Below are 56,309 nucleotides of genomic sequence, written 5' to 3' on the forward strand. Positions count from 1 at the left end.
CGATCCGCCCGGTCAGGTGCAGCCGGTCGGCACCGCGCAGCGCGAACCGGCCGTCGCGTGCGGCGTACCGCACCGTCCCCGGCAGCAGTACCGGTGACCGGAACTCGGCGTGCGCGTGCACGGCGTCCGGTACGCCGTGCGCGGCCAGGCAGCGCGCCACGGTCCACATGCCGTGGGCGACGGTCCGGGGGAAGCCGAACAGGCGGGCGGTGAGCGGGTGCAGGTGGATCGGGTTGCGGTCGCCGGACACCGCGCCGTAGCGCCGCCCCAGGTCGTCCGCGAGCCGCCAGGCGGCGAGGTCCGGCAGTGGCTCGGGCGGTGTCGGCCGGTCCGGCGGCTGGGGCGGTGCCGGCCGGTGGGGCGGCGGCTGGGGCGGTGTCGGCCGGTGCGGCGGCGGCTGGGGCGGCCGAGAGGACGCCGGAGGTGCCGGAGGTGCCGGAGGTGCCGGAGAGGTCGGAGGCGCCGGAGACGCTGGGGCTGCCGGGGACGTGGGGGCTGCCGGGGGTGCTGGAGTGGACGCGGACGTGCGGTGCCGGGCCAGATAGGTGCTCGTCGACTCCCACACCGTGGCCCCGCCGTCCCGCAGCTCGGTGACCACGACGGCCTCCGTGCCGCGCCGGTGCGGGCGCAGGCCGTCGACGTGCACGGTGAGTTCGTACTCCCCGCCGACGGCGAGCGAGGTGTGCCGGGTGAGCGTGATCGAGGTGTGTACCAGGCCGAGCAGCGGCAGCGGGAACGCGCGGTCGCTCATCAACCGCACGGCGAGCGGGAAGCCGAGCACGTGCGGGTAGGTGACCGGCAGGGCGTCACCGCCGGTCGCGAATCCGCACACCCGCTCGTAGGCGGCCAGGCGGGTGGGCTCGACCCGCAGGCCGGTCAGCGCGACCCGGGTGGGCGGGGCGGCGGCGAGCGGGCCGGGCCGCTTGAAGGGGGACAGCAGCGCGCCGCGGGCGAGGAGCGGGCCCAGGGCCGGCGGGGCGGCCAGTACGACGGTCGTCGCGCCCCCGGCAGGTTCCGTCCGCCCGGCCATGTGCCACTCCCAGCTCGTCCCGACGGTGGCGGAGCACTTAACGCCCCTACTTACTGTGGAGTAATGTTACCGGAGGTAAGTCTCTGTCGGAGGGGGAGGAGCGGGTGGAGATGAGCGCTGCGGAGCCGCACCGCGGGAGCAAGGGCCACCGCGCCGACCGGAGAGCCGCGACCGGCCGACGGGAGGCCGCCGGGGACCACCAGCGGGACAACACCGCGACCGGTATCCGGCGGCCCGGCACGAGGACGGCCGGACCGGCCGCCAACCAGGCCGCTCCAGAAGCCTGCTGACTGCCCCTCAGCGCGGCCCGCGAGGCTGCACACCCCCGCCCCCGGACCCTGCCGGAACCCGCACAGGGCCCCCACAGGGGCACCGTACGATTCCCTGTCCCGCCGCTGGTGAACGCCGCCCCTCCGAGGGCCGCCCGCGGCTGAACGCCCCGGCCCGCGGGGCACGTACGTCACAGGCAACAGCCGGCAGCCCGCCGCCCGCCTCAGGAGCCGCTCGTGTCCACGCCACACCCTCCTCCCGCCGCCCCCGACGCCTTCGGCGACCTCGACGGCACCCGCGCCCCCGCCCTGGTGGCGCCCGAGACCAGGCGGCTGGACGGCACCGTCAGAGAAGCCCACGTCCCGCCCCTCGCCCGGACCGTGCGGCACGGCTCCCTCGCCGACCTGCCGTTCGAGAACGCGGCCGCCGCCCCGGACTCCGTCGTGCTCAGCCGCCGCATCCCCGACGGCCGTTGGGCGGACGTGACGGCGGCGCAGTTCGCCGGGGAGGTGCTCGCCGTCGCCAAAGGGCTGATCGCGGAGGGCCTGGTGCCCGGCGACCGGATCGCCGTCCTCGCACCCACCACCTACGAGTGGACGCTCCTCGACTTCGCCGCCTGGGCGGCCGGACTGGTCGTCGTACCCGTCTACCCCACCTCCTCGGTGCACCAGGTCCGCTGGATACTCCAGGACTCCGGCGCGGTCGCCCTCGTCACCGGGACCTCCGCCCAGGCGGCCGCCGTCGGCCCCGAACGCGGCCGACTGCCCGAGCTGCGCCACCTGTGGGTGATGGAGAAGGGCCACGTCGACCGCCTCGCCGAACTCGGCGCGGCCACCGTTCCCGACCAGGAGGTGAGCGTCCGCCGCGGGGTGCTGGGCCCGGACACCCTGGCCACCCTGATCTACACCTCCGGCACCACCGGCCGCCCGAAGGGCTGCGCGCTCAGCCACGGCAACTTCTTCGCCGAGGTCGACAACGCCATCGAACTCCTCTACCCCGTCTTCCGGGCGAACGTCGGCGAGGAGGCGTCGGTCCTGCTGTTCCTGCCGATGTCGCACGTGTTCGGCCGCATGGTCGCCGTGGCCTGCGTCCGCGCCCGGGTCAGGCTGGGCCACGCGCCCAGCCTGAAGGCCGAGGACCTGCTGCCGGACCTGGCCGCCTTCCGGCCCACCTGCCTGCTGACCATCCCGTACATGCTGGAGAAGATCTACAACGGCGCCCGCGCGAAGGCGGAGACCGGCGGCCGGGCCTCCTCCTTCGACCGGGCGGCCGCCGTCGCCCGCCGGTACGGGGAGGCGCTGGAGGCTCGGCAGACCGGCACCGGCCCCGGCCCCTCCCGCGCGCTGCGGACTGCGCGCGCCTTCTACGACCCCCTGCTCTACCGGCGCATCCGCAACGCGATGGGCGGCAGGGTCAAGTACGCCATCTGCGGCGGCTCACCGCTCGGCCGCCGACTGGCCGCGTTCTACGCCGGTGCGGGCATCGAGATCTACGAGGGCTACGGGCTGACCGAGACGACCGGCGCCACCACGGTCACACCGCCGCTCAGACCCCGCCTGGGCACCGTCGGCTGGCCGCTGCCCGGCACCAGGATCCGCATCGCCGCCGACGGCGAGATCCTCGTCGGCGGCGAGCACGTGCTGCGCGGCTACTGGGACCCCGCGGCCGGCGGTGTCGTACCGGCCGCCCGGGACGGCTGGCTGGCCACCGGCGACCTCGGCGAGCTGGACGACGAGGGATACCTGACGATCACCGGACGCAAGAAGGAGCTGCTGATCACTTCCGGCGGCAAGAGCGTGGCGCCCGCCCCGATGGAGAACTGGCTCCGCTCCCACCCCCTCGTCTCGCACTGCCTCCTCGTGGGCGACCAACGCCCCTACGTCGCCGCCCTGTTCACCCTCGACCTGGACGGCGTCTCGCACTGGCGCCGCATGAACGGCAGGCACCCCGCCACCGCGGAACTCCTCCGCGACGACGCCGAACTGCACGCCGTGCTGCAACGGGCCGTCGACGAGGCCAACACGCTCGTCTCCCGCCCGGAGTCCATCCGCCGCTTCACCGTCCTGCCGGTGGACTTCACCGAGGAGGCGGGCCATCTCACCCCGTCGATGAAGCTGCGGCGCCAGGCGATCCTGCGCGACTTCGCCGGGGATGTGGAGGCGCTGTACGACCGCTAGCCGGATCGCCGGTACCGCCCTCCGCCGCTCCGGCAGTACGGGCCTGGCCGTCCGTGGCTCCGGCAGTACGGGCCTGGCCGTCCGTGGCTCCGGCAGTACGGGCCTGGCCCGCCGCCACCGTGTCCGCGAACGCCCGGGCCGCCGGACTCAGCGCGTCCCAACGGCGCACCGCCCAGCCCACCGGCAGCGGGCGCAACCCCCGCACCGGTACCAGGCGCAGACCGCCGGTCCCCGGCACCGGCAGACCGGGCAGCGCTGGAACCACCGCCCGGCCCACGCCGAGTTCGGCCAGCAGCAGCGCCGTGTCCCAGTCGGCGACGCTGGTGTCGTACGCCAGCCGAACCCCCAACTCCTCGCAGGCGGCCTCCAGCCGGGCCGCCGAGGCGGAGTTGGGCGGCAGGCGGATCAGGCGCACGTCCCGCAGGTCCGCCACCGGGTCCACCGAGCCCTGCCGGGCCAGGGGGTCGTCGCTGCCGACCGCCAGCACCCACGGCAGGTCCACCACCGGCCGCTGCTCGACGCCCCGCGCCGGGGGGCCCAGGGTGATCCACGCCAGGTCGAGCGTCCCGTCCGCCAGCGCGTCGAGGCTGCCGCGCCCCGAACTCACCGTGCGGAACTCCAGGTTGACCGCCGGATACCTGCGCCGGAACGCCACCACCGCGTCCGCCATGAAATGACGTACGGTCGTCGCCCCGGTCGCCACCCGCACGCACCCGCTCCCGCCGTCGGCGAGGTCCCGAAGCCGGCGCACCGCCAGGTCCAGCGCCGAAATACCCTCCCCGGCAGCCTCCTTCAGGACGTGGCCCGCATCCGTGGGGGCGACCCCGCGCGGCTGCCGCTCCAACAGGGCGACGCCCGTCTCCCGTTCCAGCCGCCGGACGTGCTGGCTGACCGCGGACTGGGTGCAGCCGAGGTCGCGGGCCACCGCACTGAGGCTTCCGGCGCGGCACACGGCCACGAAAACGCGCAGGTCGTCGAGAGTCACAGGGGCGCACGATACCCAAGGCAGACCTTGGGTCCGGCAACAAATCCCAAGGATTGACTGCACTCGTGCGGCTGTACGACGATCACTGCAGGGCCCCGGGCGGCAACCCGCCCCACCACTCGGCCGCAGTCCGGACCGGCAGGGAGGAGGGAGCGGGTGCCGACCCACCCACCGCTGCGCCCAGTCCCGGCCCACCGCACAGGAGACCCCGCGTGCCGACCTCCCCGATGCATCCCCAGCAGCCCCCGGACTCGGATCCGGACCCGGAACCGGGCACGCCCCCGGACACGGACACGGCCCCGGACCCCGCCGCGGCTCGGGCCGCGGCCTTCCTACGGGATCTCGGCGCCGACCGCGTTCCGCACCCCGGCGGCACCCTCCTGGACCACCTCGGCCGGGTCCGCTCCCGCCTCGCCGGCTGGGGCGCCCGCCCCGCGCTCCGGCTGGCCGGACTGTGCCACGCCTGCTACGGCACGGACGGCTTTCCCGCGGTCCTGCTCCCCCTCGACCGTCGCGCCGACCTCGCGGGGGTCATCGGTGCCGAGGCCGAGACGATCGTCCGGCGGTACGGCGGGTGTGCGCGCACGGCCACGTACGCGGGCCTCGGCTCCCCGAACGCCCTGTTCCACGACCGCTTCACGGGGCGGGCCGATCCCCCGGCACCCGGAGAGCTGCACGACTTCGCGGAGCTGACCGCAGCCAACGAACTCGACCTCGCCGTAAGGGACTCCGCCTTCCGCGACCGCCACGGCCCGGGGCTGCTGGCCCTGTTCACCCGCCTTCGGCCGCAGCTCAGCCGCGCCGCATGGGAGGACTGCCGCTCGATCCTCGGAGCGAGCGCGGGCTGACCGCTGACGGCTGACCGCTGGCGGCTGACCGCTGTCGCCGTCGCTGTTGTTGTCGGAGCAGGAGTCGGGGGTCGGCGTTCGGTGGGGAAGGGTCCGGGGCGGGTCGGCGGGCGTCGGGTTCAGGCCACGCCCGCCGCTCGCAGCGCCGCCGCGGTACCCGCAGCGCCCAGGACGACCACCGCGAACGGCGCCCGACGCCAAGCCAGCACCCCGCCCGCCAGGACCCCGGCCGGGCGAGCCCACCCGGCGAACCCGCCCGCCTCGGTGAGGGCGCCCGTCGCCAACAGGGCCACGAGCACGACGACGGCCCCCGCGGACAGCAGCCGCTGCACACCCGGCGGGATGCTGACCCGTCCGTGCAGCAGCGGACCGGTCAGCCGGAACGCGTAGGTGCCGGCGGCCAGCGCGAGGATCACCACGACCGTCGCGTTCATGCCGCGTCCCCCCTTCCGTGGTGGGGGCCGCGGGCGAGCAGCCCGGCCAGGGCGAGCAGTACCGGCACACCGGCCGGGACGTACGGGGTGACGGCGAGGGCGAGGGCCGCGCCGAGCAGTGCCGCGCGCCGGACCGCCGGGTTCTCCCGCAGGGTGGGCAGGACCAGTGCCGTGAGGACGGCGGGGAAGGCGGCGTCCAGTCCGTAGACGGCCGTGTCGCCCAGTGCCCGGCCGGCCAGCGCCCCGGCCAGGACGGCGGTGTTCCACACGGCGAACAGGCCGACGCCCGACACCCAGAACGCGGTCCGGCGCCGTGCCGGGTCGGACTGGGCCAGTGCGAAGGCGACCGTCTCGTCGGTGACCAGGTGCGCGCCGAGCAGCCGGGCGGCGCGGCCCCCACCGATGAGGTCGGCGACGGCCAGGCTGAAGGCTGCCGTGCGGGCGTTGAGCAGCAGCCCGGTGGCCGCGGCGGCGACCGGGCCGCCGCCGGCGAGCAGGATGCCGACCGCGGTGAACTGGGCCGACCCCGCGTACACGAGGAGCGACATCACCACCGGCACCCACACGGGCAGACCCCCGGCCACCGCGATCGCGCCGAAGGACACGCCGACGATGCCGCCGGCCAGGCAGACGAGGGAGACGTCCCGCAGCAGCTCCGGGTCCGCGGAGTATGTTCGTTGTGCCGAACGCATGTTTTTCACACTGAACGGTCAACGGTGTGTTCGTCAAGACGAACGATCGGACCGATGTGGCGAACGGAAGGAGTGGTGATGTCCGACAGTCCGGACGCTTCGGAGAGCCGGAAGGGATCCGCGGGCAAGGGCCGGAGGAATCCGGACGGCCGAGAGGCGGGTGGCGGTGGCGGGCCGGCGGGTGGCGGTGGCCGTGGCGGGCCGGCGGGCGCCGCGGCGCCGGCAAGGCTCCCGCTGGACTGGATCGCCGCATCGCTCCGGCGCGAGCGCACCCGCGCCGGGCTGTCCCTCTCCGAGTTGGCAAAGCGGGCCGGTATCGCCAAGTCCACGCTGTCGCAGCTCGAAGGGGCGAGCGGCAATCCGAGTGTGGAGACGCTCTGGGCGCTGGCCGTGGCGCTGGGCGTGCCGTTCAGTGCGCTGGTCGAGCCGCCGGCACCCGCGGTGCGGGTGATCCGTGCCGGGCAGGGGCCCTCGGTCGCCTCGGAGCAGGCTCCCTACCTGGCGACCCTCCTGTCGGCCAGTCCTCCGGGCGCCCGCCGCGACATCTACCACCTACGGGCGGAACCCGGGTCGGCCCGCCAATCGGAACCACACATTCCGGGAACGGTGGAGCATCTGATCGTCGGTGCGGGACGGGTGAAGGCGGGGCCGTCCGGGGCGGAGGCCGAACTGGGCCCGGGCGACTACATGACCTATCGCGGCGACGTCCCGCACTCCTATGAAGCACTCGCTCCCGGCACGATGTTCGTACTGGTCATGCAGCACGCCTGAGTTCTGTCGCGCAGGCCGGGAATTCACCGGGAATTCACCCGGTGGAGTACTGGATCACTGGAATACCGCAGGACAAAGGCAGGAGCCCCGTCGCCGGTCCGGCGACAGGGCTCCTTGGGTACTGCACTCAGTCTGCGATCAGACCGGGGTGACGTTCTCCGCCTGGGGACCCTTCGGGCCCTGCGTGACGTCGAAGCTCACCTGCTGGTTCTCCTCGAGGGAGCGGAAGCCGGTGGCGTTGATCGCGGAGTAGTGGACGAAGACGTCGGGGCCGCCGCCTTCCTGGGCGATGAAGCCAAAGCCCTTTTCGGCGTTGAACCACTTAACGGTTCCGGTAGCCATAAGCCCTCCTTGGGCCCAAAGGGTCGCCCTGCTCCAGAACCTGCAAGTGTGAAAACACGTCCATGCCGCACAACTGCATTCGTCTGAAAACGACTAGAGCCCGCGGTCACATGCTCCGCAGGCTCTGCACTGCAAGGGAAACCAAACTGCAACTTGTGGCGAGCCTAGCATGCAGGCACCGGAAAGCAAGAGAGGCCAAGATCACGTCACTCGGATGTTTGAACGATCCACCCGGATGGTCGACCGGAGGTCACCGGCGGGGGTGCGGGACGCCTCGCCCGACCCGGGGGCTAGTCTCGCGATGTGGACAATTCTCGCACCCGGCCGCGTGTCGGCCACATCCAGTTCCTGAACTGCCTGCCCCTCTATTGGGGGCTCGCGAGAACCGGCACCCTCCTCGACTTCGAGCTCACCAAGGACACCCCGGAGAAGCTCAGCGAGCGACTGGTGGCGGGCGACCTCGACATCGGGCCGATCACCCTCGTCGAGTTCCTGAGGCACGCCGACGAACTCGTCGCCTTCCCCGACATCGCCGTCGGCTGCGACGGCCCCGTGATGTCCTGTGTGATCGTCTCGCAGGTCCCGCTGGAACGCCTGGACGGCGCCCGGGTCGCCCTCGGCTCGACCTCCCGCACCTCCGTCCGCCTCGCCCAGCTGCTGCTGGCCGAGCGGTACGGCGTCCGGCCCGACTACTACACCTGCCCGCCGGACCTGAGCCTGATGATGCAGGAGGCGGAGGCCGCGGTGCTGATCGGCGACGCGGCACTGCGGGCCAACCTGCTCGACGGCCCCCGCTACGGCCTGGCCGTGCACGACCTGGGCGCGCTGTGGAAGGAGTGGACCGGGCTGCCGTTCGTCTTCGCCGTCTGGGCGGCCCGCCGCGACTACCTGGAGCGCGAGCCCGCCATCACCCGCCGGGTCCACGAGGCCTTCCTCGCCTCCCGCAACCTCTCCCTGGAGGAGGTCGGCAAGGTGGCTGAGCAGGCGGCCCGCTGGGAGGCCTTCGACGAGCGGACCCTCGCCCAGTACTTCACCACCCTGGACTTCAGCTTCGGCGCCCGCCAGCTCGAGGCGGTGGCGGAGTTCGCGCGGCGGGTCGGATCCACCACCGGATTCCCGGCCGACGTGAAGGTGGACCTGCTGAAGCAGTGAGGTCGGGGCGGGTGAAGCGGTGAGGATCGGGCGGGGCCGCACTACCCTGCTGTGAGCCAAGGCGCACGGGGGACGGCACACGGGGGAGGAACCACGCCATCATGCAGCCGCTCGCTGCCGACGAACCCACCGAGGTGGGGCCCTACCGGCTGCTCGGCCGGCTGGGCTCCGGCGGGATGGGCCGGGTGTACCTGGGACGCAGTTCCTCGGGCCGCACCGTCGCCGTGAAGATCGTGCATCCGCACTTCGCGCTGGACGAGGAGTTCCGCGCCCGGTTCCGGCGCGAGATCGCGGCGGCCCGCCGGGTGGGCGGCGCATGGACCGCGCCGGTGCTGGACGCCGACCCGGAGGCCGCGGTGCCCTGGGTCGCCACCGCCTACGTCGCCGGTCCCTCCCTGGCCGCGGCGGTCGCCGAGGGCGGCGCGCTGCCCGCGCACTCGGTGCGGGCCCTGGGCGCCGGCCTCGCGGAGGCCCTGGCGGCGGTGCACGAGCGGGGACTGGTGCACCGCGACGTGAAACCGTCCAACGTCCTGCTCACCCTCGACGGCCCCCTGCTGATCGACTTCGGCATCGCCCGCGCCACCGACGGCACGGCCTCGCTGACGGCGACCGGGGTCTCCGTCGGCTCCCCCGGCTACATGGCGCCGGAGCAGATCCTCGGCGAGGCGGCCTCCGGGGCGGCCGACGTGTTCTCCCTCGGCGCGGTCCTGGCCTACGCGGCCACCGGTGCCCCGCCGTTCCCCGGGGACTCCTCGGCGGCGCTCCTCTACAAGGTGGTGCACGGGGAGCCCGAACTGGACGGTCTCACCGGCGAGCTGAGGGAGATCGCGGCCGACTGCCTGGCCAAGGACCCGGCCACCCGGCCCGCTCCGTCGGAGGTGGCCCGGCGCCTGGCCCCGGAGGGCGCGGCCCGGCTGGTGGCGGGCGGCTGGCTGCCCGGCGCGCTGGTGGAACAGGTCAGCCGCAGCGTGGTCCGGCTGCTGAACCTCGAGGCGGGCGAGCCGGACGCGGACCCGGCGCCCTCCGGGCCGGTGGAGTTCAGCAGGCCCTCGGAGGACGGGACGGCGGACCCGGCGCCGGGCGCCCCGGGCGGTACCGGAGCATCCGGCCCGTCGGGCGGATCCGGCCCGTCGGGCGGATCCGGGGTATCCGGCGTGTCCGCGGGGCCGGGGGAGTCCGGGGCCTCCCGGGCCTCCCGGGCCTCTCTGGGACCCGAGGCCCTCAACCCAGCCGCGGCATACCCACCGGCCGCCCACGGAGCCACCTCCGCAGGGCAGTTCGGGCCACCGCCGGTCATGGCCGGGGACGGCGGGGCCGCCGCCCAGCCGCCGCCGCACGCCGAGGCCGGCCCGGCGGCCGGCGCCGTACCGCCGCCGCGGGACGAAACCCCCAACGGGCGGAACGGCTCGGCCACGACGGGAGGCTCAGCCGCCGCGGAAGCCTTCGCTGCGGCGGAAGGCTCCGCCGACCGGCGCCCCGGCAGGCTGTCCCTCAGCGTGGCGGCGGACTCCACGCCGCGCGACAGCGACCGGGGCCGCCGGCTCAGCTGCACGGTGGCGCTCGCGGTCGCCGGGGCGCTGGCGGCGGTGACCGTCGGCACGGTGTTCGTACTGGACCTGCTGCCGGGCTCCGGGAGCGGCTCCGACCCGGCCGGCGCCCACTCCCCACCCCCCGCCGGGACGTCCTCCGCATCCTCCCCCGGCGCCTCCTCCACGCCCTCCGACGGCGCGTCGTCCACACCGTCCGGCGGCTCCTCGGCCTCCCCCGGCGGCTCCTCGGGCCCCTCCGACGGCACCGGGGGCACCGTCCCCGCCCGCTACCTCGGCACCTGGCAGGGCCAGGGCACCGCCCTCGACGGCACGCTGCCCCTCGGCACCTTCCGGCTGACGGTCCACCAGGCAGCTGTGGGCGAGGAGTTGGGCAGCATGCGGCAGACCGACCAGCTCGGCGGCCACTGCGACGACATCCTGACGCTGAAACAGGCCACGGAGAAGGAGATCGTGGTGACGTCCACCGGTGCCGCCTCCAACCACTCCGGCTGCAACCCCACGCCCCACATCGTCCGACTCACCCCGACCGGTGACGACCTGACGTACTCCTCCGAGAGCGAGGCGGAGGGCAGGCCGACGGCGCGGCTCTCCCGCGTCGGATAGCCCGCCGGTACCGGCCGACCGGGGGCCCCGGCAACGGGTGACGACTGCGGGCGGCGTGGACGGGCCGGGTGACTGCCACCGAGGGCCGTCCCGTGACCGCTGGTGTCCCGTCTCGGCAGAGGCCGCCCGAAGCCACAGGAGTCAGTTGAGCGACAAACCGGCTCGACTGTGGTCACCGCGGTAGCCGATCATGCGTTCATGCCGCTGAGAGACACCCTTGCCCGAGTGGATGCGGACCTGGCCGTCGGCCGAGTCCCCGTCGCGCGCCAGCGCCTGCGCGGGCTGGTGTCGTCCTTTCCGAACGACCTGATGCTTCGCCGGCGCTTGGCCGAGGTGTACCGCCTCTACCGAGAGCCTGCAGAAGCGGGCCGCTGGATGTACCTCGAAGAGGACCGGGACGCGGCCGAGACCGGCGCCTTCGAAGCGAGATACCGCACGGCCCCGCAGCGTATGCGGGCACTCGCCTGGCAAGGCCCGGAGTCGTTCGCCCGAACCACCTTTGCCAGAGAGCAACTGGCCGCAGTACGGGCAGCGTGCTCCCATGCCGTGGGACGCCCCGTCGACTGGGGCGCGGTGCCATCCGACGAGAAGGCGGACGGCAGGGGGAGCGCCTTCGGCGACTTCTCGGCAGGGGCTGGATGCCTGGTGGCGATCCTCGTGCTCCTCGCGCTCTCGGTGAACGGCCTCGTGGCCCTCTTCAAGTGATCCGTGGTGTCGGGGCCTGTGGGAGCGCCGCTGGAGGTTCGGGGCGACTGTCCGGAACCGCCGTGAAGGGCACCGGCAAGTGAAATGATCTCGCTGTGCTCGGGAATGCATCGCCAACGCCGAGGTGAATCCGATCAACTGGGCCCAGGAGGTTCCCGTTGTGCGCCCGAGTCATCGATGGGAAGGTCTGCCGTGCCTGATTTCGTCTTCGATCTGATACCGGTCACAACCGCTGATGTGCAGGGATTCCGAGGTCGGATCGGACCCTTCGGCGATGTGGAGGTGCACTCGGCCCTCGCGGCCGGGAACCTTCGTCACAACCGGACCGTCCTGACGGGCGAACAGTTCCCCGAGGCGGTGTTCAGCGGTGGCGGGACGGGCGGTGTGCCCTCCCTGGACGGCGGATGGCTGCAGATCGACGGCGTTCCGGTCCGAATCGACCTGCGGGTCAAGGGGGTACGAAAGGGGTCGCGCCGGCTCGACATGTGGTACCTGGACCGGCAGTACACCTACCGGTCGGGGGGCTCGGGCAGGGAAGCGGTGCTCTCCCGCGGACCGGTTCGTGTCACGATCGACGGTGTCACCGGGAAGGCGGGGGTCGAGCGGTCGGGTAGCGCAGAGGGCGGCGCGGATGCCACCGACCTCGCCGTCGCGATCGTCTTCGAACAGGTCGATACCGCGTGCCTGACACTCAGCGGTGCGCTGCTGGCGATCCCGCGGAACCTCCTCATGGGGAACGGCCGGGACGAAGGGTGAATGCGCCGGCGACCGCGAGCGGTCCGCCGGCGCACGTCGTGCCCGCCTCGGAACCGGTTCATCGGATCCACCCGGGACTTGGCGATGCCCAACCGGAGCCTGCTACTCGTCCCCCACCAAGGCGAAGGCGAACGCCAGCCGACGGTCGAGCCAGTTCGCCTGGATCTTGACCTGCGTGCTGCCCTCCGACGTCATCACGACCTTGTCTCCAGCTCGCCACTCCAAGAGCCGCGGCCTGTTCCGCGATCTGTCGTCCGTGCCCGCGTCGAACAGGCCGTCCACTGCCTCGAAGGCGGCACGGATGGCCACGCGTGCCGCCACCTGCCCGGCACCGCCGCTCGCCCATTCGTTGCGTCCGACGATTTCCGGCCTACCGGGCTGGTCGAGACGCCAGGTGTGCTTGAAAGGACGCCTGGGCGGTATACGGCGCAGGGTTCCGATGACCTGCCCCAGTGCGTCCCGCACGACGTGGTGCCGTTCTCCGTCCACCTCTCCGGGTTCCTCGACGTAGCACAGAAGACGTCGGGCGGCGGCGTCCTCGAACAGTGTGAGCTCTGGACGGGACGGAAGGCCGGCGGTGGACGACGAGCCCAGGAAGGCGCAGGGTGCGAGGATCGGACGGTCCTTGTTGCCCGTCGGTACGCGGACGGCAGGTTCTCCCCACACCGACCGGATCCGCTTGGGTGACCTGGGCCGCTCGACGGATCCGACTCCGAACCTGAACACGGACTCCCAGGCGACGGGCTCCACCGGCCCCTCTTCCTCACCCTTGCCCTTGCTGCTCCTGCCGAAAGCCACTCATGCCTCCAGGGTTGTTCCTCGGGGAGTGCCGGGTGACCCTACCGTGAGACTCGACGGGCCGACCGGGGACGCGGGGCGACCCAAGTCCCCCCGTACAGCGAACCGTCGGTGTTCAAGAACTGCATTCGTCCCGGAGGCTATGCGCTGGTGCGGGTCAGCCGTACCGCCTGGTCAGTGAGGCCGGACACCTCGAACAGCACGTCCGCGAATTCGACCGTGTCACCGACCCTCACGTCCTCGTAGGCGGCCACCGGAATCGCCGCGCAGTTCGCGCCGAGGCCGGCCGAACCCGCTGAGGTGTCGATGAACGAGACGGTGAGCGACAGGCCGGTGGGAAAGCGCTGCACGCCGCCGTTGTCGAGCAGGGAAAGCGTCCCGCCCTCGGCGGGGAAACCGTTCTCCGCAGTAGTGAGAACGGCATGGTTCGTGGTGAAGCACAGGCCGTCGTCCGCCGCCCCGCCCTGAGGGGATCCCGCTTCCGGCGCCGCAGCGAGAGCGTCCCTGTCCTCGGCGGCCCTCGGCTCGAGTACGACCCGGTAGGAGCAGATCTGCCGGACCTTGTAGCGATGGCCGCCGATCGTCACCTGCGCCCCGGTCCGCACCGTCCACTGCCGCTGCCCCGACCGGTGGGCCGCGCCGTCCCGGAGCGTCGCGGTGCGCGTCGTTCCGTCGACGTGTGCTGCGGAGTACTGCACGCCCCCGCCTCCGGGCAGCCGGAAGCCACCACCGCGCAGGACGTGCACGCCGTCCGCCGGTGCCGCACCGACGCACACCGGGCCACCGCTCCTCGCGGCCGCCCGGGCGGTTCCCGTCGAGGACGTGGGCTCCCCGTCCCCGCCGCCCTCGGGCGGCGCGCAGCCGGCCGCGGACAGCAGGGCGATCACGGTGACGCCTGCGATGGCGTACCCGGGCGCCGATCCGAGCACGTTGCTCCTCCCCCACCAGCGCACGCCTTCGGGCGATCCGCTGTCCACGCAGCGCTGTCCACGGCAGCGCTGTTGAAGCATACGAGTCCCAAGATGCCCTCGCGCCGAGTGGGCTGCGCTCTCCGCGACCATGGCACACGGCGCCGGTGCGGCTACGGTGATGACGCCGTACGCGGTCGTGTGCGGATCCTGCGGGCGCCCTCGAGGCGGCTGCGGGAGGCAGGCGAGGGGGAGCAGCACCGATGCGTGTCAGGACACCGCAACCGGGCTGAGCACCTCGATGTACTCGGCCGGATCACGACACCGGTCACGACGGGAAGCCCCGACGGAGGGCGAACGGGGAGACGGACTTGAGCGAAGTCGCAGAGGCAGACGTTCGGACGCGGAAGACGCGCGCCCGCTTTCCCGTCGCGCTGGCGCTCGGCATCGGCTGCTATGCGATAGCCGTGATCGCCGGGATGGCTCTCCTTTCCGACGATGCGGGGCCGCCCCTCCAGGGCCTGTTGTGGATCGTGCACGGAGTGCTCCTCATCGCGCTGATCCGGAAGCTGGGGGCCAGGGAGTCGAGTACGTACACGGCCCTGTTCATCGTGCTCGCGTCCGCGATGGCCGCGCACGTCGTCGACCTGGCCCGCGACGACCTCACTCTTCAGCAGCGCGGCGAGCGGATCACCGTCACGGTGGTGAAGGAACGGCTCGACCCCGCACAGGGCCGCAGGGCTCGGCAAGCCCATTACACGCTGCTCCGGCGCGACGGCTCTCGTGTTCCCGGGCCCGAGATGGCACCGCCGTCCGATCTCTACCACGTCGGCCAGGTGTTGACGGTGATCGCGGACCCCGAGGGAGAACTCGCGCCCGAGACGCCGGGGCAGGCGGATGCGACCGGTGAGGTCCTCGGTTGCGGCGCGTTCGCCCTGGCCGCGCTCGGTGCCGTCGGCTGGATCGCGTGGCGGGGGTCGGACGCCGCCAGACGGCGGGACGCGCGCAGGCAGCGGGGCGGCACGCGGCAGGTGCACCGGACCGGCACCGGCGACCACCCCACGCGGAAGGAGCAGGAGGCCAGGCTGCGCGAGGTCCTCGGCACCCACCTCGCCGACGGCCGCGGTTGCATCGAGGTGCATGCCGGGGACTACCCCGGGCTCTCGCACGAACGGGCAGCGCGCATCGCCTGGGAGACGGGTCTGTGCGCGGAGGCGGTGGGCGATCAGGGCTCCTGGCGCTTCGGGGAGACAGTCGTGGAGGAAGCCCCGCGCGACTGAGCAGGGCGGACGGGCAGGTGGAGAGACTGAGCTCCGGGCTCCGGCACCGGCATCCGCGGCCGCTCGGTTTGGCCTTCTCACGTACGGGAGTTGAGCAGCGGGAGCGATGCGTGTCTCTGACGTCGGCTAATGTGTCCGTTCGGAGAAGCAGGCAACAGGGCAGTGGGGGATCCGAAAGCCGTGCAGCAGATGCCGTCAGCAGCGGGGACCACGTCTGCCACCGTCACCCCAGGGGCTTTGACGGAGGCTCCTCGCCGCTCACTCGACAGTCTGAAGTGGGCCCTTCTCATTCCCGTGGCCGGCCTCGCCGCGGGCGTCCTCAGCCAGTACCCGTACGGCATGTGGTTCGGAGTCGTCGTCATCCTGGCCGTGGTTGCTGCCGCCGCCGTCATCGCGGGGAGCCGGTGGCACCGGGCGGGAGCCGCGACGCTTGCCTCCGTGGCTGTTCTGGCGCTGCCGTTCTTCGCCGGACCCGCGTTCTACGAGACGTACATCAAGCAGTTCGGGAAGCGGGTGCACGCTGTTGTGGCCGACACCGGCGAGCAGCAGGGGGTGAAGGGGAGCACCGAGCTGTCCGTCTGCCGGGTCGTCGACACGTCGGGTGCCGTACTCGACCTCTCCCAACAGCAGAACTGCTTCGGCCAGTTCACCAAGGGCCAGCACGTCGTCCTCTTCGAGGACCCGCTCGAAGTCCTCGACCCGTGGATCGAGGACCTTCCCGGTGAGCGCACTCCCGATGCCCTCACGCTCGGTGTCACGGCAGGCCTGTTCCTGACGGTCGGCGGAAGTCTTTTTTATGCGGGCCAGCGTCGTCGCTGAGAACCACACCGCCTACCCGCCACGGAGCCGCGGGGAGGACGCTGGCCCCGGCAGCCAGTCCGACTGCCGCTCCGCCTCCTTCCGCCGCCGTGACCGACCCGGTGCCGGAAGTACGGAGTGTGGAACTCCGCGGAGTCAGATCTCCGTTGCCTCGTCCCACTCCCGGCGCCACCCTCCCTTCGCCCTCCACGTGCGGGGCCGGCCGCGCACCGATGCGCTGGTGCCGACCTGGCGCGACGACCTCGGGGCCGCGGGATGAGCACCGCACTGCTGATCCTGGCCGCCGCGTCCTGGGGCGCGGCGGCCGGATTGCTGCTGCCGCGGCCCGCGCACCGTTTTTCCGTCCCGTCGGGCGAGGAGTGGCGCACGGTGTGCCCGGCCGGGCATCCGGTCCGCGGCTGGCTCGGCCCGGTCCCGTGCTGGCGCTGCACCACCGGAGGGCCGCCGTCCCCCTCCGGGACCGTCGCACCGCCGTCCGCCTCCGGAACAGTGGCGCTGCCGTGCGTCACCGGGCTCGTCTGCGCCGCGCTCGCCGCCGCCACCGGTGCCCGGCCCGAGCTCGCGGTCTGGCTGCTGCTCGCGCCCGTCGGGGTGCTGCTCGCGGTCGTCGACCTGCGGGTGCGGCGGCTGCCCGACCCGCTGACGCTGCCGCTCGCGGCCGCCGCCCTCGGCCTGCTGGGCGTGGCCGCGCTGCTGCCAGGGCACTCCGGTGACTGGACGACGGCCGTGCTGGGATGCCTGGCGCTGGGCGTCGGCTACTTCGTCCTGTTCCTCGTCAACCCGGACGGCATGGCCTTCGGCGATGTGAAACTCGCCCTCGGCACGGGCGCCGTCCTGGGCTGGTACGGCTGGTCGACGCTGTTGCTGGGCACCCTGGCGGGCTTCCTGCTGGGGGCCCTGTACGGCGGCTTCCTGGTCGTCGTGCGGGGCGCCGGGCGCAGGACGGCCATCGCCTTCGGGCCCTTCCTGCTCGCCGGAGCCCTCGCGGGGGTGCTCGCCGGCGCCGGTGTAGGTTCCAGTTTCTGATGTCCCTTTCCAAGTGATGCTGTCCCTTGTCTGGCCCATGGGACGCGAATGCTGGACATTCACCCCTTCGGGGTAGTTCTGGAGCAGATGGGCAGCGAGCATCGGCTGTCTCCCTGGGTTGCACTCAGTAACCGGAGTTGCATTCGTTCGGGCCGGGTTCGGTCCGGAACTGAGCCTTGGGGTGGGGCGTGCGGCCTGGGAGCCTCCCCCTGAGTGGTGGACACGCTGATACTGGATCTGCTTGATCCGGAGGAAGCGAGAAGACCGCCGATGGCGATGAAGGACTACTCGGACGAGTTCAAGGCCGACGCCGTGGGCCCTGTACGAGTCCACACCCAGGGCAACGTACAAGAGCATCGCCGCTGACCTGGGCATCAACAGGAACACACTGCGGAATTGGGTACTGCGGGACCGCGAACGCCGCGGCGCCGGCCCGGCCACAGCCCGGGACACCAGGACTGCGGCCCGTCCCACGCAGGTGATGCCGTCCGCGGAACCGGACGAGCGGATCCGGCAGCTCGAGGCCCGGGTGGCCGAACTCGAGGCCAGCGAGCGCAAGCTCGCGACCGAGCGGGAGATACTCCGCAAGGCGGCCAAGTATTTCGCCGGGGAGACGAACTGGTGAGGAGCCGCTTCCAGTTCGTCGACGACGACCGGGACGCCTTCGAGGTGAAGCGGCTCTGCGAGGTCCTGGAGGTGAACAGGTCCAGCTACTGCAAGTGGCTGGCCGGCCGCGAGGCCAGAAGTGCCCGGCAGCGGGCCGACCAGCGCCTGGCCGCGAGGATTCGCGCGGTCCACGCGGAATCCGGCGGCGCCTACGGCTCCCCGAGGGTGACCGCCGAGCTCAGGGAGACGGTCGATCATCGGTAGGCGTCACGCTGCCAGGCTAGTGACCACCACCGTCAGCGGCGGACGCGACCGACCGCCGCCCTGCGCGGCCGTCGACGAGTCCCCCTGACGTTGATCGACACCCTGACGGGGTGATGTGAGTCTCTACTATCCTCGGCTGATGGTGAATCGAGCGGCGGCCGCCGGAGTCGGCCTTGCACGGGTGATGGCACATTGTGGTGGCAGCCCTGCGGCAGCCGTGCACTACGTGGCTGGCGCCATCAGTGCCTCGCCTGAGAACCCGGAACCCTACGTGGTGCTCGCCGAACTGTGGGAGGAACAGCGGGCGGACCTGGCTGAGGTCCTTCGGGGCGCGAACTCCCTGAGAGCGGTGCTGGCGCAGTCGTACGTCAGCTTCCTCGAGAACGACATGGACAGCGCGGTGATCGGGATCGGCGCGGTCACGGGCGCGCAACCCACCATTGCCTGGGCCACCGCTCCCTGGTTCGGCGATGCCCGGTTCCGGGAGGCGGTGACTGCCAACGCGCTGGCCGAGGCCGCGATGCGGACGACGGACTACGGCCATCCTTTGGACACCCCCGGCATGCTGGACGGACTTCGCCCCTGGTTCGATCTGATCGACGTGATCTGTGCCCGCGAGCCGGTGCCCGAGGCGATGGCCAAGATGGCGATCTTCCTGCGGGCCTGCGGTCTCACCGATGCGTCATTCGACCTTTGCGATCGGGCGGATGCTATCCAGCGGATCATGCTGACCGAAGTCGTGCGAGCAGGGACGTGGCGCAAGCTGGGGGACACCGAGCAGACCGCGGCGGCGTTCCAGCGCGCTCTCACCCTGGACCCGACCAACTGGTCGCTGTACCTCGACCTGGCCGACCTATGTGTCGAACAGGGCGACTTCACCACCGCAGTCCAGCTCATCGATCAGGGGCTGGAGCACGAGCCGACCGAGGTCACCCTTCGAGCGGCGGGGGCTGCCTACCGTGCCCGGCTCACGGGCTCGCCCGACGACCTGCGCGAACTCATCGAACTGGCACCGCACCTACCGAACGACTCGTACCGGGGCCTGCTCATTGATCACGCCTGCGCTGGTCCTGCTCTGCCCGCCGAACTCATCACCGAGGCTCGCCGCTTCCAGAACAGCTGACGCAAGGCCCCGGGCGGCGGCCGATAGCGAGCCGCGGCCGTGTGCGTCAGGAACCGCCGTGGTCTTCCGGAAGGAGTTGGACCACGCCCACCCAGGGGAACTCGTCGCACTTGTGGAATGCACGGATGCGCCATCGTCCAGCGGCAATGAGGACCGGGGCTTCATCAGGCTGGCCTCCGCCCGTGGGGTAGGGCACGCCCAGATCGCTCCCCGCCTCGGCTGAGTCCATGAGAACGGCCGGGCCATCGGTCTCCCACGTTCCACACTCCTCCCACGGGGTGGCGGGGTCGCTCAGCACGGCCTCTGCGGCAGCGAACAGTTCGACGTCGGAGTCAGCGGCGAGCCAGCGCAGGAAGATCCTCTGGTCGGGCAGGTAGCAGGTCGTGGCAGGCTCGTCGCCCAGCACCAGCGCGCCCTTGTCGCCGTCGCGCAGTCCGATCACCCCGGCGAATTCCTCGACCGAGCATGCGCGGTCGTAGTCGTCCGGCACGTCCGTGCCTCCGAGGATCACGCCCTCCTCGGTGCATCCGCCCCACAAGTGGACCGCGGACACCGGGATGACGACCAGCGGACCGCCCATGGATCGCACCCAGGCCAGATCACGCCCGTGACGAGGGGTTTCGGGGTTGTCGCTCATGCGGACATGGTGCCGCTACCCGATGACAACCTCATGCGCTGGCCTGAACCCGAGGCTCTGCTGCGGGCCCCGGACGGGTCCAGAGCGTGAGGTCGCTGCTGGTGGCAACCGCGAGAGTACGCCCCGACGGCGAGAAGCCGGCGGCCCGCAGTTCGGAGTAGTTGATCGCGGTTTCGGGCGATCTTTCCGCCGGTAACGGCGTCGAATAGCCCGTGGCCGTCGACGGAGACCACCATGACCAGGTCGTGGCCGGTGTCGGGGGCGACGGCGAAGCCGACCCCGAGCAGTCCGCCTATGGGGGTGCGTCGGTCCAGGACGGGGCGCCAGGGGCCTGGTGGGGGAGTTTGTGGGGCAGACAGGAACCGCTCTCGCAGGCGCTGCTGGTAGTCCGAGATCATCGTGTCCCCTCGTGCGCCTTCGGCCCGTCGGTCGACTCCAGGCGCAGGCGGCCCTCGAGCCAGATCCGTTCGAACTTATCCCGAGTGATCACGGCGACACCGTCGGATTCTTGCCAGCCGTTGAGGCAGCCCTCGGCCAGGACCCCGTATCTCCGCTCGTAGGCGGACAAGGTGACAAGATCGGCATGGTCCCTGAGGCCGAGAACCTCCTTGAGCGAGGCCGCTGTCACCGGCAAGCGGGCCGCCCCTTCAAGGTCAACCTGCCGCTGTGCCCATCCGTCGTCGTCAAGTTCGAAGTAGGACCAGATGTCGTCCTGGGCAGAGTGGGCCTGGATCCACGTCGTCATAGCACCATGATCGCCGCCAGCGGATAGGTCGGGTGTGTGACGATGCATCGTATTTGCGATCAGAGCCGCAGGGATCGTGACCTTTGTGAAGACGCGGCGGGTTTCGGTGCCGCATCGGCGGTTCATCAACCAGCGGAGTCGGCCGACTGGGCCTCGTGAGCGGCGAGCGCCTCCGGGCTGCCGAGGAAGGCCGGGGGCAGCTTGCTGGGAGCCGCTCGACCACCATCGCGACCGCTTCGGCAGCATCCTGGGCCGGCCCGACCGTCTGCGTGCGCAGCGGCCCGGAGACCCAGTACCGCTTCCCGGCGCAGGGTTGGATGCAGGGGACGTCCCAGGTCGGTCCGCGGGCTTGCCCAGTAAGGCCCGCAACTCATCCAACGACGACATGCACTGTTCCAGGCCAGTCAGCGGGGATCTGTGGCGCCACCATGGCCTTGCTCATTCCAGGCGCAGAGCCGCCCCTGCGGTGAGGGACCGAAGTCACGCTCCGTCGCACTGGTGCTCGCCGAACCGGCAAGCCTCATCGGTTTCCAGTCCGGCGGCTGTTGCCACAGACTGGAAGCACGCGAGGGCTGGAAACGTTTCCTTGATCGCCGTGGCCACGAGGGACCGATCAAGAGGGACATGAGACCTGGACGATGCCGTGGGCCAGTCCGCTGGACGCCTCAAGGGCGCCCAGGTCGCGCTGACCCCCAGGAGCCAGAAGATCCCGGAGCCTACAGCCGGTACGGGCTGACCTCGGGGTCGCGAAACACCTGACGTAGGCTGGTTCGGTCCGTACCCGACACCCTCGACGAAGGGGACGCCCCGGTGACCGAGAAGGCCGACCTCCAGTCCGTCCTCGACCGTGCTGCCGCGGGCGGGCGGATCACGCCCGGGGAAGCGCTCGACCTCTACCGCGACGCGCCGCTGCACGCGCTGGGCGCCGCCGCCGACGCGGTGCGCCGCCGCCGGTACGCGGGCACCGAGCACATCGCCACGTACATCATCGAGCGGAACATCAACTACACCAACGTGTGCGTCACGGCGTGCCGGTTCTGCGCCTTCTACGCCGCCCCCAAGGACACCGGCAAGGGCTGGACCCGCGACCTCGACGACATCCTGCGCCGGTGCGCCGAGACCGTGGAGCTGGGCGGCACGCAGATCATGTTCCAGGGCGGGCACCACCCGGACTACGGCGTCGAGTACTACGAGAAGCACTTCCGGGCCATCAAGGACGCCTTCCCGCAGCTCGTCATCCACAGTCTGGGGGCGAGCGAGGTCGAGCACATGGCCCGCATCTCCGGGGTGTCGGTGGAGGAGGCCATCACCCGCATCCACGAGGCCGGCCTGGACTCCTTCGCCGGCGCCGGCGCGGAGCTCCTGCCGGAGCGGCCGCGCAAGGCCATCGCCCCGCTGAAGGAGTCCGGGGAGCGCTGGCTGGAGATCATGGAGGCCGCGCACCGGCTCGGAGTGGAGTCGACCTCCACGATGCTGATGGGCACCGGCGAGACCAACGCCGAGCGGATCGAGCACCTGCGGATGATCCGCGACGCGCAGGACCGCACCGGCGGCTTCCGCGCCTTCATCCCGTACACCTACCAGCCCGAGAACAACCACCTCAAGGGCCGTACGCAGGCCACCCTCTTCGAGTACCTGCGGATGATCGCCGTCGCCCGGCTGTTCCTCGACAACGTGGCGCACATCCAGGGCTCCTGGCTCACCACCGGCAAGGAGGTCGGCCAGCTCTCCCTGCACTACGGCGCGGACGACCTCGGGTCGATCATGCTGGAGGAGAACGTGGTGTCCTCCGCCGGGGCCAAGCACCGCTCCAACCGCCTGGAGATCATCGACCTGATCCGGCGGGCGGGGCGCGTCCCGGCGCAGCGGGCGACGACGTACGAGCACCTGGTCGTGCACGACGACCCGGCGAACGACCCCGTCGACGAGCGCGTCGTCTCGCACATCTCGTCCACGGCGATCGAGGGCGGCACCGCCCACCCCGAGCTGAAGCTGCTCGCGCCGAGCTGACCCCCGCATGCTGACGATCCACGCCGCGGACCTCCTGCTGCCCGGCGACCCGCGGCGGCCCTCCGTGCCCGGTGGCGCGGTCGTCGTCGCGGGCCGGGAGGTCGCCGCGGTCGGACCGTACGAGGAACTGGCGGCCCGCAACCCGACGGCCCGCGTCCGCCGCTGGCCGGGGCTGATCGCTCCGGGCCTGCGCAATCCGTACGGGCCCGAACTGCTGGAGCAGGCCTACCATCCCGACCCGCGGGAGGCCGCTGAGCTGGGCACCGAGCCGCTCACCGGCGACGTGCTCGCCGGGCTGGCGATGACCGAGGCCCGCTGGGGTGCCAGTGCGCGGCGGGGGGTGCAGCGGATGCTTGCCCACGGCACGGTCGCGGTGGCGGGTGCGCTGCGACGGCCCGCGGTGGTGGACGCCGTGCACCGGGCGGGGTTGGCGACCGAGGAGCGGTTCGCGGATCCGCCCGGCCGGGCGTGTCTCGATCCGCTGGCCGGGCGGAGTCTGGCGGAGGCGGTGCCGACGCCGCTGCCGCTCCCCGGGGCGGAGGCCACGTTCGCCGTGTTCGACGCCCCCGACGAGGCCGCGCTCACCACGCGCGGCGCCGCCTGCTGCGTGGCCACGGTCGTCGCCGGCCGACTGGTCCACCGCCGGCGCTGAGCCGTCCCCCGCCCGTCTCAGTCCGCGTGCCGGTCGCAGTCCGCGCGCCGGTCGGGGCCCCCGCGTCTTCCCGGGGCAGTCCGCGCACCCGGGGCGCCGGGCCGGGTCAGCCGGACTCGTGCATGCCGGAGAGCGCCCGCGCGAACGCCCCCGCCTCCTGCTGCACGCCGGAGCAGTTCGTCGCCGGATCGGTGGCGCCCCCGTCCTCGGCCGCATCCTCGGCCCCTCCTCTGCCGTCGGCCCCGCCCCCGCCGTCGTCTCCGCCCCCGCCGTCGGCGGTGCCCGCCGCGGCGTCCCGGGGGCCGTCCCCGCACTGGCGGTCGCGGAAGGAAGCCCACATCGACACCCAGGCCATGCCGTTCCGCTCGGCGAAGGCCCGCACCCGGGCGGCGTCCGCGAGAGTGAAGGTTTCCCCGGCGACGTCGTTGGCGCCGATCATCGAGGTGAGCGCCATCTCCCGCCAGGCGGCCGCCTCGGACAGCCCGAACACCCGGCGAAGCTGGGCGTGCGCGGCTGTGGCGGCGGCAACGGCGTAGTCGCCCATGTCGCCGGTGTACGAGTCGGCGTAATCCATCGTCATGAGGTTGACGGCGGACACCCGCACGCCGTGTTCCTCGGCGGACTCCAGCAGCGCCACGGCGTCGCCGTCGAGTCCGTACGGCATCACCGGTAGCGTGAAGGAGACCGCGAGGCCTGGGCGTTGCCACTGGAGCCGTGCGACCGCCGCCGAACGCCGGGCGACGGAGCGGGCGTCGGCCGGTTCCCCGCCCTCGACGTCGAAGTCGGCCTGGTCGGCGCCCGCCGCGTCCAGGGCGGTGCCGTACGCCTGCGCCAGCGCGGACGCGCTGCCGCAGGCCGAGGCGAGCTCCTCGCCCGAGGAACCGCCGAACGACACCCGCAGGGCTGCACCGCGCCCCGTGAGGCGGGCGATCCGGGACGCGACGGCCGGGTCGCCGAGTGCGTCCGTGCCGTTCCACGTCGGCGTGCAGCCGCTGCCGTCGGAGACGACGAACGCCAGGTGGTACGCCGTCGGCGCACCCGCCGCATCGTTCGCGGAGGCCGCGGTGGCGCTGACGTAGGGGGCGTAGCCGGTGGTGGAGGACGCGGCCCGGGTGGAGGCGCGGCCGGCGCCGGGTTCCGGTGCGGAGCCCGCCGCGGTCAGGGCGAGCAGGCAGACCAGCGCCGACACCCACGTCAGGGGGAATGTCCTCATGGCGCGCACCTCGCATGCCCGGGTGGTGTGTCCGAGCGGCCCGGTCGGGTCCGCACGGGCCGCCGTGGCGGTTCTCGGCAGGAGGACAGCCTGGCGCACTTCTCGACGGCAGGTCAGCAGAAAAACGGATTGCAGACCATATGAGTGCCTGTGCCTGTGCCTGTGCCTGCGCGCGTGCCTGTGCCTGTGCCTGTGCGACTGTGCCTGCCGGGCTCCGCGCCCGTGGCCGAAGGGGCGGCCGTGCCCGGAGCCGGGCGGCCCTGCTGCAACAATGGGGCCCGTGACCCGCGCATCCCTGGACAAGCAGCCGCACGAAGTCGCCTCGATGTTCGACGACGTGGCGGAGAAGTACGACCTCGCCAACGACGTGCTGTCCCTCGGTCAGGACCGCCGATGGCGCAGGGAGGTCGCACGGGCGGTCGACGCTCGTCCCGCGCAGAAGGTGCTGGACCTCGCGGCCGGCACGGGTACCTCCTCGCTGCCCTTCGCCCGCACCGGCGCCTACGTCGTCCCCTGCGACTTCTCGCTCGGCATGCTCCAGGTCGGCAAGGAGCGCCGGGCCTGGCTGCCGTACACCGCGGGCGACGCGACGCGGCTGCCCTTCCGCGACGACAGCTTCGACGCGGTGACGATCTCCTTCGGGCTGCGCAACGTCCAGGACACGGACTCCGCCCTGCGCGAGATGCACCGGGTGACCAGGCCCGGCGGACGCGTGGTCATCTGCGAGTTCTCGCAGCCGACGTGGGCACCGTTCCGGACCGTCTACACCGAGTACCTGATGCGCGCCCTGCCGCCGCTGGCCCGCGCGGTGTCCTCCAGCCCGGACGCCTACGTCTACCTCGCCGAGTCCATCCGCGCCTGGCCCGATCAGAGCGCCCTCGCCGAGCGGCTGCGCGGAGCCGGATGGTCGAAGGTGGCCTGGCGCAACCTCAGCGGAGGCATCGTGGCCCTGCACCGGGGTTTCAAGGAGAGCTGAACCGGCGGGTCGGCGCACGAAGGCGTACGGGTCAGTGCACGAAGGCGTACGGCCCCTCCGGCTCGCCCAGTTCCCGCTGCATCCCGCCCCGGGGCGGCTGCGGGACGAGGGGTTCGCGCACCCCGCCCCCGCCCTCGCCCTCCCCGAGGTCGAACCACACCAGCACCACGGAGTCCCGCGGCACCTCGGCGCCCGGCGGCGGGTACTGGCGGACGACGTGGTCGACGACCGCGAGATCGAGGTCGGGCCGGTCCGGCGCGTCCAGGAGGAGGCCCCGGGCCCGGGCCGCCTGCCGCGCGTCCACGGCCGCCAGGCCGACCAGCCTGGGCACGCGCACTTCGGGCGTATCGGGCGGTATGCGCATGGATCTCACCCCCAGCGGTAGCGGCAGCGTAGCCGTCGGGGGTGCCCTCCGGAAGCGGAAAGTGGCTTTCTGTGACAGTCAGTCACTCTCCGTTACAACTTCAGGCGGTAGCAGTGCCCCTGCCGCTCCGCCTTCGGGATCGTGAACGTCTCCGCCAGCCGCATCCCCAGTCGCCGGGTCACCGCGATGGAACGGGCGTTGCGGGCGTCGACCATGGCCACCACGCCGGCCACCCGTGCCGCGCGCAGCCGCTCCAGCGTCATCATCGCGGCCGCGGTCACGTACCCCTTGCCCCAGTACTCCCGCCCGAGCCGCCACCCGATCTCGATCTCGCCCTTCGGCCCCCACTCCCAGGGCCACGGCTGCGCACCCGTGAACCCGAGGACCCGGTCCTCCCCGTCCAGCACGGTCCACAGGCAGAAGCCGAGCTCGGCGTCGTGCCGGCGCTGGCGCGCGGTGAGTTCCTCGTAGACGTACGGTTGCGCGGACCTCCCGCCGTGGAACTCCATCACGTCGGGGTGGTCGAAGACCCTGTGCCAGGCCACGGCGTCCTCGTCGGTGGGGACGCGCAGCCTTACCACGGGGAGAGTTCGGTTCACGGGGGCAACCCTTCAGCCGGTTGATCGATTGTGCTGAATAGACTGCCCATGTCCAGTGCCCGCCGGCACGCAGATTTAGAGCTTTGGGGAGAACCCGCCGTGACCGAGCCCCTCTCCGAGAACACCGCCGATGTGATCGTCGTGGGCGCGGGGCCGGCCGGCTCCACCACGGCTTACCACCTGGCCCGCTCCGGACTCGACGTACTGCTGCTGGAGAAGACCGAGTTCCCCCGGGAGAAGGTCTGCGGCGACGGCCTGACGCCGCGTGCCGTCAAGCAGCTCGTGTCGATGGGCATCGACATCTCCGAGGAGGCCGGCTGGCTGCGCAACAAGGGCCTGCGCATCATCGGCGGCGGTGTGCGGCTCCAGCTGGACTGGCCGGATCTGGCCTCCTTCCCGGACTACGGACTGGTCCGCAAGCGCGACGACTTCGACGAGCAGCTCGCCCGGCAGGCCCAGAAGGCGGGCGCCCGGCTGTACGAGCGCTGCAACGTCTCCGGCCCCCTGGTCGACGACCGCACCGGCCGCATCACCGGCGTCACCGCCAAGCTCGGCGAGGACAAGCGCGAGGTGAGCTTCCACGCACCGCTGGTGGTGGCCGCCGACGGCAACTCCACCCGGCTGTCCCTGGCGATGGGCCTGCACCGGCGCGAGGACCGCCCGATGGGCGTCGCCGTGCGGACGTACTTCACCTCCCCGCGCCACGACGACGACTACCTGGAGTCCTGGCTGGAGCTGTGGGACCGCAGGGGCCCGCAGGACCGGCTGCTGCCCGGCTACGGCTGGATCTTCGGCATGGGCGACGGCACCTCGAACGTCGGCCTGGGCGTGCTCAACACCTCCGCCGCCTTCAAGGAGCTCGACTGGCGCGAGATCCTCAAGGCCTGGTGCGCGTCCATGCCGGAGGACTGGGGGTACACCCCCGACAACATGACGGGCCCCATCCGCGGTGCCGCCCTGCCGATGGCCTTCAACCGCAAGCCCCACTACACCCGCGGCCTGCTGCTGGTCGGCGACGCGGGCGGCCTGGTGAACCCCTTCAACGGTGAGGGCATCGCCTACGCCATGGAGTCCGGGCAGCTCGCCGCCGACGTCATCGTCCAGGCGCACGCCCGCTCCACGCCCGGCCAGCGCGAACTGGCCCTGCAGGGCTACCCGCGGGTGCTGAGGGACACCTACGGCGGCTACTACAACCTCGGCCGCGCCTTCGTGAAGCTCATCGGCAACCCGAAGGTCATGCAGATCGCCACCCAGCGCGGCCTGTCCCACCCGGTGCTGATGAGGTTCACCCTCAAACTCCTGGCCAACCTCACCGACCCGACGGGCGGTGACGCCATGGACCGCATCATCAACGGTCTGAGCAAGGCGGCCCCGAAGGCCTGAGACCTGAGTTCCTGCGCCCTGAGTTCCTGAGACCTGAGCTCCTGAGCCCTGAGACACCGACGCCCGACGGCGGCCGCGGCGCGGCCGGCCGGAGGGCCCGCCGAGTATACCGTGCCGTGTCCCTCCTGTGATGCCGCTGTGCGCAACTCGCCGGTAACGCGAGGGGTCGAAGGGGGTGTGCCCGCTCAGGGCGCTTCCGTTCGACGAGAGAGTGCTTGATGAGACACCAGGCAATGGGCCGGCGACGGGGGTCGCGGAGAGCTCTGGGGCTGCTGGCGGCCGCGGGGCTGGCCGCGGTCGGCCTAGCCGGGACGGCCCAGGCCGCGGACGGCGAACCGCTGCCCGTGGCGATCACCGGCAAGGGCCGGGTCGACCTGTCCCTCCAGTCCGGCAACGGCCGGCCGACGGAGCCCCAGGTCCATCTGCACCTGAAGGCACCGGGGGAGGACAGCGACGACGGTGTCCCCACGGAGGTGTTCAGCGGCGCCTACAAGATCCGCATCGACGCCTCGAAGCTGGCCGGCGTGGCCGACGTCAAGCTGCCCTGCGACGTCGACGGACTGGTCGCGACGTGCACGGGCGACCAGCTGTTCGCCGGGGAGGCCGCCAACTCGCTCGGCGGCATCCGGCTCGATGTCGGCGACGACAGCGAGGTCGGCGACTTCGGTTCGATCACCGTCACCGGCGAGGGCGACGGGCTGGCGTTCACCCCGCTCACCATCGACGTGCTGGTGGGCGGCCCCGAGTTCGCCAACCGCAAACTGTCCCTGTCCCAGGACTTCAAGGCGGGCGACACCTACGAGGCGAACCTGGGCCTGCGCAACCGGGGCAGCATGCCCTCCGAGGGTGCCGTGCTGCGCTTCCACGGCTCCCGTGGCCTGTCCTTCCCCGACTCGTACGGCAACTGCGCCTACACCGAGACGACGACCGGCTCCCTGCTGCACCAGGGCAGCGAGGCGCTGTGCACCTTCCCCGACACCATCGGTCCGGGCGAGGCCTACGCGCTGAGCGAGCCGCTCAAGGTGAAGACCGCCGGGTTCGCCCTGAACGACATCTTCAACTACGGGTTCACGGCGGTCAGCCCGAGCGAGGCGAAGGCGCTGCGCTCCGCCAAGAGCTACCGGCAGGGCACCGGCCCGGACCTCACCCTGACGAAGGTGTCCGGCGCCGACCCCGCGGACTACACCCACTTCGCCGAGGTGGACCTGCCGCGCACCAACACCTACGACCTGCAGCTCACCGGCGCCTCGGTGAGCGGCAGGGCGGGTGAGACCGTCCAGGCGGTCGTCGGCTTCCGCAACAACGGCCCGGCCTGGATCAGCGCCCTGCGCTCCGGCGGTGAGCCGCTCGGCTTCTCGGTGCACGTCCCCGAGGGGGCGACCGTCACCCAGGCCCCGGACGCCTGCTGGAAGTCCACCCTCAACGACGGCCGGAAGGGCTACCGCTGCTGGGTGGACACCCCGCTGCTGGAGGACGCCAGGATCGACTTCCCGTTCGAGCTGCGCATCGACCGGGTCGTGCCGGACGCCAAGGCGCAGGTCGCGCTGCCCGACTGGGACAACCCCCGGGAGTCGGACCCGTCCAACGACTCCGCCTGGATCGTGCTGAACGCCACCGGCGGCTCCACCGCGGGCGGCGGCTCCACCACCGGCGGCTCCACCACCGGCGGCTCCACCACTGACGGCGGTACGCAGTCCGGTGGCTCGTCGAGCGCAGGCTCGTCGAGCGGCAGCTCGGGCGGCTCCGCGTCCGGCACCGACGGCGGCGCCGGCACCTCGGGCACGACCGCGGGCGGCACCTCCGGCGGCGACGCCGGCGCGGACGCCCACGGCGGGCTGGCCTCGACCGGCGCCGGAGGCGTGGCGCTGATCGCCGGCAGCGCGCTGCTGGCGCTGGGGCTCGGCACGGGCCTCTTCCTGTTCCTGCGCCGTCGCGAGGCGCGCACCGGCCACACCGCCTGAGCCGCGGTACCCCCGGGGCCGGTCCGCCGGTCCGCCGGTCCGCCGGTCCGCCGGTCCGTCGGACCGGCCCCGGGGCCCGCGTGCCCGGACGGGGGCCCGCGCTACGTACGGCGAAGGACCGCAGCCCCCGAGCGGCTGCGGTCCTTCGCCGTACGTACGGTGCGCGGGTCGCCTCAGAGCACCCGCACCGCGCCGGACGGCGGGTCGTACGACAGCGGCTTCTCCACGACGCCCGAGGACGGGTTCTGCGCGCCGACGAACATGCCGTCGCCGACGTACACGGCCACGTGGTAGGCGCTGCCCGCCGATCCCCAGTAGAGGATGTCGCCCGGCTGGAGACTGCTCAGCGACACCTGGGTGCCCGCGGTCGACTGCGACTGCGAGACCCGCGGCAGGTCCACGCCGACCTGCCGGAACGCGGCCTGCACCAGGCCCGAGCAGTCCCACGAGTTGGGGCCGGTGCCCCCGGAGACGTAGGCGTCCCCGAGCTGGGCCTTGACGAAGGAGATCACGGCGGCCGCGGAACCGGTCGCGGTGGAGGTGTGGGTGGCGGCGGGGGCGCTGCTCGTGGTGGCGGTGAGGGTGGGGCGCGCGGCGCTGCGGGAGGCACGCTCGGCGGCCTCCTTGCGGGCGGCCTCCTCGGCCTTCTTCTTGGCCTCCGCGGCCTTCTTCTTCGCTTCCGCCAGGTTGGCCTCGGCCTGCTTCGCCGCCTTCGCGGCTGCCGCGTCACGCTCGGCCTGCAGCTCGTAGTCCGCGGCGGCCTGCTGGGTCGCCTCCGCGGACTGCGCGACCTGAGCGGCCAGGTCGGCCGTCAGGGTGGGCAGTTCCATGGTCTGCGTCGTCTCGGACTCGGCGGCGCTCGCCGAGGCCGAGGCGCTGGCCACTGCCAGGGTGCTGAGGACGCCACCGGCAACCCCGGCCCGCATCGCGATTCTGGACGCGTTGCGGCGGGGCTTCCGGTGGCTGCGTATGTGAGCAGTGTGGGACATGGCACCAACGGGTATCAGGGGGTCCTCCATATCTTCAAGAAACGTGTGGTCCGCCACAGTTACTCAATCGCGACCCCGAATCCCAGGCGTGTTGTTCTTTATTGACGCCCTAACGGACATTGCGGACAGGGTCTGTCACGGCTTTGATCACGCACTTTCGCGATTACGCCCGAATTGCACCGCGCTTACCACTGGTCGCGTTCGGTGGCCAAGCCCGCTTCCCGGCCGCCTCCCGCGGTGTGGCGGAGGTCACGGAACGGTCACCGCGGCGGATGCGTCGCGCGCGCATCGGGGTGCGGGGGTCGCCGGATCGCCGTCCGGTCGTGGCCGGATCTCGTCGGTGGTACTTCGTGAACGTGTGCACGCGTCCACGGGCCGCCGCCCGGATCCCCCTGACGTGTGAACGCGTCCCCTATCAAGTGGGCGGGTCCAGCACCAATTTGCTTGCAGAGGAAACGTCTTGATATTGAGGCGCCCTCTCTGAGCTGGTCCGATGAGCGAAAATGTCACCTCTGGTGATCACTCGGACGCTTCCTGTGCGAAGATCACCGCTCATCCGACTTCATGATCGTTCGTCAGGTGGTGGAGATCACAAAGCTTGTGCAATACCCCGTGTCGCAGATCACAGACCTACGGGCATAGGATGCGTGGCGACTGGGCTTGTGACCTGCTTCACATGTTCTCGATCTTCGCCGGGACAAGCGGGGTTCGTGGGACTGGCGAGGCGTGAGTGAGCCCGGCCGCAACCGCCAGCAGTCAGTGCCGACTGAGAGGAGCGAGGAGCGGTGAACGCGTATGCGCCCATCCTCGTACTGGGAGCCCTCGGGGCAGGCTTTGCGATCTTCTCCGTGGTCATGGCCACGCTGATCGGTCCGAAGCGGTACAACCGCGCCAAACTCGAAGCCTACGAGTGCGGCATCGAGCCGACCCCCACGCCGGCCGGCGGCGGGCGCTTCCCCATCAAGTACTACCTGACGGCGATGCTCTTCATCGTCTTCGACATCGAGATCGTCTTCCTCTACCCCTGGGCCGTCACCTTCGACGCCCTCGGGGTTTTCGGGCTCGTGGAGATGCTGCTCTTCGTGCTCACCGTCTTCGTCGCGTACGCGTACGTCTGGCGGCGCGGCGGCCTGGAATGGGACTGAGGGGCCTTTAGACATGGGACTCGAAGAAAAACTGCCGAGCGGCTTCCTGCTGACCACCGTCGAACAGGCCGCGGGCTGGGTGCGCAAGTCGTCCGTCTTCCCCGCCACCTTCGGCCTGGCCTGCTGCGCCATCGAGATGATGACCACCGGAGCCGGGCGCTACGACCTGGCCCGGTTCGGCATGGAGGTGTTCCGGGGCTCGCCGCGCCAGGCGGATCTGATGATCGTCGCCGGCCGGGTCAGCCAGAAGATGGCGCCCGTGCTGAGGCAGGTCTACGACCAGATGCCCAACCCCAAGTGGGTCATCTCCATGGGTGTCTGCGCCTCCTCCGGCGGCATGTTCAACAACTACGCGATCGTCCAGGGCGTCGACCACGTCGTCCCGGTCGACATCTACCTGCCCGGCTGCCCGCCACGCCCCGAGATGCTGATGGACGCGATCCTCAAGCTGCACCAGAAGATCCAGAACACCAAGCTCGGCGTCAACGCCGAGGAGGCGGCCCGCGAGGCGGAGGAGGCGGCGCTCAAGGCCCTGCCCACGATCGAGATGAAGGGGCTGCTGCGGTGAGCGACGCGAACGACACCAGCGGCGCCGCCGACGGCGCCAACCCGGAGAAGGACCTCTCCGCCTCCAACCTGCCCGGCCAGCGCGGCCAGGGAGGCGAGGAGATCCGCGTCCAGCACGGAATGTTCGGCGCGAACAACGGCGGCGACACCTCCGGCTACGGCGGCCTGGTCCGCTCGGTCCGGCTCCCCGGACCGGCGAGCAGGCCCTACGGCGGCTGGTTCGACGAGGTGGCCGACGAACTCGAGGGCGCGTTGGAGGAGCAGGGCCTGCTGCCCGAGAACGCGATCGAGAAGACGGTCGTCGACCGTGACGAACTCACCCTCCACATCGAGCGCGAGCACCTCCTGCGCGTCGCCCGCACCCTGCGCGACGACCCCGCTCTGCGCTTCGAACTGTGCACCGGCGTCAGCGGCGTCCACTACCCGCACGACAAGGGCCGCGAACTGCACGCCGTCTACCACCTGCGCTCGATCACCCACAACCGGCTGATCCGGCTCGAAGTCAGCGCCCCCGACAGCGACCCGCACATCCCGTCCCTGTCCTCCGTCTACCCGACGAACGACTGGCACGAGCGTGAGACCTACGACTTCTTCGGAATCGTCTTCGACGGTCACCCGGCCCTGACCCGGATCATGATGCCGGACGACTGGCAGGGCCACCCGCAGCGCAAGGACTACCCCCTCGGCGGCATCCCCGTCGAGTACAAGGGCGCCCAGATCCCGGCTCCGGACCAGCGGAGGTCCTACTCGTGAGCAACACGCAGCCAGCGGCCGCGGCCTCGGCCGCCGCCCGCGAGACCACCGAAGGCACCGTCTACACGGTCACCGGCGGCGACTGGGACGAGGTCGTGCAGACCGCGGCCCGCGCGGACGACGAACGCATCGTCGTCAACATGGGCCCGCAACACCCCTCCACGCACGGCGTGCTGCGCCTGATCCTGGAGATCGAGGGCGAGACGGTCACCGAGGCACGCTGCGGAATCGGCTACCTCCACACCGGCATCGAGAAGAACCTCGAGTACCGGACCTGGACGCAGGGCACCACCTTCGTGACGCGGATGGACTACCTGACGTCCTTCTTCAACGAGACCGCGTACTGCATGGCCGTCGAGCGGCTCCTCGGCATCGAGGACGAGATCACCGAGCGAGCGAAGATCATCCGGGTGCTCCTGATGGAGCTGAACCGGCTCTCCTCGCACCTGGTGTGCATCGCCACCGGCGGCATGGAACTCGGCGCGACCACGGTCATGATCTACGGCTTCCGCGACCGCGAGATGATCCTCGACATCTACGAGCTCATCACGGGCCTGCGGATGAACCACGCCTACATCCGCCCCGGCGGACTCGCCCAGGACCTGCCGCCCGGCGCGGTGGACCACATCCGCGAGTTCGTGAAGAAGATGAAGAAGAACCTCCCGGAGTACGACAAGCTCGCCACCGGGAACCCCATCTTCAAGGCCCGCATGCAGGACGTCGGCTACCTCGACCTGGCCGGCTGCATGGCCCTGGGCGCCACCGGCCCCATCCTGCGGTCCACCGGCCTCCCGCACGACCTGCGCAAGGCCCAGCCGTACTGCGGCTACGAGACCTACGAGTTCGACGTGCCGACCGCCGACAGCTGCGACTCCTACGGCCGCTTCCTCATCCGCCTGGAGGAGATGCGCCAGTCGCTCAGGATCGTCGAGCAGTGCCTGGACCGGCTGGAGCCCGGACCGGTCATGGTCGCCGACAAGAAGATCGCCTGGCCCGCCCAGCTCGCCCTGGGCCCGGACGGACTGGGCAACTCCCTCGACCACATCAAGAAGATCATGGGCACCTCCATGGAGGCCCTGATCCACCACTTCAAGCTGGTCACCGAGGGCTTCCGGGTACCGCCGGGACAGGCGTACGCGGCGGTCGAGTCGCCCAAGGGCGAACTGGGCGTGCACGCGGTCTCCGACGGCGGCACCCGCCCCTACCGGGTCCACTTCCGGGATCCGTCCTTCACCAACCTGCAGGCCATGGCGGCGATGTGCGAAGGCGGCCAGGTCGCCGACGTCATCGTCGCCGTCGCGTCCATCGACCCCGTGATGGGAGGCGTCGACCGGTGACCACCCCACCCTCGGAGCGCGGCGTCAGCCTGGGCATGCCCGAGCTGCCCGCGCCCGACTACCCGGACGACGTCCGGGCCCGGCTGGAGGCCGACGCCCGCGAGATCGTCGACCGCTACCCCGACTCCCGCTCCGCGCTGCTGCCCCTGCTGCACCTGGTGCAGTCGGAGGAGGGGCACGTCACCCGCACCGGTATGCGGTTCTGCGCGGACGTGCTCGGCCTGACCACGGCCGAGGTCACCGCGGTCGCCACCTTCTACACCATGTACCGGCGCAAGCCCTCCGGCGACTACCAGGTCGGGGTCTGCACCAACACCCTGTGCGCGGTGATGGGCGGCGACGCGATCTTCGAGGAGCTCCAGGAGCACCTCGGTGTCGGCAACGGAGAGACCACCGGCGACGGCAAGGTCACCCTGGAACACATCGAGTGCAACGCCGCCTGCGACTACGCGCCGGTCGTCATGGTCAACTGGGAGTTCTTCGACAACCAGACGCCCGAGAGCGCCAAGCACCTCGTCGACGAACTCCGCGCCGGCCGGCCGGTCGACCCCACCCGCGGGGCCCGGCTGTGCACCTTCAAGGAGACCGCCCGGATCCTGGCGGGCTTCCCCGACGAACGGCCGGGCGCCGTCGAGGCGGGCGGAAGCGGTGGACCGGCGACGCTGGTCGGCCTCCGCCTCGCGAAGGGCGAGACGACGGCCGCGCGCGTCGTTCACCCGCGGGACGGCGGCCCCCACGGCGAGCGGCCGGACGGCGAGCGGTCGGACGGCGAGCGGTCGGACGGCGCCGTGCACGATCCGTCGCCCACCGAGCACCTCAGCTCGCACGACGCGCCGCAGCGCACCTCGGCCTCCGACCCGTCCCACCCGTCACCCGCCACCACCTCCGACGAGGGGACTCCGCCCCGCCCCGCCGACGCGGCAGGGCCCGATGCCGAGGAGGGGGAGTGATGACCTTGGCACCCGAGCTGAGGGACACCAGCCCCGAGAAGGTGCTCGCCCCGGTGCTGTCGGCGTTCTGGGACGAGGACAGGTCCTGGACGCTGGACGTGTACCGCAGGCACGACGGATACGAGGGCCTGCGCAAGGCCTTCGCGATGTCCCCGGACGACGTCATCGCGTACGTCAAGGAGTCCGGTCTGCGCGGGCGCGGCGGCGCGGGCTTCCCCACCGGGATGAAGTGGCAGTTCATCCCCCAGGGAGACGGCAAGCCGCACTATCTTGTTGTCAACGCCGACGAGTCGGAGCCGGGGACCTGCAAGGACATCCCGCTCCTCTTCGCGAACCCGCACAGCCTCATCGAGGGCATCGTCATCGCGTGCTACGCCATCCGGTCGTCGCACGCCTTCATCTATCTCCGCGGTGAAGTCGTCCCCGTGCTCAGGCGGTTGCACGAGGCGGTGCGCGAGGCCCACCAGGCCGGTTACCTCGGCTCCGACATCCTGGGCAGCGGACTCGACCTGGAACTCACCGTGCACGCCGGCGCCGGCGCGTACATCTGCGGTGAGGAGACCGCACTGCTGGACTCGCTCGAAGGCCGCCGCGGCCAACCGCGGCTGCGTCCCCCCTTCCCTGCCGTCGCGGGCCTCTACGCGTGCCCCACTGTGGTGAACAACGTGGAGTCCATCGCGTCGGTTCCCGCCATCATGAAGAACGGCAAGGAATGGTTCCGGACGATGGGCAGCGAGAAGTCCCCGGGCTTCACGCTCTACTCCCTGTCCGGCCACGTCGCCGCCCCCGGCCAGTACGAGGCCCCGCTCGGCGTGACCCTGCGCCAGCTCCTCGACATGAGCGGCGGGATGCGCCCCGGCCACCGGCTGAAGTTCTGGACGCCGGGCGGTTCCTCCACGCCGATGTTCACCGAGGAGCACCTCGACGTCCCGCTCGACTACGAGGGCGTCGGCGCCGCCGGTTCCATGCTCGGCACCAAGGCCCTGCAGTGCTTCGACGAGACGACCTGCGTGGTCCGCGCCGTCACCCGCTGGACCGAGTTCTACGCCCACGAGTCCTGCGGCAAGTGCACGCCCTGCCGCGAAGGGACCTACTGGATGGTGCAGCTGCTGCGGGACATCGAGGCCGGCAAGGGACGGATGTCCGACCTCGACAAGCTCGCCGACATCGCCGACAACGTCAACGGCAAGTCGTTCTGCGCCCTCGGTGACGGCTCCGCCTCACCGATCTTCTCCTCGCTGAAGTACTTCCGCGAGGAGTACGAGCAGCACATCACGGGCCACGGCTGCCCCTTCGACCCCGCCGAGTCGACGGCCTGGGCCGACCGCACGGAGGTGAACGCATGACCGTGACCGCGAGTGCCCCCTCGGGTGGAGGAGAGGCGGCGGTCCCGCCGGAGGACCTGGTCACGCTGACCATCGACGGCGCCGAGATCAGCGTGCCCAAGGGCACCCTGGTCATCCGGGCCGCCGAACAGCTCGGCATCGAGATCCCCCGGTTCTGCGACCACCCCCTGCTCGACCCGGCCGGCGCCTGCCGCCAGTGCATCGTCGAGGTGGAGGGCCAGCGCAAGCCGATGGCGTCCTGCACCATCAGCTGCACCGACGGGATGGTGGTGAAGACCCAGCTCACCTCGCCGGTCGCCGAGAAGGCCCAGCACGGTGTGATGGAGCTGCTGCTCATCAACCACCCGCTGGACTGCCCGGTCTGCGACAAGGGCGGCGAGTGCCCGCTGCAGAACCAGGCGATGTCGCACGGCAACCCCGAGTCGCGCTTCGAGGGCCGCAAGCGGACCTACGAGAAGCCGGTGCCGGTCTCCACGCAGGTGCTGCTGGACCGGGAGCGGTGCGTGCTGTGCGCCCGCTGCACCCGCTTCTCCAACCAGGTCGCCGGCGACCCGATGATCGAGCTGATCGAGCGGGGAGCGCTCCAGCAGGTCGGCACCGGGGAGGGCGACCCCTTCGAGTCGTACTTCTCCGGCAACACCATCCAGATCTGCCCGGTCGGCGCGCTCACCTCGGCCGCCTACCGCTTCCGCTCCCGCCCCTTCGACCTGGTGTCCTCCCCCTCGGTGTGCGAGCACTGCTCGGGCGGCTGCGCGACCCGCACCGACCACCGGCGAGGCAAGGTCATGCGGCGGCTCGCCGCCGACGACCCCGAGGTCAACGAGGAGTGGATCTGCGACAAGGGGAGGTTCGCCTTCCGGTACGCCCAGCAGCGGGACCGGCTCGAGACCCCGCTGGTCCGCAACGCCGAGGGCGAGCTGACTCCGGCCTCCTGGCCGGAGGCGCTGCAGATCGCCGCGCAGGGCCTGCTCGCCTCGCGGGGCCGCACCGGCGTCCTGACCGGGGGCCGGCTCACCGTCGAGGACGCCTACGCGTACAGCAAGTTCGCGCGGGTGGCGCTCGACACCAACGACATCGACTTCCGTGCCCGGGTGCACAGCGGCGAGGAGGCCGACTTCCTCGCCGCCCGGATCGCCGGCCGCGGCCGCGACCTGGACGGCACCGGCGCCACCTACACCGCCGTGGAGAGGGCGCCCGCCGTCCTGCTCGTCGGCTTCGAGTCCGAGGAGGAGGCCCCCGGCGTCTTCCTGCGGCTGCGCAAGGCCTGGCGCAAGCACGGGCAGAAGCTGTTCGCGCTGGCCACGCACGCCACCCGGGGCCTGGAGAAGGCGGGCGGCACCCTGCTGCCGGCCGCGCCGGGCACCGAGACCGAGTGGCTGGACGCCCTGGCCAGCGGTGTCGGCCTGGAGGAGTCCGGTGCCCAGGCCGCCCAGGCGCTGCGCACCGAGGGCGCGGTGATCATCGTGGGCGAGCGGCTGGCCGGGGTGGCCGGCGGGCTCACCGCCGCGGTGCGGGCCGCCTCCGCCACCGGCGCCCGGCTCGCCTGGATCCCCCGCCGGGCCGGGGAGCGCGGCGCGGTCGAGGCGGGTGCGTTGCCATCGCTGCTGCCGGGCGGCCGTCCGGCCACCGACCCGCGGGCGCGCGAGGAGGTCGCCGCCGCCTGGGGCGTCGCCGAACTGCCGCACCGCTACGGCCGCGACACCGGCCAGATCGTCGAGGCCGCCGTCAGCGGGGAGCTGCAGGCCCTGGTGGTCGCGGGCGTGGAGGTCGCCGACCTGCCCGACCCGGCCCGCGCCCGGGAGGCGCTGGCCGAGGTCGGTTTCCTCGTCTCGCTGGAACTGCGGCCGGGCGAGGTCACCGAGCACGCCGACGTGGTGCTGCCGGTCGCGGCGGTCGTCGAGAAAGCCGGAACGTTCCTCAACTGGGAGGGACGGGTACGCCTCTTCGACGCCGCGTTGAAGCCCGACCAGATGACCCGCGCGCTGCCGCCCACGGACGCGCGCGTGCTGCAGATGGTGGCCGACGCGATGGACGTCCACCTGGGCCTGCCCGACCTGCGGACCGCGCGCTCCGAGATCGACAGGCTGGGAGCCTGGCACGGTCCGCGTGCCGGCGAGCCGCTGGAGAGCGCGGTCGGACTGCCCCGTCCCGCCGCCGGGGAGGCCGTCCTCGCCGGGCACCGGCTGCTGCTCGACCACGGCGCCCTGCAGGACGGCGACGAGGCGCTCGCCGGGACCCGGCACGCGGCACGCGCGCGGGTGTCGGCCGCGACGGCCGCCGAAGCCGGCGTCGAGGACGGCGGGTCGCTCGTGGTGACCGGTCCCGCCGGGTCCGTGGAGCTGCCGCTCCAGATCACCGACATGCCCGACCGGGTGGTGTGGCTGCCGCTGAACTCCACCGGCTCCGGCGTCGCCTCCGACGCCGGTGCGCAGCCCGGGTCCCTAGTCCGTATCGGCCCGGCGGCCGCCGCCGACGACGCCCCCCAGGAGGTGGAGGCATGAGCCCGTACCTCGCCGCTGAAGACCTCTCGATGTTCGGCCGCGACCCGTGGTGGCTGGTCGTCGTCAAGGCGGTGTTCTGCTTCGCCTTCCTGATGGTGACCGTGCTGTTCTCCATCGTGTGGGAGCGCAAGGTCGTCGCCTGGATGCAGCGCCGGATCGGCCCCAACCGGCACGGGCCCTGGGGCATGCTCCAGTCGCTCGCCGACGGCGTGAAACTGATGCTGAAGGAAGACCTCGTCGTCAGGCGCGCGGACCGGGTGGTGTACGTCCTGGCACCGATCGTCGCCGCGATCCCGGCCTTCATGGCGATCGCGGTGATCCCCTTCGGCCCGGCCGGCAACGAGATCTCGATCTTCGGCCAGCGCACCACGATGCAGCTCACCGACCTGCCGATCGCGATGCTCTACATCCTCGCGGTCGCCTCGGTCGGCATCTACGGCATCGTGCTGGCCGGCTGGAGCTCCGGATCGACCTACCCGCTGCTGGGCGGACTGCGCTCCTGCGCCCAGATGATCTCCTACGAGATCGCCATGGGCGCCGCCTTCGCCTCGGTGTTCCTCTACTCCGGTTCGATGTCGACCTCGACGATCGTCGAGCAGCAGCAGGACCGCTGGTACGTCGTCCTGCTGCCGGTCTCCTTCGTGCTCTACATCGTCACGATGGTCGGCGAGACCAACCGCGCCCCGTTCGACATGCCGGAGTCCGAGGGCGACCTGGTGGGCGGCTTCAACACGGAGTACTCGTCGATCAAGTTTGCGATGTTCATGCTCGCCGAGTACGTCAACATGGTGACGGTGTCGGCCGTGTCGGCCACCCTCTTCCTGGGCGGCTGGCGGGCGCCCTGGCCGGTCAGCACCTTCTGGGAGGGCGCCAACCACGGCTGGTGGCCGATGCTCTGGTTCACCGTCAAGGTGCAGCTGCTGCTGTTCTTCTTCATCTGGCTGCGCGGCACGCTGCCCCGGGTCCGCTACGACCAGCTGATGAAGCTGGGCTGGAAGGTCCTCATCCCGGTCTCGGTGACCTGGCTGATGCTCGTCGCGACGGTCCGCACGCTGCGGAACGAGAACTACGACTTCACCGACATCCTCCTGTACGTGGGTGGCGGGGTCCTCGTCCTGCTGCTGCTGTCCTTCGTCGCCGACATGTTCCGGCACGGAGCGAAGGAGAGCCGACAGCCCGCCGCGGAACCCGCCGCGTTCGACCCGATGGCCGGCGGGTTCCCCGTGCCCCCGCTGCCCGGACAGGAGTTGCCGCCGGTGCCGCGACGCCGCCCCCGCCGCGAGGGCGACCTCGTTGTCAGTGGCGGACCCGATACTCAGAGTGACGGATCTCTGGACGGAAAGGAGGCGTCCGATGGCTGAGGAACCCAAGGGGACAGACCCCGGTTTCCAGAACCCGGTGGCCGGCTTCGGCGTGACCTTCAAGGCCATGTTCAAGAAGCGGCTCACGGAGCAGTACCCGGAGCAGAAGAAGACCACGGCTCCGCGGTTCCACGGGCGGCACCAGCTCAACCGCCATCCGGACGGTCTGGAGAAGTGCGTCGGCTGCGAGCTGTGCGCCTGGGCGTGCCCCGCCGACGCCATCTACGTGGAAGGCGCCGACAACACCGACGAGGAGCGCTACTCCCCGGGTGAGCGGTACGGCCGCGTCTACCAGATCAACTACGCGCGCTGCATCCTGTGCGGACTGTGCATCGAGGCGTGCCCCACCCGGGCGCTGACCATGACCAACGAGTTCGAGCTGGCGGACTCCAGCCGCGCCGACCTCATCTACACCAAGGAGCAGCTGCTCGCCGGGCTGGAGGAGGGCATGGTCGACTCGCCGCACGCCATCTACCCCGGCATGGACGAGCAGGACTACTACCGCGGACTCGTCACCGAGGCTGCGCCCGGCACCGAACGCCAGGTCGCCCTCTCCAAGGGCGAGGTCCCGCCGGAGGCGGCGGCCGCGTCCGGCGGCGACGAGGCGGCGTCCGGGAAGGTGGTCGGCCGATGAGCCCGATGCTCGCCGCCTACTCCACCTCCACCGGAGAGGCCTTCCAGTTCTGGGTCCTCGGCACGGTCGCGGTACTCGGGGCCCTGGGCACCGTCTTCCTGCGCAGGGCCGTGCACAGCGCCCTCTGCCTGGCCGGCACCATGATCGTCCTTGCGGTGTTCTACCTCGCCAACGGCGCCTACTTCCTGGGCATCGTGCAGATCGTCGTCTACACCGGCGCCATCATGATGCTGTTCCTGTTCGTGGTGATGCTCGTCGGCGTCACCGCGGCGGACTCGCTGAAGGAGACCATCAGGGGCCAGCGCTGGCTGGCCCTGCTGTGCGGGCTCGGCTTCGGCGTCCTGCTGCTCGGCGGGATCGCCAACGCCTCGCTGAAGGAGTTCGCCGGCACCGGCCGGGCGAACGCGGGCGGCAACGTGCAGGGGCTGGCGTCCCTGATCTTCACCAAGTACGTCTTCGCCTTCGAGATCACCGGCGCGCTGCTGATCACCGCCGCGGTCGGCGCCATGGTGCTCACCCACCGCGAGCGCACCGAGCGCGCCAGGACCCAGCGCGAGCTGGCCGAGCAGCGGGTCCGGGAGGGCAAGCACGTACCGCCGCTGCCGGCCCCCGGCGTGTACGCCCGGCACAACGCGGTCGACGTCGCGGGCCTGCTGCCCGACGGCACCCCGTCCGAGCTGACCGTCAGCAAGACGCTGCGCGAGCGGGGCCAGATCCGTGACGTGTCCACCGAGGCGCTCAACGACCTGCGCGCCCTGGAGCAGCGCGCGGAGGAGCGCCTGGAGCGGACCGAGATCGAGCCGACGACCTTCAAGCGGACCGAGGAGGCGTCGAAGTGAACCCGGTCAACTACCTGTATCTCGCGGCGCTGCTGTTCACGATCGGCGCCACCGGTGTGCTGATCCGGCGCAACGCCATCGTGCTGTTCATGTGCATCGAGCTGATGCTGAACGCCTGCAACCTCGCGTTCGTCACCTTCTCCCGGATGCACGGCAACCTCGACGGCCAGATCATCGCGTTCTTCACGATGGTCGTCGCGGCGGCGGAGGTCGTGGTCGGGCTCGCGATCATCGTGTCGCTGTTCCGCTCCCGCCACTCGGCCTCGGTCGACGACGCCAGCCTGATGAAGCTGTAAGGGGTCGGAAGAATCGTGGAGAACCTGATCGCGCTGCTCATCGCGGCGCCCCTGCTCGGAGCGGCCGTCCTGCTGGTCGGCGGACGGCGCCTGGACGCCGTCGGCCACTGGCTCGGCACCCTCCTGTCGGCCGTTTCCTTCGTGCTCGGCCTCGTCCTCTTCTCCGACCTGCTGGGCAGGGAGGCGGAGCAGCGGACGCTGACCCAGCACCTGTTCAGCTGGATCCCGGTGGAGGGCTTCCAGGCGGACGTCACCTTCCGCCTGGACCAGTTGTCGATGACGTTCGTCCTGCTGATCACCGGGGTCGGCTCGCTGATCCACCTGTACTCGGTCGGCTACATGGAGCACGACGAGCGGCGCCGCCGCTTCTTCGGCTACCTCAACCTGTTCCTCGCAGCGATGCTGCTGCTCGTCCTCGCCGACAACTACCTGCTGCTGTACGTCGGCTGGGAGGGCGTCGGTCTCGCCTCCTACCTGCTGATCGGCTTCTGGCAGCACAAGCCCAGCGCGGCCACCGCCGCGAAGAAGGCCTTCCTGGTCAACCGCGTCGGCGACGTGGGCCTGTCGATCGCCGTCATGCTGATGTTCACCACCTTCGGGACCTTCGCCTTCGGCCCGCTCCTGGGCACCCAGGCCGAGCCCGGACTGGCCGGGGACGCCACCGAGGGCAAGCTCACCGCCATCGCGTTGATGCTGCTGCTCGCCGCCTGCGGCAAGTCCGCCCAGGTGCCGCTGCAGTCCTGGCTCGGGGACGCGATGGAGGGCCCGACCCCGGTCTCGGCCCTGATCCACGCGGCGACGATGGTCACCGCGGGCGTCTACCTGATCGTCCGCTCCGCGGCGATCTTCAACGGGGCGCCGGACGCGCAACTGGTGGTCACGGTGGTCGGCGCGGTCACGCTGATCTTCGGTGCGATCGTCGGTTGCGCGAAGGACGACATCAAGAAGGCGCTGGCCGGTTCGACGATGTCGCAGATCGGCTACATGGTGCTGGCCGCGGGCCTCGGCCCGATCGGCTACGTCTTCGCGATCATGCACCTGGTGACGCACGGCTTCTTCAAGGCCGGCCTCTTCCTCGGCGCCGGCTCCGTCATGCACGGTATGAACGACGAGGTCGACATGCGCCGCTACGGCGGCCTGCGCAAGTACATGCCGATCACCTTCGTCACCTTCGGCCTCGGCTACCTCGCCATCATCGGCTTCCCGGGACTGTCCGGCTTCTTCTCCAAGGACAAGATCATCGAGGCGGCCTTCGCCAAGGGCGGTGCCGAGGGCTGGATCCTCGGCGGCGCGGCCCTCATCGGCGCGGCCCTCACCGCGTACTACATGACGCGCGTGATGCTGATGACGTTCTTCGGCGAGGAGCGCTGGCGGCACGGCAGGACGCCGTCCCCGGCCGGGCCCGACGTGGAGCCGGCCGCCGGGACCGGCGGGGCGCACGCCGAACCGCACCCGCACGAGTCCCCCAGGGTCATGACGATCCCGATGATGCTGCTGGCCGTCGGTTCGCTCGGCGCCGGTGCCTTCTTCAACTACGGCGGCTTCGTGGACTGGCTGGAGCCGATCACCGGTCACACCGAGGGCGACTCCCCGCTCGGCGCCGGAGCGATCACCGGCGTGACCATGGTCTGCCTGGTCATCGGTGTCGCCGTCGCCTGGGCGCAGTACGGACGCCGGCCGGTCCCGGCCGTCGCCCCGCGCGGATCGCTCCTCACCCGGGCCGCCCGGCGCGACCTGCTGCAGGACGACTTCAACCACGTCGTCCTGGTGCGCGGTGGTGAGCACCTCACGCGCTCCCTGGTCTACGTCGACCACACCCTGGTGGACGGCGTCGTCAACGGCACGGCGGCCTCGGTCGGCGGCCTGTCCGGACGGCTGCGCAGGCTGCAGAACGGCTTCGCGCGGTCGTACGCGGTCTCGATGTTCGGCGGTGCGGCAGTCCTCGTTGCCGCGACCCTGCTGATGAGGGCGGTCTGATACCGATGTCCTTTCCCCTGTTGACAGCGACGGCGGCGCTTCCGGCCATCGGTGCGGTCGCCACGGCCGCAGTCCCGGCCGCGCGGCGCACCGCGGCCAAATGGCTGGCGCTGCTGTTCTCGCTCGCCACGCTCGTGCTGGCCGCGGTGGTCGCGGTCCGCTTCGACCCGGCGGGCGGCCGCTACCAGCTCACCGAGTCCCATGCCTGGATCGCGGACTTCGGCGTCCGGTACGAACTGGGCGTGGACGGCATCGCGGTGGTGCTCGTCGCGCTTACCGCCCTGCTGATCCCGTTCATCGTCCTCGCGGGCTGGCACGACGCCGACCCGCTGGAGACCGGAAGCCGCCGCTGGCGCCCGACGCAGGGCTTCTTCGCCCTGATCCTTGCGGTCGAGGCGATGGTGATCCTCTCCTTCGAGGCCACCGACGTCTTCCTGTTCTACATCTTCTTCGAGGCCATGCTCATCCCGATGTACTTCCTCATCGGCGGCTTCGGGGACCGTGCCCACGAGCACGGCGAGGAGGCGGCGTCCACCCAGCGGTCCTACGCGGCGGTGAAGTTCCTCCTCTACAACCTGGTCGGCGGGCTGATCATGCTGGCCGCGGTGATCGGGCTGTACGTGGTCGCGGGGAACTTCAGCCTCCAGGAGATCGCCCAGGCCCGTGCGAGCGGTTCCCTGCACATGGCCACCGGCACCGAGCGCTGGCTGTTCCTCGGCTTCTTCTTCGCCTTCGCGGTCAAGGCGCCGCTGTGGCCGCTGCACACCTGGCTGCCCAACGCCATGCAGGAGTCCACCGCCCCGGTCGCCGTCCTGATCACGGCGGTCGTCGACAAGGTGGGCACCTTCGCGATGCTGCGCTTCTGCCTCCAGCTCTTCCCGGAGGCGAGCAAGTGGGCCACCCCGGTCATCCTGGTGCTGGCGCTCATCAGCATCGTCTACGGAGCGCTGCTCGCGGTGGGCCAGCGCGACATCAAGCGGCTGGTGGCCTACGCGTCGATCTCCCACTTCGGCTTCATCATCCTGGGCATCTTCGCGATGACCAGCCAGGGCCAGTCCGGCGCGACGCTCTACATGGTCAACCACGGCATCTCGACGGCGGCGCTGATGCTGGTCGCGGGCTTCCTGATCTCGCGGCGCGGCTCGAGGCTCATCGCCGACTACGGCGGCGTCCAGAAGGTCGCGCCGGTGCTCGCCGGCACCTTCCTGATCGGCGGTCTGGCGACCCTGTCGCTGCCCGGACTGGCGCCGTTCGTCAGCGAGTTCCTGGTCCTGGTCGGCGCGTTCACGCGCTACCCGGCCGTCGGTGTCGTGGCCACCCTCGGCATCGTGCTCGCCGCGCTCTACACCCTCGTCCTCTACCAGAGGACGATGACCGGCCCGGTGAAGCCGGAGGTGTCCGCGATGCCGGACCTCAGGGTCCGGGAGCTTGTCGTGGTCGCCCCGCTGATCGTCCTGCTGGTCTTCCTGGGGGTCTACCCGAAGCCGGTCACGGACATCGTCAATCCGGCGGTCAAGCAGACCATGTCCGACGTACACAAGACGGATCCTCAGCCCGAGGTGGAGGCGGCCAAGTGAGCGCAACAGCCGTCCACAGCCTGTGGACAACCGCGGCAGCGGCGGCCGACCCGATCTCGAAGATCGACGCGCCGAAGATCGAATACGGGCAGTTGTCGCCCACCCTGATCGTCATCGGCGCGGCGGTCGTCGGGGTGCTGGTCGAGGCGTTCGTCCCGCGCAAGTCCCGATACCACGCCCAGCTCTTCCTGTCCGTCGTCGCGCTCGCCGCCGCGTTCGCCGCGGTGGTCGCGCTCGCGGCCGACGGGTACGGCACCACCGGAGCCCGCATCGCCGCGATGGGCGCCATCGCCGTCGACGGTCCGGCACTGTTCCTGCAGGGCACCATCCTGCTGGCGTCTCTGGTCGGCCTGTTCACCTTCGCGGAACGGCGCCTCGATCCCGAGGCGCACGGCAACCTGGTCGACTCCTTCGCCGCGCAGGCCGCCGCCGTCCCGGGCAGCGACACCGAGAAGGCGGCCGTCAAGGCCGGGTTCACCACCACCGAGGTGTTCCCGCTGCTGCTGTTCGCGGTCGCCGGAATGCTGGTCTTCCCCTCGGCGAACGACCTGCTGACGCTGTTCATCGCGCTGGAGGTCTTCTCGCTGCCGCTCTACCTGCTGTGCGCCCTGGCCCGCCGCAAGCGGCTGATGTCGCAGGAGGCGGCCGTCAAGTACTTCCTGCTGGGCGCGTTCGCCTCCGCGTTCACCCTGTTCGGCATCGCGCTGCTGTACGGCTACGCGGGCTCGGTGTCGTACGGGACCATCGCGCAGGTCGTCGACGGACGGGTCACCACCGTGGATCCGGCGCTGGCGAACACCATGGGCAACGACGCCCTGCTGCTGGTCGGCGCGGCGATGGTGGTGATGGGGCTGCTGTTCAAGGTGGGCGCGGTCCCGTTCCACATGTGGACGCCGGACGTCTACCAGGGTGCCCCGACGCCGGTCACCGGCTTCATGGCGGCGGCGACGAAGGTGGCGGCCTTCGGCGCCCTGCTGCGACTGCTGTACGTCGTGCTGCCCGGCATGCGCTGGGACTGGCGGCCGGTCATGTGGGGCGTCGCGATCGTCACCATGCTGGGCGGAGCGATCGTCGCGATCACCCAGACCGACATCAAGCGGCTGCTGGCGTACTCGTCCATCGCGCACGCCGGGTTCATCCTCGCGGGCGTCATCGCCACCACGCCGGACGGCGTCTCCTCGGTCCTCTTCTACCTGGCCGCGTACTCCTTCGTGACCATCGGCGCCTTCGCCGTGGTCACCCTGGTGCGCGACGCGGGCGGCGAGGCGACCCACCTGTCCAAGTGGGCCGGTCTCGGGCGGCGTTCCCCGCTGGTCGCGGCCGTGTTCGCGGTGTTCCTGCTGGCCTTCGCGGGCATTCCGCTGACCTCCGGGTTCGCCGGGAAGTTCGCCGTCTTCAAGGCGGCGGCGGAGGGTGGTGCGGCCCCGCTGGTCGTCATCGGTGTGATCTCGTCGGCGGTCGCGGCGTTCTTCTACATCCGCGTCATCGTGCTGATGTTCTTCAGCCAGCCGCGCCCCGGGGGCCCGACGGTCGCGGTGCCGTCACCGCTGACCATGACGGCCATCGGGGTCGGCGTGGCGGTCACCCTGGTCCTGGGTGTGGCACCGCAGTACTTCCTGGACCTGGCCGGCCAGGCGGGAGTGTTCGTGCGCTGATCCACGGTGCCGCAGGGCACCCGCACGCAGACGCCGCGGACCCGGCGCCCCGGAGCAGAGGGGGCCGGGTCCGCGGCGTCTGCGTGCGGCCCGCGTGGAGGCCGTGTTCAGAACAACGAGTCGAACAGCTCGCCCAGGCTCCCCAGCCTGGGCAGACCGGCCGGCCCGTCCCCTTTCGCGAGCCTCCTCAGGCCGCCGAGGCCGCTGAACTCGCCCAGGGCGCTCAGGCTTCTCACGCCGGCGAGGGCGGTCAGGTCGTCGAGGCTGTCGACACCCGCGAGGCTGTCGAGCTCGACCGGACCGTCGGGCCCTTCCGGTTCGCCGGGGGCCCGGAGACCGTCCGGCCCGTCCGGGGTGGACGATGCGGCTCCGGCGGCCGACGCGGACGCGGCCGACGCGGCGGACACCGGGGAGTCCGGCGCGGGAGCCGCGCGTGAGGCGGCGGGGGACTCCCGGGCGTACCGAGCGGTCGCCGCGCGGTCCTTCGCGAGGACGCTCCGGGAGGGCGGACCCGGGGCGGTGGGGTGCGCCGGAGCGGTGGTCGCACAGAGGACGGCCGCAGCCAGAGCGGCGGCAGCCCTGAGAGGCCGAGGGGACATCCGGGCTCCTTGGGGCGGGGGCGGCCGCTCGGGGCGGCGGCTCCGGGTACGTGCGGGTGGTCGCGGGGGCACCGGCAGGTGCGGGGACAGCGGCGGTGGGGGGGCGAGGACGGCGGGGGGCGGGGACGGCGGGGGCGAGGACGGCGTAGAGCGGGGACGGCGGGGGATGAGGAGGACGGCGGCGGGACACCGGCAGGGGGAGCACGTTTCGCCCTGCCCCAGCAGCATGTCCCGGCCCCGCTGCCGTGGCCATGCCGGACCGCCCATCCGGATGACCGCCCGCCGCGCCGCCCTGCCGTCCGGAAGCTGCCTGTGGACAACTCCGTCGCCGTCGGTCCGGGCCCCTATCGTGGAGGCAGTGGGTCGAGGGACGACGTACGGGGGACGAGACGATGCGCGGGACGGGCGGGATCGGCACGATGCCAGAAGTGACCGAGGTACCGGACGAGGCCGGGGTGCCGGACGGGGCCGGGACGCCGGATGAGGCCGGGGTGCCGGACGGGGCCGGGGTGCGGGATGAGGCCGGGGTGCCGGACGGGGCCGGGGTGCCGGATGAGGCCGGGGTGCCGGACGGGGCCGGGGTGCGGGAGGAGACCGGGCTGCCGGGCTGGGCTGAGGGCCCGGCCGTGCCCGGGGGAGACGCCGGGGCGGGGGCCCGGTCCGGCGACCGGAGCGAGGCGCTGGCCACACTGCACCGCGTCTTCGGCTACGACGCCTTCCGGGGCGAGCAGCAAGAGGTCATCGATCATGTGGTGGCCGGTGGGGACGCCGTCGTGCTCATGCCGACCGGTGGCGGCAAATCGCTGTGCTATCAGATTCCGTCCCTGGTCAGACGCGGTACGGGCATTGTCGTCTCGCCGCTGATCGCGCTGATGCAGGACCAGGTGGACGCGCTGCGGGCGCTCGGCGTGCGGGCCGGATTCATCAACTCGACGCAGGACTTCGACGAGCGGCGGCTGGTCGAGGCCGAGTTCCTGGCGGGCGAGCTGGACCTGCTCTACCTGGCGCCGGAGCGGCTCCGACTCGACTCCACGCTGGACCTGCTCTCCCGGGGCACCATCGCCCTGTTCGCGATCGACGAGGCGCACTGCGTGTCCCAGTGGGGCCACGACTTCCGCCCCGACTACCTGGCGCTGTCCCTGCTCGGTGAGCGCTGGCCGGACGTGCCGAGGATCGCGCTCACCGCGACGGCCACCCGTGCCACGCACCGGGAGATCACCGAGCGGCTGCACCTGCCTCAGGCGCGCCACTTCGTGGCGAGCTTCGACCGGCCCAACATCCAGTACCGGATCGTGCCGAAGGCGGACCCGAAGAAGCAGCTGCTGGGGTTCCTGCGGGAGGAGCACGCCGGGGACGCGGGCATCGTGTACTGCCTGTCCCGCAACTCGGTGGAGCGGACGGCCGAGTTCCTGAGCCGGAACGGCATCGAGGCCGTGCCGTACCACGCGGGCCTGGACGCGGGCACCCGGGCGGCGCACCAGTCGCGGTTCCTCCGGGAGGACGGGCTGGTCGTGGTGGCGACCATCGCCTTCGGCATGGGCATCGACAAGCCCGACGTGCGCTTCGTCGCCCACCTGGACCTGCCGAAGTCCGTCGAGGGGTACTACCAGGAGACCGGTCGCGCCGGGCGGGACGGGCTGCCCTCGACGGCCTGGATGGCCTACGGCCTGAACGACGTCGTGCAGCAGCGCAAGCTGATCCAGACCGGAGAGGGCGACGAGGCGTTCCGGCGGCGTGCGCAGTCGCACCTGGACGCGATGCTGGCGCTGTGCGAGACGGCCCGCTGCCGCCGCGGGCAGCTCCTCGCCTACTTCGGGCAGGAGCCCGAACCGGCCGGCTGCGGGAACTGCGACACCTGCCTCACCCCGCCGGAGTCCTGGGACGGAACCGTCGCGGCCCAGAAGGTGCTGTCGGCGGTGGTGCGGTTGAAGCGGGAGCGGGGGCAGAAGTTCGGCACCGTGCAGATCGTGGACATCCTGCTCGGCAAGCGCACCGCCAAAGTGATCCAGTTCGACCACGACCAGCTCTCCGTCTTCGGTATCGGCGAGGAGCTGACCGAGGGCGAATGGCGGGGCGTGGTGCGCCAGCTGCTGGCCCAGGGTCTGCTCGCGGTCGAGGGGGAGTACGGCACGCTGGTGCTCACCGACAGCAGTGCCTCCGTGCTGCGCCGGGAGCGGGAGGTGCCGCTGCGCAAGGAGCCGAAGAAACCGACCGCCGCCCGGTCCGCCTCGTCCGGCGCGGGCTCGGGCCGCGGCGAACGCAGGTCGAAGGCGGCCGCGGCCGAGCTGCCCGCGGAACTCCTGCCCGTCTTCGAGGCGCTGCGTGCCTGGCGTGCCGAGCAGGCGCGGGAGCAGGGCGTTCCGGCGTACGTCATCTTCCACGACGCCACCCTGCGGGAGATCGCCACGCTCCGGCCGTCCTCGGTGGCGCAGCTCGGCGGCGTCGCCGGCGTCGGCGAGAAGAAGCTGGCGACCTACGGGGAAGGGGTGCTCGCGGTGCTGGCCTCCCTCACCGCCGCGCAGGGAACGGAACAGGACGGTGCACCGGGGCCGGAGAGGACCGGCGGTACGTCGGAGGCGTCCGGCGCGCCGGCCTTTGCTGCCGCGGCCGCCCCGGACGGCGGACCGGCCCGGCTCGGGGATCCCGGCGCGGAGGAGGAGTGGCCCGGGGAGGAACCGGAACCCGACGACTGGATCTGACCGCTCAGCGCCAGCGGCTCAGCGCCGTCAGCCCCGGGGCGAAGGTGATGAGCAGCGGCAGCAGCGGTACCAGCGCCGCCACCGTCGTCGTCAGAGCCCGGTGGCGGCGGTTCAGCCGGGGCGGCGGTTCCAGCAGCCGGTCGACGCGCTCACCCAGCAGGTGCCGGCTGGAGGAGCAGGAGAGCACTCCGCGGTGCTGGTTCAGCTCGATCAGGGCGAGTGCCGTCGTCAGATGTCCGCAGCGTCGGGAGGCGCTGTCGTCGGCGGCCAGCTCGACGAGGCGGTGGGTCTGGTCGCAGAAGTGGGCGAAGAGGGGCACCCGGGGGAAGCCCGTGGCCAGCGCGGTCGACAGGTGCAGCAGCCAGTCGTGCCGGGCGCGCGCGTGATCGCGTTCATGGGCCAGGACCGCGTCGAGCTGGTGGGAGGTCAGCCGGTGCAGGGCGCCGGTGGTGACGATGAGCTGGGGCGGGTGGCCGGGCATCCACCAGGCGTCCGGGTACTCGTCCTCCAGCACCAGCAGCGGACCCCGCGCCGCGGGCAGCCCGGCGGGCAGGTCGGGGGCGCGTTCACGCAGGTGGGCGCGGGCCACACCGCGGCGTCTGCGGGCCTCCACCCACTCCCGGGTGAGCATCGCGGTCGTCCAGGCGGCACCGCAGGCCAGCAGCAGGGTGAGGGCGGCCGCCCAGAGCGGCGCCGTGGACAGGTCGTAGGCCTTGGCCACCGCAGGCGGTGCCGGGGCGAAGACCTGGGCGCGGACGGTGCCGAAGACCGCGGCGGCGCCCAGCACCAGCGCCGTCAGGTTGCACAGCAGGACCGTGGCGACCAGGCACTGCCACACCCACAGGGCGACGACCGGCTCCCGCTCGGGCCAGGCGGCCCGGGTCAGCGCACGGGGGGCCGGTACGGCGGCCGTCAGGGCGACGACGCTCAACAGGAGCAGGCAGAAGGTCATGCCACGGTCTCCGGATCCTGGTCGGAAGGAGGCGGTTGCGAGGGCGCGCCGGGATGGTGCGGGAGGTACCGGCGGGAGGACGCGGGAGGCAGGACCCGCGCCCGCCGCCAGTATGGCGGCCCTCCGGCCTCCCGTCAGCCCGCTGTGACCCGCCCCTTCACCTCGCCCAGGCCCACCCGGGCGCCGTCCGGGCCCGGAGCCCAGGCGGTCAGGGTGACCACGTCGCCGTCCTCCAGGAACGCCCGCTTCCCGTCGGGGAGTTCGAGCGGCTCCCGGCCGTTCCAGGTCAGTTCCAGCAGCGAGCCGCGCTGCCGCTCGCCCGGCCCGCTCACCGTTCCGGAGCCGTACAGGTCGCCGGTGCGCAGTGAGGCGCCGTTGACGGTCATGTGGGCGAGCTGCTGGGCGGCCGTCCAGTACATGGTGGAGAAGGGCGGCTCGGAGACGGTGTGGCCGTTGACGGTGACGGAGATCCGCAGGTCGTAGCCGCCGGGTTCCTCGGTGGCGTCGTCCAGATAGGGCAGCAGCGGGTGGGTGCGCTCCGGCGGGGCCGTGCGGGCTTCCTCCAGCGCCTCCAGCGGGGTGATCCACGCCGACACGGACGTGGCGAACGACTTGCCCAGGAAGGGGCCCAGGGGGACGTACTCCCAGGCCTGGATGTCGCGCGCGGACCAGTCGTTGAGCAGGCACAGCCCGAACACGTGCTCCCGGTAGTCGGCGAGCGCGACCGGCTCGCCGAGCCGTGAGGGCGTCCCCACGACGAAGCCGACCTCGGCCTCGATGTCCAGCCGGACCGACGGGCCGAAGACCGGGGCCGGGTCGTCGGGGCCCTTCCGCTGCCCGGACGGGCGGACGACGTCCGTTCCGGAGACCACGACCGTGCCGGACCGGCCGTGGTAACCGATCGGCAGGTGCTTCCAGTTGGGGGTGAGGGAGTCCTCCGCGTCGGGCCGGAAGATCTGGCCGACGTTCCGGGCGTGGTTCTCGGAGGCGTAGAAGTCGACGTAGTCGGCTACCTCGAAGGGCAGATGGAGGGTCACCGAGGAGAGTGGATGGAACAGCGGTTCCAGCACCTCCCGGTGGGAGGGCACGGTCACCCAGGCGGTCAGTGCGCGCCGCACGTCCGACCACGCGGTGCGACCCGCGGCCAGCAGCGGGTTCAGCGTGGGCTGCGCGAGCAGGGCGCCGTACGGGGAGCCGAGCGCCAGCGCGGCGGCTCCGGCGTCGAGTACGTGGTCGCCGAGCCGGACACCCACCCTCCGTTCGGTGGGGGACCCGGCGGGGGAGAACACGCCGTACGGGAGGTTGTGCGCTCCGAAGGGGTCGCCCTCGGGGACGTCGAAGGGGGGCATGCGGTGCAGCCTCGCTTTCGTGCACGTCGGACACGGCGGGGAGCCGTGTGTGGCATTCGTTCCCGGCACACGTTACGGCGGTGTCACCTGTCTTGGGCAGGGCCTGAAGAGTTCGCAATATCCGAACTGGAGGTAATGGTGACTCTGATTCCGATTTGTCGGTCTTCGGGGTCGGGCTTCAGCGTCGGGCTTCAGTGTCGGGTTTCGGGTACGGGCTTCGCGCTCTGGCCTCGGTGCCGGGCGGGGAGCGCAAGCGGTCGCGCGCAACCGGTCCCCGCCCGCCTCCCGCGGCCTTCCCGGCCCACCGGGCGGTCGTCCGGTTCGCGGCCTGCGCGGAGGTGCCGGCGGGCGGGCCCGTGCCGTCCGGGCCGGTTCCGGCGTCGCGGATCACCTGCGTGCGGGCGCGGTCGTGTGCGTTCCGGCGTCATCCGTTGTGTCGTTGTTCGTGCGCCGAATGCTCGGGGGAGTCGGTACTGCCGGGACAGATGTTCAAGTTCGAACAAGTGGTGAATCGGGGGAGTGAGGTGTCCGTATTCTCTGATCATGGCCGCACCCACCGCGTACTCACTCATTGCCACGGACCTGGACGGAACGCTGCTGCGTGGCGACGACACGCTCTCCGAACGGTCCCGCGCCGCCCTCACGCGGCTGGCGTCCGCCGGAGCCCGCCACCTGGTGGTGACCGGGCGCCCCGCTCCCCGGGTCCGGCCGCTGCTGGCGGACCTCGGCTGCACGGGACTGGCGGTGTGTGCGCAGGGCGCGCAGGTGTACGACGCCGGTGCGGGCCGACTGCTCTGGTCCGTCACCCTGGACCGGGAACTGGCCGAGACCGCGCTCGGCAAGATCGAGGCCGAGGTCGGGCAGGTGCGCGCCGCCGTCGACCAGGACGGGGCCGACGGGCTGACCCTCATAGAACCCGGTTACGTGATGCCCCATCCGACCCTGCCCGCGGTGCGGGTGGGGCGGCGCGACGAACTGTGGGCCGCGCCCATCAGCAAGGTGCTGCTGCGTCATCCGGAGCTCTCCGACGACGCGTTGGCGGCGACGGCCCGCGCGGTCGTCGGCTCGCTCGCCACCGTCACCATGTCGGGGCCCGGGACGGTGGAACTCCAGCCGTGCGGCGTCACCAAGGCGACCGGACTGGCCCTGGCCGCCGAGCGTCTGGGGCTCCCCGCCGGGCGGGCGCTCGCCTTCGGCGACATGCCCAACGACGTCCCGATGTTCCGCTGGGCGGCCCACGGCGTGGCCATGGCCAACGCCCATCCCGAGCTCAAGGCGGTGGCCGACGAGGTCACCTCGTCGAACGAGGACGACGGGGTCGCCGTCGTCCTGGAGCGGCTCTTCCCCTAGCGGGGCGGGACCGCGGACGGCGGCGACCCGCGTGGACGGCGACCCGCGTGGACGGCGACCGCCGCGAACGGCCGTCGCGGCGGTCGGTACGGCCTCGGGCGGAATCCCGCCGCGCCGGAGGGTGTGCGCCCCCGGCGGGCGGGACGGTGCGGGTGCGTGTCCCGCGCCGGAGCCGCGGGGGCGGTGCCCGATCGGCGGCGACCGCGCTATCTCAGTACGCGCCGAACACGTTGTCGATCGATCCGTACCGTGCGGCCGCGTAGTTGCAGGCCGCGGTGATGTTGGCGACCGGGTCGTAGGGGTCGTAGGCGGTTCCGGGCACGTGGTACGCGTTGAAGGTCGGGTCGATGACCTGCAGCAGGCCCTTGGACGGCGTGCCGGCGGCGGCGTTGGAGTCCCAGAGGTTGATGGCGTTCGGGTTGCCCGACGACTCGCGGATGATGTTGCGGTAGATGCCGTTGTAGCTGCCCGGAATGCCCTCCTCCGCCATGATCGCGAGCGACTCGCGGATCCAGCCGTCGAGGTTGTTGGGGTACCCGGCGAGCGTGGTCGTGGCGGCTGCGGTGCCGTTCGTGGTCGTGGCTGCGGACGCGGTGGTCGCGCCGATGAGCGGCAGGGCGAGCACGGCCGCACCCGTGCCGGCGACGGCGACGGTGCGGGCGATGCGGGACATGCGGGAACGGCGGGGCTGACCGGCAGCGAGCATGGTGGATTCCTCTCCGGCGCCTGCGAGGTGAGCTGTCGGGTTCGGGCTGGAGATGCCCGGCCGGGTCGCAGTGCGGCACGGCTTCACCCCTAGCCGGTCCGGCGCGTCGACAGGACGGGCCGGATCGGCGGCATACCTGGGTCCCCCGCTCCTGCCGCTGTGGGTGAGTTCGTAGATGGGTGGTGACGGGCGGCGGCAGGATTCGGCGTCCGCCCGACAGGCCGGGAACGTATGCGAGAGCACATGTCCGGAACAAGTACCGGATGCGCAGATCGCGGCTTCAAGGCATGATCAGCACCATTTCGACTGCTTGATCCTTTGCGGTCGCCAAGCCTCAACTGCGTTGTGCGGGCGGGGAACACGGGTGGCGGGGAGAGGGGTGGGGTGGTTGCCGCGAGTGAGCCAACTCACCCGTGTCGACAAGAGCGGCGAATCGGGCAATATAGTCAACTCGCCTTTATGTGGCGGGGAGTGGAGGGCGCTCCGGGAGGTGGTCGGTCCTGTCGGCGGCCGAGGCGCGCGGAGGGTGCTTTTCGTTGGCCCGCGTCGGAGCGAGGCCGGAGCGGCTCGGAAGACGTATCTCCGGTCGAGGGGCGCATCCTCGGCGGGGCGTATCGGAGTAATTCGTATATACGTGTCGAGAACCGGCGTGTGGTGCAGATCATTGTCCGGTTGGTTGTCCAGTTGGGTGTCCGTACGGCTGCGGAGGTGTCCGGTGGGCTGTCGAGCGGGTCCTTCGGTGCGCCGCATGGTGCGCCGGCCGCCGGGCGCCTGTGGAGGTGCTCCCCGGGGCTCCTGCCGGGGCGCCTGCGGAGGTGCTCGCGGGGGCGTCTGCGGAGGCGCCTGCGGAGGTGCTCGCGGGGGCGTCTGCAAGGGTGCTCGCGGGGGCGCCCCACGGGTGTGGGTGCGGGGGTGCCCCGCGGGTGTGGGTGCGGGCGCGACGGCGGGGCCGGGCCTCCGGGGGCGGCGGGGATTCCGCGGGTGGCAGGGGCTCCCCGGGTGGGGGCCGGGCGGCGCAGTACTCTGCGTTCGGCATCCGCGCAGGTGG

General features: G+C 71.7%; 54 protein-coding genes, 2 pseudogenes and 1 riboswitch. Of the genes and pseudogenes, 37 read left to right on the top strand and 19 right to left on the bottom strand.

The genetic code is table 11. The features are described from left to right. The coding region (locus ACL02U_RS05660; protein WP_412789524.1) for a MaoC family dehydratase at positions 1-1,030 on the bottom strand (1,030 nt) is incomplete at its 3' end. Between the two features lie 110 nt (positions 1,031-1,140). Here ACL02U_RS05660 and ACL02U_RS05665 point away from each other — a divergent pair. Continuing rightward, positions 1,141-1,320, top strand: coding sequence for a hypothetical protein (locus ACL02U_RS05665; protein WP_412789525.1), 180 nt, complete (start codon positions 1,141-1,143; stop codon positions 1,318-1,320). 216 nt (positions 1,321-1,536) lie between these two features. Beyond that, positions 1,537-3,477 carry an AMP-dependent synthetase/ligase gene (locus ACL02U_RS05670; RefSeq protein ID WP_412789526.1) on the top strand — a complete coding sequence of 647 codons (1,941 nt, stop codon included), beginning with the start codon at positions 1,537-1,539 and terminating at the stop codon, positions 3,475-3,477. On the opposite strand, the gene ACL02U_RS05675 is transcribed toward ACL02U_RS05670, so the two are convergent. Continuing rightward, positions 3,398-4,462: a LysR family transcriptional regulator gene (locus tag ACL02U_RS05675; protein WP_412789527.1), complete on the bottom strand. Its 1,065-nt coding sequence runs from the start codon at positions 4,460-4,462 to the stop codon at positions 3,398-3,400. The two genes, ACL02U_RS05670 and ACL02U_RS05675, sit on opposite strands and share 80 nt — an antisense overlap. A gap of 212 nt (positions 4,463-4,674) precedes the next feature. Between ACL02U_RS05675 and ACL02U_RS05680 the strand changes: the two genes are divergently transcribed. After that, a complete protein-coding gene (locus ACL02U_RS05680) occupies positions 4,675-5,310 on the top strand; it encodes a DUF6817 domain-containing protein (RefSeq protein WP_412789528.1) in 636 nt (211 codons plus the stop codon). A gap of 119 nt (positions 5,311-5,429) precedes the next feature. Here ACL02U_RS05680 and ACL02U_RS05685 read toward each other — a convergent pair whose 3' ends face one another. After that, complete coding sequence (locus ACL02U_RS05685) at positions 5,430-5,744, bottom strand: AzlD domain-containing protein (RefSeq protein WP_412789529.1); 315 nt, start codon at positions 5,742-5,744, stop codon at positions 5,430-5,432. Further along, the gene (locus tag ACL02U_RS05690; RefSeq protein ID WP_412789530.1) at positions 5,741-6,436 is read right to left on the bottom strand and encodes an AzlC family ABC transporter permease; all 696 of its coding nucleotides are present in this window, start codon (positions 6,434-6,436) and stop codon (positions 5,741-5,743) included. The genes ACL02U_RS05685 and ACL02U_RS05690 overlap by 4 nt, the downstream gene beginning before the upstream one ends. A 78-nt stretch (positions 6,437-6,514) precedes the next feature. Here ACL02U_RS05690 and ACL02U_RS05695 point away from each other — a divergent pair, with 78 nt between their 5' ends. After that, a complete protein-coding gene (locus ACL02U_RS05695; RefSeq protein ID WP_412789531.1) occupies positions 6,515-7,207 on the top strand; it encodes a helix-turn-helix domain-containing protein in 693 nt (230 codons plus the stop codon). 138 nt (positions 7,208-7,345) lie between these two features. Here ACL02U_RS05695 and ACL02U_RS05700 read toward each other — a convergent pair whose 3' ends face one another. Then, positions 7,346-7,549, bottom strand: coding sequence for a cold-shock protein (locus ACL02U_RS05700; protein ID WP_004984723.1), 204 nt, complete (start codon positions 7,547-7,549; stop codon positions 7,346-7,348). A 303-nt stretch (positions 7,550-7,852) separates the two neighbouring features. Here ACL02U_RS05700 and ACL02U_RS05705 point away from each other — a divergent pair, with 303 nt between their 5' ends. The 4 genes from ACL02U_RS05705 (at position 7,853) to ACL02U_RS05720 (ending at position 12,315) form a co-directional block, all read left to right on the top strand. Further along, positions 7,853-8,701: a menaquinone biosynthetic enzyme MqnA/MqnD family protein gene (locus ACL02U_RS05705; RefSeq protein WP_412789532.1), complete on the top strand. Its 849-nt coding sequence runs from the start codon at positions 7,853-7,855 to the stop codon at positions 8,699-8,701. Positions 8,702-8,802: 101 nt separating this feature from the next. Beyond that, positions 8,803-10,854, top strand: coding sequence for a protein kinase domain-containing protein (locus ACL02U_RS05710; RefSeq protein WP_412789533.1), 2,052 nt, complete (start codon positions 8,803-8,805; stop codon positions 10,852-10,854). Positions 10,855-11,052: 198 nt separating this feature from the next. Next, positions 11,053-11,559, top strand: coding sequence for a DUF6584 family protein (locus tag ACL02U_RS05715; RefSeq protein WP_412789534.1), 507 nt, complete (start codon positions 11,053-11,055; stop codon positions 11,557-11,559). Positions 11,560-11,835: 276 nt separating this feature from the next. Beyond that, complete coding sequence (locus tag ACL02U_RS05720; RefSeq protein WP_412789535.1) at positions 11,836-12,315, top strand: hypothetical protein; 480 nt, start codon at positions 11,836-11,838, stop codon at positions 12,313-12,315. A 102-nt stretch (positions 12,316-12,417) separates the two neighbouring features. On the opposite strand, the gene ACL02U_RS05725 is transcribed toward ACL02U_RS05720, so the two are convergent. Both ACL02U_RS05725 and ACL02U_RS05730 read right to left on the bottom strand, forming a co-directional pair. Further along, positions 12,418-13,113, bottom strand: coding sequence for a hypothetical protein (locus ACL02U_RS05725; RefSeq protein WP_412789536.1), 696 nt, complete (start codon positions 13,111-13,113; stop codon positions 12,418-12,420). Positions 13,114-13,253: 140 nt separating this feature from the next. Beyond that, complete coding sequence (locus ACL02U_RS05730) at positions 13,254-14,090, bottom strand: hypothetical protein (RefSeq protein ID WP_412789537.1); 837 nt, start codon at positions 14,088-14,090, stop codon at positions 13,254-13,256. Between the two features lie 302 nt (positions 14,091-14,392). Here ACL02U_RS05730 and ACL02U_RS05735 point away from each other — a divergent pair, with 302 nt between their 5' ends. The 8 genes and pseudogenes from ACL02U_RS05735 (at position 14,393) to ACL02U_RS05770 (ending at position 19,139) form a co-directional block, all read left to right on the top strand. Beyond that, on the top strand, positions 14,393-15,301 hold the full coding sequence (locus ACL02U_RS05735) for a hypothetical protein (protein WP_412789538.1): 909 nt from the start codon (positions 14,393-14,395) through the stop codon (positions 15,299-15,301). A 294-nt stretch (positions 15,302-15,595) separates the two neighbouring features. Continuing rightward, a complete protein-coding gene (locus ACL02U_RS05740; protein ID WP_412789539.1) occupies positions 15,596-16,120 on the top strand; it encodes a hypothetical protein in 525 nt (174 codons plus the stop codon). Positions 16,121-16,375: 255 nt separating this feature from the next. After that, positions 16,376-17,146, top strand: coding sequence for a prepilin peptidase (locus tag ACL02U_RS05745; protein ID WP_412789540.1), 771 nt, complete (start codon positions 16,376-16,378; stop codon positions 17,144-17,146). 213 nt (positions 17,147-17,359) lie between these two features. Then, on the top strand, positions 17,360-17,512 hold the full coding sequence (locus ACL02U_RS05750) for a hypothetical protein (RefSeq protein WP_412789541.1): 153 nt from the start codon (positions 17,360-17,362) through the stop codon (positions 17,510-17,512). Between the two features lie 22 nt (positions 17,513-17,534). Next, positions 17,535-17,627: pseudogene (locus ACL02U_RS05755) on the top strand (hypothetical protein); the annotation flags it as partial. After that, a complete protein-coding gene (locus tag ACL02U_RS05760) occupies positions 17,628-17,771 on the top strand; it encodes a hypothetical protein (protein WP_412789542.1) in 144 nt (47 codons plus the stop codon). Beyond that, positions 17,768-18,016: an IS3 family transposase gene (locus ACL02U_RS05765; RefSeq protein WP_412789543.1), complete on the top strand. Its 249-nt coding sequence runs from the start codon at positions 17,768-17,770 to the stop codon at positions 18,014-18,016. Before ACL02U_RS05760 ends, ACL02U_RS05765 begins: the two co-directional genes overlap by 4 nt. A 139-nt stretch (positions 18,017-18,155) precedes the next feature. Continuing rightward, positions 18,156-19,139 (top strand): tetratricopeptide repeat protein, encoded by a 984-nt coding sequence (locus ACL02U_RS05770; RefSeq protein WP_412789544.1) that lies wholly within the window; start codon positions 18,156-18,158, stop codon positions 19,137-19,139. A gap of 46 nt (positions 19,140-19,185) precedes the next feature. Here the strand turns inward: ACL02U_RS05770 and ACL02U_RS05775 are convergent, their stop codons facing one another. The 4 genes and pseudogenes from ACL02U_RS05775 to ACL02U_RS05790 form a co-directional block, all read right to left on the bottom strand. Then, positions 19,186-19,776 carry an Imm21 family immunity protein gene (locus tag ACL02U_RS05775; RefSeq protein ID WP_412789545.1) on the bottom strand — a complete coding sequence of 197 codons (591 nt, stop codon included), beginning with the start codon at positions 19,774-19,776 and terminating at the stop codon, positions 19,186-19,188. Between the two features lie 31 nt (positions 19,777-19,807). Next, positions 19,808-20,174 (bottom strand): annotated as a pseudogene (locus ACL02U_RS05780) (hypothetical protein). Further along, on the bottom strand, positions 20,171-20,521 hold the full coding sequence (locus ACL02U_RS05785) for a hypothetical protein (protein WP_412789546.1): 351 nt from the start codon (positions 20,519-20,521) through the stop codon (positions 20,171-20,173). The pseudogene ACL02U_RS05780 and the gene ACL02U_RS05785 overlap by 4 nt, the downstream one beginning before the upstream one ends. Beyond that, the gene (locus ACL02U_RS05790) at positions 20,460-20,840 is read right to left on the bottom strand and encodes a DUF6193 family natural product biosynthesis protein (RefSeq protein ID WP_412789647.1); all 381 of its coding nucleotides are present in this window, start codon (positions 20,838-20,840) and stop codon (positions 20,460-20,462) included. The genes ACL02U_RS05785 and ACL02U_RS05790 overlap by 62 nt, the downstream gene beginning before the upstream one ends. Before the next feature lie 491 nt (positions 20,841-21,331). On the opposite strand from ACL02U_RS05790, the gene mqnC reads away from it, so the two are divergent. Beyond that, entirely contained in the window at positions 21,332-22,531 is a 1,200-nt protein-coding gene (gene mqnC, locus ACL02U_RS05795; RefSeq protein ID WP_412789547.1) for a cyclic dehypoxanthinyl futalosine synthase, read from the top strand. Between the two features lie 7 nt (positions 22,532-22,538). After that, positions 22,539-23,183 (top strand): imidazolonepropionase-like domain-containing protein, encoded by a 645-nt coding sequence (locus tag ACL02U_RS05800; protein ID WP_412789548.1) that lies wholly within the window; start codon positions 22,539-22,541, stop codon positions 23,181-23,183. Between the two features lie 106 nt (positions 23,184-23,289). Here the strand turns inward: ACL02U_RS05800 and ACL02U_RS05805 are convergent, their stop codons facing one another. Beyond that, the gene (locus ACL02U_RS05805; protein ID WP_412789549.1) at positions 23,290-24,396 is read right to left on the bottom strand and encodes a chitinase; all 1,107 of its coding nucleotides are present in this window, start codon (positions 24,394-24,396) and stop codon (positions 23,290-23,292) included. A 280-nt stretch (positions 24,397-24,676) separates the two neighbouring features. On the opposite strand from ACL02U_RS05805, the gene ACL02U_RS05810 reads away from it, so the two are divergent. Then, positions 24,677-25,372: a demethylmenaquinone methyltransferase gene (locus ACL02U_RS05810; protein ID WP_412789550.1), complete on the top strand. Its 696-nt coding sequence runs from the start codon at positions 24,677-24,679 to the stop codon at positions 25,370-25,372. A 31-nt stretch (positions 25,373-25,403) separates the two neighbouring features. On the opposite strand, the gene ACL02U_RS05815 is transcribed toward ACL02U_RS05810, so the two are convergent. After that, positions 25,404-25,736 carry a PASTA domain-containing protein gene (locus ACL02U_RS05815; protein ID WP_412789551.1) on the bottom strand — a complete coding sequence of 111 codons (333 nt, stop codon included), beginning with the start codon at positions 25,734-25,736 and terminating at the stop codon, positions 25,404-25,406. 92 nt (positions 25,737-25,828) lie between these two features. After that, a complete protein-coding gene (locus ACL02U_RS05820) occupies positions 25,829-26,335 on the bottom strand; it encodes a GNAT family N-acetyltransferase (RefSeq protein ID WP_412789552.1) in 507 nt (168 codons plus the stop codon). Positions 26,336-26,383: 48 nt separating this feature from the next. Between ACL02U_RS05820 and ACL02U_RS05825 the strand changes: the two genes are divergently transcribed. Then, positions 26,384-27,718: a geranylgeranyl reductase family protein gene (locus ACL02U_RS05825; RefSeq protein ID WP_412789553.1), complete on the top strand. Its 1,335-nt coding sequence runs from the start codon at positions 26,384-26,386 to the stop codon at positions 27,716-27,718. Positions 27,719-27,936: 218 nt separating this feature from the next. Next, positions 27,937-29,679 carry a hypothetical protein gene (locus ACL02U_RS05830; protein ID WP_412789554.1) on the top strand — a complete coding sequence of 581 codons (1,743 nt, stop codon included), beginning with the start codon at positions 27,937-27,939 and terminating at the stop codon, positions 29,677-29,679. Positions 29,680-29,852: 173 nt separating this feature from the next. Here ACL02U_RS05830 and ACL02U_RS05835 read toward each other — a convergent pair whose 3' ends face one another. Beyond that, positions 29,853-30,668 (bottom strand): C40 family peptidase, encoded by an 816-nt coding sequence (locus ACL02U_RS05835; protein ID WP_412789555.1) that lies wholly within the window; start codon positions 30,666-30,668, stop codon positions 29,853-29,855. 785 nt (positions 30,669-31,453) lie between these two features. On the opposite strand from ACL02U_RS05835, the gene ACL02U_RS05840 reads away from it, so the two are divergent. The 14 genes from ACL02U_RS05840 to nuoN are packed head-to-tail and all read left to right on the top strand — an operon-like array spanning position 31,454 to position 47,606. Next, the gene (locus ACL02U_RS05840; protein ID WP_007383963.1) at positions 31,454-31,813 is read left to right on the top strand and encodes an NADH-quinone oxidoreductase subunit A; all 360 of its coding nucleotides are present in this window, start codon (positions 31,454-31,456) and stop codon (positions 31,811-31,813) included. A gap of 13 nt (positions 31,814-31,826) precedes the next feature. Next, the gene (locus tag ACL02U_RS05845; RefSeq protein WP_412789556.1) at positions 31,827-32,381 is read left to right on the top strand and encodes a NuoB/complex I 20 kDa subunit family protein; all 555 of its coding nucleotides are present in this window, start codon (positions 31,827-31,829) and stop codon (positions 32,379-32,381) included. Next, positions 32,378-33,133 carry an NADH-quinone oxidoreductase subunit C gene (locus ACL02U_RS05850; RefSeq protein ID WP_412789557.1) on the top strand — a complete coding sequence of 252 codons (756 nt, stop codon included), beginning with the start codon at positions 32,378-32,380 and terminating at the stop codon, positions 33,131-33,133. Before ACL02U_RS05845 ends, ACL02U_RS05850 begins: the two co-directional genes overlap by 4 nt. Beyond that, positions 33,130-34,470, top strand: coding sequence for an NADH-quinone oxidoreductase subunit D (locus tag ACL02U_RS05855; RefSeq protein WP_412789558.1), 1,341 nt, complete (start codon positions 33,130-33,132; stop codon positions 34,468-34,470). The genes ACL02U_RS05850 and ACL02U_RS05855 overlap by 4 nt, the downstream gene beginning before the upstream one ends. Next, a complete protein-coding gene (nuoE, locus tag ACL02U_RS05860; RefSeq protein ID WP_412789559.1) occupies positions 34,467-35,420 on the top strand; it encodes an NADH-quinone oxidoreductase subunit NuoE in 954 nt (317 codons plus the stop codon). The genes ACL02U_RS05855 and nuoE overlap by 4 nt, the downstream gene beginning before the upstream one ends. Continuing rightward, positions 35,417-36,766 (top strand): NADH-quinone oxidoreductase subunit NuoF, encoded by a 1,350-nt coding sequence (gene nuoF, locus ACL02U_RS05865; RefSeq protein WP_412789560.1) that lies wholly within the window; start codon positions 35,417-35,419, stop codon positions 36,764-36,766. Before nuoE ends, nuoF begins: the two co-directional genes overlap by 4 nt. Further along, positions 36,763-39,267 (top strand): NADH-quinone oxidoreductase subunit G, encoded by a 2,505-nt coding sequence (locus ACL02U_RS05870; protein ID WP_412789561.1) that lies wholly within the window; start codon positions 36,763-36,765, stop codon positions 39,265-39,267. Before nuoF ends, ACL02U_RS05870 begins: the two co-directional genes overlap by 4 nt. After that, a complete protein-coding gene (nuoH, locus tag ACL02U_RS05875; protein ID WP_412789562.1) occupies positions 39,264-40,628 on the top strand; it encodes an NADH-quinone oxidoreductase subunit NuoH in 1,365 nt (454 codons plus the stop codon). Before ACL02U_RS05870 ends, nuoH begins: the two co-directional genes overlap by 4 nt. Further along, positions 40,621-41,262, top strand: coding sequence for an NADH-quinone oxidoreductase subunit NuoI (nuoI, locus tag ACL02U_RS05880; protein WP_412789563.1), 642 nt, complete (start codon positions 40,621-40,623; stop codon positions 41,260-41,262). The genes nuoH and nuoI overlap by 8 nt, the downstream gene beginning before the upstream one ends. Next, entirely contained in the window at positions 41,259-42,101 is an 843-nt protein-coding gene (locus ACL02U_RS05885; RefSeq protein ID WP_412789564.1) for an NADH-quinone oxidoreductase subunit J, read from the top strand. Before nuoI ends, ACL02U_RS05885 begins: the two co-directional genes overlap by 4 nt. Further along, positions 42,098-42,397: an NADH-quinone oxidoreductase subunit NuoK gene (nuoK, locus tag ACL02U_RS05890; protein WP_006138880.1), complete on the top strand. Its 300-nt coding sequence runs from the start codon at positions 42,098-42,100 to the stop codon at positions 42,395-42,397. The genes ACL02U_RS05885 and nuoK overlap by 4 nt, the downstream gene beginning before the upstream one ends. Positions 42,398-42,412: 15 nt before the next feature. Continuing rightward, on the top strand, positions 42,413-44,374 hold the full coding sequence (nuoL, locus tag ACL02U_RS05895; protein ID WP_412789565.1) for an NADH-quinone oxidoreductase subunit L: 1,962 nt from the start codon (positions 42,413-42,415) through the stop codon (positions 44,372-44,374). A 5-nt stretch (positions 44,375-44,379) separates the two neighbouring features. Then, positions 44,380-45,951: an NADH-quinone oxidoreductase subunit M gene (locus tag ACL02U_RS05900; protein ID WP_412789566.1), complete on the top strand. Its 1,572-nt coding sequence runs from the start codon at positions 44,380-44,382 to the stop codon at positions 45,949-45,951. Then, positions 45,948-47,606, top strand: coding sequence for an NADH-quinone oxidoreductase subunit NuoN (gene nuoN, locus ACL02U_RS05905; protein WP_412789567.1), 1,659 nt, complete (start codon positions 45,948-45,950; stop codon positions 47,604-47,606). Before ACL02U_RS05900 ends, nuoN begins: the two co-directional genes overlap by 4 nt. 107 nt (positions 47,607-47,713) lie before the next feature. On the opposite strand, the gene ACL02U_RS05910 is transcribed toward nuoN, so the two are convergent. After that, entirely contained in the window at positions 47,714-48,205 is a 492-nt protein-coding gene (locus ACL02U_RS05910) for a hypothetical protein (RefSeq protein WP_412789568.1), read from the bottom strand. A gap of 626 nt (positions 48,206-48,831) precedes the next feature. On the opposite strand from ACL02U_RS05910, the gene recQ reads away from it, so the two are divergent. Further along, positions 48,832-50,904 carry a DNA helicase RecQ gene (gene recQ, locus ACL02U_RS05915; RefSeq protein ID WP_412789648.1) on the top strand — a complete coding sequence of 691 codons (2,073 nt, stop codon included), beginning with the start codon at positions 48,832-48,834 and terminating at the stop codon, positions 50,902-50,904. 4 nt (positions 50,905-50,908) lie between these two features. Here recQ and ACL02U_RS05920 read toward each other — a convergent pair whose 3' ends face one another. Both ACL02U_RS05920 and fahA read right to left on the bottom strand, forming a co-directional pair. Continuing rightward, entirely contained in the window at positions 50,909-51,856 is a 948-nt protein-coding gene (locus tag ACL02U_RS05920; protein ID WP_412789569.1) for a M56 family metallopeptidase, read from the bottom strand. 134 nt (positions 51,857-51,990) lie between these two features. Continuing rightward, positions 51,991-53,205 (bottom strand): fumarylacetoacetase, encoded by a 1,215-nt coding sequence (fahA, locus tag ACL02U_RS05925; RefSeq protein ID WP_412789570.1) that lies wholly within the window; start codon positions 53,203-53,205, stop codon positions 51,991-51,993. A gap of 543 nt (positions 53,206-53,748) precedes the next feature. Here fahA and ACL02U_RS05930 point away from each other — a divergent pair. Beyond that, positions 53,749-54,555 carry an HAD family hydrolase gene (locus ACL02U_RS05930; protein WP_412789571.1) on the top strand — a complete coding sequence of 269 codons (807 nt, stop codon included), beginning with the start codon at positions 53,749-53,751 and terminating at the stop codon, positions 54,553-54,555. A 211-nt stretch (positions 54,556-54,766) separates the two neighbouring features. Here ACL02U_RS05930 and ACL02U_RS05935 read toward each other — a convergent pair whose 3' ends face one another. Continuing rightward, positions 54,767-55,261 carry a transglycosylase SLT domain-containing protein gene (locus ACL02U_RS05935; protein ID WP_412789572.1) on the bottom strand — a complete coding sequence of 165 codons (495 nt, stop codon included), beginning with the start codon at positions 55,259-55,261 and terminating at the stop codon, positions 54,767-54,769. A 4-nt stretch (positions 55,262-55,265) separates the two neighbouring features. Beyond that, positions 55,266-55,437, bottom strand: a riboswitch (cyclic di-AMP (ydaO/yuaA leader). Between the last annotated feature and the right edge of the window lie 872 nt (positions 55,438-56,309).

Origin of the sequence: Streptomyces sp. MS06, from assembly GCF_047200655.1 — a bacterium.
GTDB lineage: Bacteria > Actinomycetota > Actinomycetes > Streptomycetales > Streptomycetaceae > Streptomyces.

What these genes read in the sequence shown, in the direction of transcription:
- ACL02U_RS05825 (WP_412789553.1), top strand. Translation starts at nt 26,384, where the DNA reads ATGTCCAGTGCCCGCCGGCACGCAGATTTAGAGCTTTGGGGAGAACCC.
- ACL02U_RS05760 (WP_412789542.1), top strand. Translation starts at nt 17,628, where the DNA reads ATGCCGTCCGCGGAACCGGACGAGCGGATCCGGCAGCTCGAGGCCCGG.
- ACL02U_RS05685 (WP_412789529.1), bottom strand. Translation starts at nt 5,744, where the DNA reads ATGAACGCGACGGTCGTGGTGATCCTCGCGCTGGCCGCCGGCACCTAC.
- ACL02U_RS05690 (WP_412789530.1), bottom strand. Translation starts at nt 6,436, where the DNA reads ATGCGTTCGGCACAACGAACATACTCCGCGGACCCGGAGCTGCTGCGG.
- ACL02U_RS05870 (WP_412789561.1), top strand. Translation starts at nt 36,763, where the DNA reads ATGACCGTGACCGCGAGTGCCCCCTCGGGTGGAGGAGAGGCGGCGGTC.
- ACL02U_RS05830 (WP_412789554.1), top strand. Translation starts at nt 27,937, where the DNA reads ATGAGACACCAGGCAATGGGCCGGCGACGGGGGTCGCGGAGAGCTCTG.
- ACL02U_RS05805 (WP_412789549.1), bottom strand. Translation starts at nt 24,396, where the DNA reads ATGAGGACATTCCCCCTGACGTGGGTGTCGGCGCTGGTCTGCCTGCTC.
- ACL02U_RS05900 (WP_412789566.1), top strand. Translation starts at nt 44,380, where the DNA reads ATGTCCTTTCCCCTGTTGACAGCGACGGCGGCGCTTCCGGCCATCGGT.
- nuoI (WP_412789563.1), top strand. Translation starts at nt 40,621, where the DNA reads ATGGCTGAGGAACCCAAGGGGACAGACCCCGGTTTCCAGAACCCGGTG.
- ACL02U_RS05695 (WP_412789531.1), top strand. Translation starts at nt 6,515, where the DNA reads ATGTCCGACAGTCCGGACGCTTCGGAGAGCCGGAAGGGATCCGCGGGC.
- ACL02U_RS05935 (WP_412789572.1), bottom strand. Translation starts at nt 55,261, where the DNA reads ATGCTCGCTGCCGGTCAGCCCCGCCGTTCCCGCATGTCCCGCATCGCC.
- ACL02U_RS05770 (WP_412789544.1), top strand. Translation starts at nt 18,156, where the DNA reads ATGGTGAATCGAGCGGCGGCCGCCGGAGTCGGCCTTGCACGGGTGATG.
- nuoH (WP_412789562.1), top strand. Translation starts at nt 39,264, where the DNA reads ATGAGCCCGTACCTCGCCGCTGAAGACCTCTCGATGTTCGGCCGCGAC.
- fahA (WP_412789570.1), bottom strand. Translation starts at nt 53,205, where the DNA reads ATGCCCCCCTTCGACGTCCCCGAGGGCGACCCCTTCGGAGCGCACAAC.
- ACL02U_RS05930 (WP_412789571.1), top strand. Translation starts at nt 53,749, where the DNA reads ATGGCCGCACCCACCGCGTACTCACTCATTGCCACGGACCTGGACGGA.
- ACL02U_RS05785 (WP_412789546.1), bottom strand. Translation starts at nt 20,521, where the DNA reads ATGACGACGTGGATCCAGGCCCACTCTGCCCAGGACGACATCTGGTCC.
- ACL02U_RS05910 (WP_412789568.1), bottom strand. Translation starts at nt 48,205, where the DNA reads ATGTCCCCTCGGCCTCTCAGGGCTGCCGCCGCTCTGGCTGCGGCCGTC.
- ACL02U_RS05920 (WP_412789569.1), bottom strand. Translation starts at nt 51,856, where the DNA reads ATGACCTTCTGCCTGCTCCTGTTGAGCGTCGTCGCCCTGACGGCCGCC.
- ACL02U_RS05715 (WP_412789534.1), top strand. Translation starts at nt 11,053, where the DNA reads ATGCCGCTGAGAGACACCCTTGCCCGAGTGGATGCGGACCTGGCCGTC.
- ACL02U_RS05800 (WP_412789548.1), top strand. Translation starts at nt 22,539, where the DNA reads ATGCTGACGATCCACGCCGCGGACCTCCTGCTGCCCGGCGACCCGCGG.
- ACL02U_RS05845 (WP_412789556.1), top strand. Translation starts at nt 31,827, where the DNA reads ATGGGACTCGAAGAAAAACTGCCGAGCGGCTTCCTGCTGACCACCGTC.
- ACL02U_RS05885 (WP_412789564.1), top strand. Translation starts at nt 41,259, where the DNA reads ATGAGCCCGATGCTCGCCGCCTACTCCACCTCCACCGGAGAGGCCTTC.
- ACL02U_RS05710 (WP_412789533.1), top strand. Translation starts at nt 8,803, where the DNA reads ATGCAGCCGCTCGCTGCCGACGAACCCACCGAGGTGGGGCCCTACCGG.
- ACL02U_RS05700 (WP_004984723.1), bottom strand. Translation starts at nt 7,549, where the DNA reads ATGGCTACCGGAACCGTTAAGTGGTTCAACGCCGAAAAGGGCTTTGGC.
- ACL02U_RS05665 (WP_412789525.1), top strand. Translation starts at nt 1,141, where the DNA reads ATGAGCGCTGCGGAGCCGCACCGCGGGAGCAAGGGCCACCGCGCCGAC.
- ACL02U_RS05775 (WP_412789545.1), bottom strand. Translation starts at nt 19,776, where the DNA reads ATGAGCGACAACCCCGAAACCCCTCGTCACGGGCGTGATCTGGCCTGG.
- ACL02U_RS05745 (WP_412789540.1), top strand. Translation starts at nt 16,376, where the DNA reads ATGAGCACCGCACTGCTGATCCTGGCCGCCGCGTCCTGGGGCGCGGCG.
- ACL02U_RS05815 (WP_412789551.1), bottom strand. Translation starts at nt 25,736, where the DNA reads ATGCGCATACCGCCCGATACGCCCGAAGTGCGCGTGCCCAGGCTGGTC.
- ACL02U_RS05835 (WP_412789555.1), bottom strand. Translation starts at nt 30,668, where the DNA reads ATGTCCCACACTGCTCACATACGCAGCCACCGGAAGCCCCGCCGCAAC.